The 56941-nt window shown below is 70.3% G+C and carries 54 protein-coding genes (2 of these 54 cut by a window edge); 30 read left to right on the top strand and 24 right to left on the bottom strand.

What is annotated here, in order from left to right; all coding sequences use genetic code 11:
* Window positions 1–1490, top strand: the 3' portion of a protein-coding gene (gene katG / locus AB0E94_RS19920; RefSeq protein WP_360328207.1) for a catalase/peroxidase HPI. 709 nt of this gene lie to the left of the window's left edge; the window shows 1490 of its 2199 coding nt (coding positions 710–2199); the start codon falls outside the window, past its left edge; it ends in the stop codon at window positions 1488–1490.
* Between the two features lie 152 nt (window positions 1491–1642).
* Window positions 1643–3331, top strand: a complete 1689-nt coding sequence (locus tag AB0E94_RS19915; protein WP_360328205.1) for an ATP-binding protein — start codon at window positions 1643–1645, stop codon at window positions 3329–3331.
* Here AB0E94_RS19915 and AB0E94_RS19910 read toward each other — a convergent pair.
* The 3 genes from AB0E94_RS19910 to AB0E94_RS19900 form a co-directional block, all read right to left on the bottom strand.
* A complete protein-coding gene (locus AB0E94_RS19910) occupies window positions 3252–4469 on the bottom strand; it encodes an alpha-amylase family protein (RefSeq protein ID WP_360328203.1) in 1218 nt (405 codons plus the stop codon). The genes AB0E94_RS19915 and AB0E94_RS19910 overlap by 80 nt on opposite strands.
* 9 nt (window positions 4470–4478) lie before the next feature.
* Window positions 4479–5399 carry a hypothetical protein gene (locus tag AB0E94_RS19905; protein WP_360328201.1) on the bottom strand — a complete coding sequence of 307 codons (921 nt, stop codon included), beginning with the start codon at window positions 5397–5399 and terminating at the stop codon, window positions 4479–4481.
* A 108-nt stretch (window positions 5400–5507) separates the two neighbouring features.
* Window positions 5508–6677 (bottom strand): pectate lyase, encoded by a 1170-nt coding sequence (locus AB0E94_RS19900; protein ID WP_360328199.1) that lies wholly within the window; start codon window positions 6675–6677, stop codon window positions 5508–5510.
* Between the two features lie 280 nt (window positions 6678–6957).
* Here AB0E94_RS19900 and AB0E94_RS19895 point away from each other — a divergent pair, with 280 nt between their 5' ends.
* On the top strand, window positions 6958–7524 hold the full coding sequence (locus AB0E94_RS19895) for a dihydrofolate reductase family protein (protein ID WP_360328197.1): 567 nt from the start codon (window positions 6958–6960) through the stop codon (window positions 7522–7524).
* Here AB0E94_RS19895 and AB0E94_RS19890 read toward each other — a convergent pair.
* Window positions 7509–8375 carry a helix-turn-helix transcriptional regulator gene (locus AB0E94_RS19890; RefSeq protein WP_360328195.1) on the bottom strand — a complete coding sequence of 289 codons (867 nt, stop codon included), beginning with the start codon at window positions 8373–8375 and terminating at the stop codon, window positions 7509–7511. The two genes, AB0E94_RS19895 and AB0E94_RS19890, sit on opposite strands and share 16 nt — an antisense overlap.
* A 934-nt stretch (window positions 8376–9309) precedes the next feature.
* Here AB0E94_RS19890 and AB0E94_RS19885 point away from each other — a divergent pair.
* The 5 genes from AB0E94_RS19885 to AB0E94_RS19865 all read left to right on the top strand — a co-directional run bounded on the left by AB0E94_RS19885 (window position 9310) and on the right by AB0E94_RS19865 (window position 12442).
* Window positions 9310–9543 (top strand): hypothetical protein, encoded by a 234-nt coding sequence (locus AB0E94_RS19885; protein ID WP_360328193.1) that lies wholly within the window; start codon window positions 9310–9312, stop codon window positions 9541–9543.
* Window positions 9544–9705: 162 nt separating this feature from the next.
* Complete coding sequence (locus tag AB0E94_RS19880; protein ID WP_360328191.1) at window positions 9706–10101, top strand: hypothetical protein; 396 nt, start codon at window positions 9706–9708, stop codon at window positions 10099–10101.
* Window positions 10098–11597: a multicopper oxidase family protein gene (locus AB0E94_RS19875; protein ID WP_360328189.1), complete on the top strand. Its 1500-nt coding sequence runs from the start codon at window positions 10098–10100 to the stop codon at window positions 11595–11597. Before AB0E94_RS19880 ends, AB0E94_RS19875 begins: the two co-directional genes overlap by 4 nt.
* Window positions 11598–11606: 9 nt before the next feature.
* Window positions 11607–12053: an OsmC family protein gene (locus AB0E94_RS19870; RefSeq protein WP_360328187.1), complete on the top strand. Its 447-nt coding sequence runs from the start codon at window positions 11607–11609 to the stop codon at window positions 12051–12053.
* A gap of 125 nt (window positions 12054–12178) precedes the next feature.
* Window positions 12179–12442, top strand: a complete 264-nt coding sequence (locus tag AB0E94_RS19865) for a hypothetical protein (protein WP_360328185.1) — start codon at window positions 12179–12181, stop codon at window positions 12440–12442.
* 126 nt (window positions 12443–12568) lie between these two features.
* Here AB0E94_RS19865 and AB0E94_RS19860 read toward each other — a convergent pair whose 3' ends face one another.
* Window positions 12569–13579: an LLM class flavin-dependent oxidoreductase gene (locus tag AB0E94_RS19860; protein WP_360328183.1), complete on the bottom strand. Its 1011-nt coding sequence runs from the start codon at window positions 13577–13579 to the stop codon at window positions 12569–12571.
* Window position 13580: 1 nt separating this feature from the next.
* Window positions 13581–14600, bottom strand: coding sequence for an aldo/keto reductase (locus AB0E94_RS19855; protein ID WP_360328181.1), 1020 nt, complete (start codon window positions 14598–14600; stop codon window positions 13581–13583).
* A 136-nt stretch (window positions 14601–14736) separates the two neighbouring features.
* On the opposite strand from AB0E94_RS19855, the gene AB0E94_RS19850 reads away from it, so the two are divergent.
* On the top strand, window positions 14737–15285 hold the full coding sequence (locus tag AB0E94_RS19850) for a TetR/AcrR family transcriptional regulator (protein ID WP_360328179.1): 549 nt from the start codon (window positions 14737–14739) through the stop codon (window positions 15283–15285).
* A 146-nt stretch (window positions 15286–15431) separates the two neighbouring features.
* On the opposite strand, the gene AB0E94_RS19845 is transcribed toward AB0E94_RS19850, so the two are convergent.
* Both AB0E94_RS19845 and AB0E94_RS19840 read right to left on the bottom strand, forming a co-directional pair.
* Window positions 15432–16196, bottom strand: coding sequence for a hypothetical protein (locus tag AB0E94_RS19845; RefSeq protein ID WP_360328177.1), 765 nt, complete (start codon window positions 16194–16196; stop codon window positions 15432–15434).
* A complete protein-coding gene (locus tag AB0E94_RS19840) occupies window positions 16181–16813 on the bottom strand; it encodes a sigma-70 family RNA polymerase sigma factor (protein WP_360328175.1) in 633 nt (210 codons plus the stop codon). The genes AB0E94_RS19845 and AB0E94_RS19840 overlap by 16 nt, the downstream gene beginning before the upstream one ends.
* Window positions 16814–16905: 92 nt before the next feature.
* Between AB0E94_RS19840 and AB0E94_RS19835 the strand changes: the two genes are divergently transcribed.
* Both AB0E94_RS19835 and AB0E94_RS19830 read left to right on the top strand, forming a co-directional pair.
* Window positions 16906–18672 carry an NAD(P)/FAD-dependent oxidoreductase gene (locus AB0E94_RS19835; protein ID WP_360328173.1) on the top strand — a complete coding sequence of 589 codons (1767 nt, stop codon included), beginning with the start codon at window positions 16906–16908 and terminating at the stop codon, window positions 18670–18672.
* Window positions 18660–20171: an SMP-30/gluconolactonase/LRE family protein gene (locus AB0E94_RS19830; protein WP_360328171.1), complete on the top strand. Its 1512-nt coding sequence runs from the start codon at window positions 18660–18662 to the stop codon at window positions 20169–20171. Before AB0E94_RS19835 ends, AB0E94_RS19830 begins: the two co-directional genes overlap by 13 nt.
* 273 nt (window positions 20172–20444) lie before the next feature.
* Here AB0E94_RS19830 and AB0E94_RS19825 read toward each other — a convergent pair whose 3' ends face one another.
* Entirely contained in the window at window positions 20445–21266 is an 822-nt protein-coding gene (locus tag AB0E94_RS19825; protein WP_360328169.1) for a helix-turn-helix transcriptional regulator, read from the bottom strand.
* A 155-nt stretch (window positions 21267–21421) separates the two neighbouring features.
* Between AB0E94_RS19825 and AB0E94_RS19820 the strand changes: the two genes are divergently transcribed.
* Window positions 21422–22516, top strand: coding sequence for an FAD-dependent oxidoreductase (locus AB0E94_RS19820; protein ID WP_360328167.1), 1095 nt, complete (start codon window positions 21422–21424; stop codon window positions 22514–22516).
* A gap of 237 nt (window positions 22517–22753) precedes the next feature.
* On the opposite strand, the gene AB0E94_RS19815 is transcribed toward AB0E94_RS19820, so the two are convergent.
* Both AB0E94_RS19815 and AB0E94_RS19810 read right to left on the bottom strand, forming a co-directional pair.
* Window positions 22754–23401: a response regulator transcription factor gene (locus tag AB0E94_RS19815; protein ID WP_360328165.1), complete on the bottom strand. Its 648-nt coding sequence runs from the start codon at window positions 23399–23401 to the stop codon at window positions 22754–22756.
* Entirely contained in the window at window positions 23365–25398 is a 2034-nt protein-coding gene (locus tag AB0E94_RS19810) for a histidine kinase (protein WP_360328163.1), read from the bottom strand. The genes AB0E94_RS19815 and AB0E94_RS19810 overlap by 37 nt, the downstream gene beginning before the upstream one ends.
* Before the next feature lie 213 nt (window positions 25399–25611).
* On the opposite strand from AB0E94_RS19810, the gene AB0E94_RS19805 reads away from it, so the two are divergent.
* On the top strand, window positions 25612–26094 hold the full coding sequence (locus AB0E94_RS19805) for a DUF4265 domain-containing protein (protein WP_360328161.1): 483 nt from the start codon (window positions 25612–25614) through the stop codon (window positions 26092–26094).
* Between the two features lie 9 nt (window positions 26095–26103).
* Window positions 26104–26379: a cold shock domain-containing protein gene (locus tag AB0E94_RS19800; RefSeq protein WP_360328159.1), complete on the top strand. Its 276-nt coding sequence runs from the start codon at window positions 26104–26106 to the stop codon at window positions 26377–26379.
* A gap of 186 nt (window positions 26380–26565) precedes the next feature.
* Here AB0E94_RS19800 and AB0E94_RS19795 read toward each other — a convergent pair whose 3' ends face one another.
* Window positions 26566–27282 (bottom strand): hypothetical protein, encoded by a 717-nt coding sequence (locus AB0E94_RS19795; RefSeq protein WP_360328157.1) that lies wholly within the window; start codon window positions 27280–27282, stop codon window positions 26566–26568.
* A 389-nt stretch (window positions 27283–27671) separates the two neighbouring features.
* Between AB0E94_RS19795 and AB0E94_RS19790 the strand changes: the two genes are divergently transcribed.
* A complete protein-coding gene (locus tag AB0E94_RS19790; RefSeq protein ID WP_360328155.1) occupies window positions 27672–28202 on the top strand; it encodes a snapalysin family zinc-dependent metalloprotease in 531 nt (176 codons plus the stop codon).
* A 47-nt stretch (window positions 28203–28249) separates the two neighbouring features.
* Here the strand turns inward: AB0E94_RS19790 and AB0E94_RS19785 are convergent, their stop codons facing one another.
* From AB0E94_RS19785 to AB0E94_RS19760, 6 genes are all read right to left on the bottom strand, one after another.
* Entirely contained in the window at window positions 28250–28831 is a 582-nt protein-coding gene (locus tag AB0E94_RS19785; RefSeq protein WP_360328153.1) for a DUF3455 domain-containing protein, read from the bottom strand.
* Between the two features lie 123 nt (window positions 28832–28954).
* Window positions 28955–30151, bottom strand: a complete 1197-nt coding sequence (fahA, locus tag AB0E94_RS19780) for a fumarylacetoacetase (protein ID WP_360328151.1) — start codon at window positions 30149–30151, stop codon at window positions 28955–28957.
* Window positions 30148–30903 carry a hypothetical protein gene (locus AB0E94_RS19775; RefSeq protein ID WP_360328149.1) on the bottom strand — a complete coding sequence of 252 codons (756 nt, stop codon included), beginning with the start codon at window positions 30901–30903 and terminating at the stop codon, window positions 30148–30150. The genes fahA and AB0E94_RS19775 overlap by 4 nt, the downstream gene beginning before the upstream one ends.
* On the bottom strand, window positions 30900–32096 hold the full coding sequence (locus AB0E94_RS19770; RefSeq protein WP_360328147.1) for a cupin domain-containing protein: 1197 nt from the start codon (window positions 32094–32096) through the stop codon (window positions 30900–30902). The genes AB0E94_RS19775 and AB0E94_RS19770 overlap by 4 nt, the downstream gene beginning before the upstream one ends.
* Window positions 32096–33301, bottom strand: coding sequence for a 4-hydroxyphenylpyruvate dioxygenase (gene hppD / locus AB0E94_RS19765; protein WP_360328145.1), 1206 nt, complete (start codon window positions 33299–33301; stop codon window positions 32096–32098). The genes AB0E94_RS19770 and hppD overlap by 1 nt, the downstream gene beginning before the upstream one ends.
* Before the next feature lie 122 nt (window positions 33302–33423).
* Complete coding sequence (locus AB0E94_RS19760; RefSeq protein ID WP_360328143.1) at window positions 33424–34938, bottom strand: GGDEF domain-containing protein; 1515 nt, start codon at window positions 34936–34938, stop codon at window positions 33424–33426.
* 239 nt (window positions 34939–35177) lie between these two features.
* On the opposite strand from AB0E94_RS19760, the gene AB0E94_RS19755 reads away from it, so the two are divergent.
* The 4 genes from AB0E94_RS19755 (at window position 35178) to AB0E94_RS19740 (ending at window position 38834) form a co-directional block, all read left to right on the top strand.
* Window positions 35178–36236 carry a hypothetical protein gene (locus AB0E94_RS19755; RefSeq protein ID WP_360328141.1) on the top strand — a complete coding sequence of 353 codons (1059 nt, stop codon included), beginning with the start codon at window positions 35178–35180 and terminating at the stop codon, window positions 36234–36236.
* On the top strand, window positions 36233–36742 hold the full coding sequence (locus tag AB0E94_RS19750; RefSeq protein ID WP_360328139.1) for a SigE family RNA polymerase sigma factor: 510 nt from the start codon (window positions 36233–36235) through the stop codon (window positions 36740–36742). Before AB0E94_RS19755 ends, AB0E94_RS19750 begins: the two co-directional genes overlap by 4 nt.
* A gap of 57 nt (window positions 36743–36799) precedes the next feature.
* A complete protein-coding gene (locus tag AB0E94_RS19745; protein ID WP_360328137.1) occupies window positions 36800–37804 on the top strand; it encodes an enoyl-CoA hydratase/isomerase family protein in 1005 nt (334 codons plus the stop codon).
* A gap of 460 nt (window positions 37805–38264) precedes the next feature.
* Window positions 38265–38834 carry a sigma-70 family RNA polymerase sigma factor gene (locus AB0E94_RS19740; protein ID WP_360328135.1) on the top strand — a complete coding sequence of 190 codons (570 nt, stop codon included), beginning with the start codon at window positions 38265–38267 and terminating at the stop codon, window positions 38832–38834.
* 260 nt (window positions 38835–39094) lie between these two features.
* Here the strand turns inward: AB0E94_RS19740 and AB0E94_RS19735 are convergent, their stop codons facing one another.
* A complete protein-coding gene (locus tag AB0E94_RS19735; protein ID WP_360328133.1) occupies window positions 39095–42433 on the bottom strand; it encodes a DUF4132 domain-containing protein in 3339 nt (1112 codons plus the stop codon).
* 98 nt (window positions 42434–42531) lie between these two features.
* On the opposite strand from AB0E94_RS19735, the gene AB0E94_RS19730 reads away from it, so the two are divergent.
* The 5 genes from AB0E94_RS19730 to AB0E94_RS19710 all read left to right on the top strand — a co-directional run bounded on the left by AB0E94_RS19730 (window position 42532) and on the right by AB0E94_RS19710 (window position 48591).
* Complete coding sequence (locus AB0E94_RS19730) at window positions 42532–44217, top strand: PPC domain-containing protein (protein ID WP_360328131.1); 1686 nt, start codon at window positions 42532–42534, stop codon at window positions 44215–44217.
* Between the two features lie 10 nt (window positions 44218–44227).
* Window positions 44228–44521 (top strand): hypothetical protein, encoded by a 294-nt coding sequence (locus AB0E94_RS19725; RefSeq protein ID WP_360328128.1) that lies wholly within the window; start codon window positions 44228–44230, stop codon window positions 44519–44521.
* 58 nt (window positions 44522–44579) lie between these two features.
* Window positions 44580–47297: a BTAD domain-containing putative transcriptional regulator gene (locus AB0E94_RS19720; RefSeq protein WP_360328125.1), complete on the top strand. Its 2718-nt coding sequence runs from the start codon at window positions 44580–44582 to the stop codon at window positions 47295–47297.
* A gap of 80 nt (window positions 47298–47377) precedes the next feature.
* The gene (locus AB0E94_RS19715; protein WP_360328123.1) at window positions 47378–47962 is read left to right on the top strand and encodes a hypothetical protein; all 585 of its coding nucleotides are present in this window, start codon (window positions 47378–47380) and stop codon (window positions 47960–47962) included.
* Window positions 47963–48084: 122 nt separating this feature from the next.
* Window positions 48085–48591 (top strand): hypothetical protein, encoded by a 507-nt coding sequence (locus AB0E94_RS19710; protein WP_360328120.1) that lies wholly within the window; start codon window positions 48085–48087, stop codon window positions 48589–48591.
* Here AB0E94_RS19710 and AB0E94_RS19705 read toward each other — a convergent pair.
* Together AB0E94_RS19705 and AB0E94_RS19700 are read right to left on the bottom strand one after the other, a co-directional pair.
* The gene (locus AB0E94_RS19705; protein WP_360328117.1) at window positions 48539–50239 is read right to left on the bottom strand and encodes a sodium:solute symporter; all 1701 of its coding nucleotides are present in this window, start codon (window positions 50237–50239) and stop codon (window positions 48539–48541) included. The genes AB0E94_RS19710 and AB0E94_RS19705 overlap by 53 nt on opposite strands.
* A gap of 2 nt (window positions 50240–50241) precedes the next feature.
* A complete protein-coding gene (locus tag AB0E94_RS19700) occupies window positions 50242–50616 on the bottom strand; it encodes a DUF3311 domain-containing protein (RefSeq protein ID WP_360328114.1) in 375 nt (124 codons plus the stop codon).
* An 817-nt stretch (window positions 50617–51433) separates the two neighbouring features.
* Between AB0E94_RS19700 and AB0E94_RS19695 the strand changes: the two genes are divergently transcribed.
* Together AB0E94_RS19695 and bfr are read left to right on the top strand one after the other, a co-directional pair.
* Window positions 51434–51622 (top strand): (2Fe-2S)-binding protein, encoded by a 189-nt coding sequence (locus tag AB0E94_RS19695; RefSeq protein ID WP_360328111.1) that lies wholly within the window; start codon window positions 51434–51436, stop codon window positions 51620–51622.
* Window positions 51623–51677: 55 nt separating this feature from the next.
* A complete protein-coding gene (bfr, locus tag AB0E94_RS19690; RefSeq protein WP_360328109.1) occupies window positions 51678–52160 on the top strand; it encodes a bacterioferritin in 483 nt (160 codons plus the stop codon).
* Between the two features lie 9 nt (window positions 52161–52169).
* Here the strand turns inward: bfr and AB0E94_RS19685 are convergent, their stop codons facing one another.
* The 3 genes from AB0E94_RS19685 to AB0E94_RS19675 all read right to left on the bottom strand — a co-directional run bounded on the left by AB0E94_RS19685 (window position 52170) and on the right by AB0E94_RS19675 (window position 54137).
* Entirely contained in the window at window positions 52170–53021 is an 852-nt protein-coding gene (locus tag AB0E94_RS19685) for a polysaccharide deacetylase family protein (RefSeq protein WP_360328106.1), read from the bottom strand.
* A 33-nt stretch (window positions 53022–53054) separates the two neighbouring features.
* The gene (locus tag AB0E94_RS19680) at window positions 53055–53846 is read right to left on the bottom strand and encodes an SAM-dependent methyltransferase (RefSeq protein ID WP_360328103.1); all 792 of its coding nucleotides are present in this window, start codon (window positions 53844–53846) and stop codon (window positions 53055–53057) included.
* A 105-nt stretch (window positions 53847–53951) separates the two neighbouring features.
* Entirely contained in the window at window positions 53952–54137 is a 186-nt protein-coding gene (locus tag AB0E94_RS19675; RefSeq protein ID WP_360328100.1) for a hypothetical protein, read from the bottom strand.
* A 467-nt stretch (window positions 54138–54604) separates the two neighbouring features.
* Here AB0E94_RS19675 and AB0E94_RS19670 point away from each other — a divergent pair, with 467 nt between their 5' ends.
* The 4 genes from AB0E94_RS19670 to AB0E94_RS19655 form a co-directional block, all read left to right on the top strand.
* Window positions 54605–55498 (top strand): helix-turn-helix transcriptional regulator, encoded by an 894-nt coding sequence (locus tag AB0E94_RS19670; RefSeq protein ID WP_360328097.1) that lies wholly within the window; start codon window positions 54605–54607, stop codon window positions 55496–55498.
* Between the two features lie 13 nt (window positions 55499–55511).
* Window positions 55512–55712, top strand: a complete 201-nt coding sequence (locus AB0E94_RS19665) for a DUF397 domain-containing protein (RefSeq protein WP_360328094.1) — start codon at window positions 55512–55514, stop codon at window positions 55710–55712.
* A gap of 128 nt (window positions 55713–55840) precedes the next feature.
* A complete protein-coding gene (locus AB0E94_RS19660; protein WP_360328091.1) occupies window positions 55841–56080 on the top strand; it encodes a hypothetical protein in 240 nt (79 codons plus the stop codon).
* Window positions 56077–56941, top strand: the 5' portion of a protein-coding gene (locus tag AB0E94_RS19655; RefSeq protein ID WP_360328088.1) for a histidine kinase. Its footprint extends 326 nt past the window's final position; 865 of the gene's 1191 nt are visible here — the first part of the coding sequence; the start codon lies at window positions 56077–56079; its stop codon lies off the right edge, out of view. The genes AB0E94_RS19660 and AB0E94_RS19655 overlap by 4 nt, the downstream gene beginning before the upstream one ends.

Here is a 56941-nt window from a genome sequence, read left to right as displayed (position 1 = left end):
GCGGCAACGCCGACCCGGCGTCCGCGGCGCATTTCATCCGGGAGACGTTCGGCCGGATGGCGATGAACGACGAGGAGACCGTGGCGCTGATCGCCGGCGGTCACACGTTCGGCAAGACGCACGGCGCCGGCATCGCCGACGACCACGTGGGCGCCGAGCCGGAGGGCGCGCCGCTGGAGGCGCAGGGCCTCGGCTGGCTGAGCACGCACGCGTCGGGCAAGGGCGGCGACACCATCACGTCCGGCCTGGAGGTCACCTGGACCGACAAGCCGACCCAGTGGAGCAACCGCTTCTTCGAGATCCTTTTCGGGTACGAATGGGAGCTCACCACCAGCCCCGGCGGCGCGAAGCAGTGGGTGGCCAAGGACGCCGAGGCGATCATCCCGGACGCGCACGACCCGTCGCGCAAACACAAGCCGACGATGCTGACGACCGACCTGTCGCTGCGCGTCGACCCGGCGTACGAGCAGATCTCCCGCCGTTTCCTGGCCGACCCGGACGCGTTCGCGCTGGCCTTCGCGAAGGCCTGGTACAAGCTGCTGCACCGTGACATGGGCCCGGTCGAGCGGTTCCTCGGCCCGTGGGTGGCGGAGGCGCAGCTGTGGCAGGACCCGGTGCCGGCCGTCGACCACCCGCTGGTCGGTGACGCCGAGATCGCCGGCCTCAAGGCGAAGGTGCTCGACTCCGGCCTGAGTGTCGCGCAGCTGGTGCAGGCCACCTGGGCGGCGGCGGCCAGCTTCCGGTCGACCGACAAGCGCGGCGGGGCCAACGGCGCCCGGATCCGCCTCGAGCCGCAGCGCTCGTGGGAGGTCAACCGGCCGGTCATGCCGGTGATCGACACCCTGGAGAAGATTCAGCAGGAGTTCAACGCGTCGGGTGACGCGAAGATCTCGCTGGCCGACCTGATCGTGCTGGCCGGCAACGCGGCGGTGGAGAAGGCGGCCGCCGACGCCGGTGTGCCGGTGACCGTGCCGTTCCACCCGGGCCGCACCGACGCCACCCAGGAGCAGACCGACGTCGAGTCGTTCGCCGTCCTGGAGCCGCGGGCCGACGGTTTCCGCAACTACCTGCGGCCGGGCGAGAAGACCCAGCCCGAGGTGCTGCTCGTCGACCGGGCGTACATGCTCAACCTGACCGCCCCGGAGACGACCGTGCTGGTCGGCGGCCTGCGGTCGCTCGCCGGCGGTGAGCACGGCGTGCTCACCGACAAACCGGGCGTGCTCACCAACGACTTCTTCGTCAACCTGCTCTCCCCCGGCACCCGGTGGGTGGCGTCGAAGGACCGCGAGCACGTGTACGAGATCCGCGACCTCGCCACCGACCAGGTCAAGTTCACCGCCACCGCGGTCGACCTGATCTTCGGCTCGAACTCGCAGCTGCGCGCCCTCGCCGAGGTCTACGCGAGCTCCGACGCCCGGGAGAAGTTCGTGCAGGACTTCGTGAAGGCATGGACGAAGGTCACCGAGCTGGACCGCTTCGACCTGGCCTGATCACCGTCGGTGAGATCCGGCCCCGGCAGAGCATGCCGGGGCCGGCTTCGTATCCACAGATCGTGCCGCCGATCCGGCCGGACCCCGTCGAGAGCCGCCGGTCGATGTTTGGATCGCGGAGTGCCGACCGAAATCCTGACCGCCGAGAACCCGTGAGCTTCCGGATCCGCGTCTTCGTCCTGATGGCGCTGGTGGCGCTCGGCGCGACCGGCGCGACCGTGGCGCTCACCTGGTGGCAGGCCCGGGACCAGGTCAGTGAGGCGGCGACGGCGTCGCGGGAGACCACCGAGCTGATCCAGCGGGAGCTTCGGGAGCAGGCGCTGCGCAACGGCACCTGGGAGGGCGTCGACCAGACCCTCCGGCGGCTGCGGGGCATGACCGGGCAGCGGCTGCGGCTCGTCGACCCGTACGGTGCGGTGGTCGCCGACACCGACCATCTGGACCGCCGGACGGCCCGGCCACCCGGCTCGGTCGCGGTGTTCGTCGACCCGCTGCCGGAGCTGATCGTCACCGGCCGGGGTGACGGATGGCGGGCCACGCTCGCCGCCATCGACGTGTACCGGACCGAGACGCTGCTGGCCGCCTGCCTGTACCGGCACGGCTACGAACTGGCCGTCACCCCCGGTTCGGACGGGGTGCCCCGGCACTCGGTCACCGGCGGCGGGACCGAGGCGGTGGTGCGGTGCCGGCCGGACGATCCGGCGCCCTGGCAGCGGGCCGACGACCTGGCGCAGGTGCAGCAGTGCGATCCTCTCCAGGCCGAATGCCTGCGGGCCGCCTTCCGGCGGCAGATCACCACGGCCGACATCGCTCCCGCGCCGTTGCTGCTCACCATCGGCGCAGGCAATGAGCCGGCTCGTACGCTGGACGCCGGCCCGGTCCTGCTGATCACCCTCGTGGTCGCGGCCCTGGCCACCGGCGGCGCGCTGCTGATCAGCCGCCGGGTGCTGCGCCCGATCGGCACGCTGACCGCCGCCGCCCGGCGCCTGGGCGGCGGTGACCGGGACGGCCGGGTGCCCGACGGCGGCCGGGACGAGCTCGGTGAGCTGGCCCGCGCGTTCAACCAGATGGCCGACTCGGTGCGAGCCGCGCAGGACGACCAGCGCCGGCTGATCGCGGACGTGGCGCACGAGCTGCGTAATCCGCTCGCCAACGTGCGCGGCTATCTGGAGGCGCTGCAGGACGGTGTGGTCGAGCCGACCGCCGACCTGTTCGCGTCACTGCACGAGGAGGTCGTCCTCAACCAGCGGATCGTCGGTGACCTCCAGGAGCTGGCACTGGCCGAGGCGGGCGCGCTGATCTACCACTGGTCGCCGGCCGACCTGGCCGACCTGATGGCGACGGTCCGCAACACGCACCGGGCCGCCGCCGACACCGCCGGGGTGACCCTGGTGGTGGACGCGGACCGGCCGGTGCTCGCCGAGGTGGACCCGGACCGGATCCGGCAGGTGGTCGGCAACCTGGTCCGGAACGCGCTGCGGGCCACCCCGGCCGGCGGGACGGTCACGCTGACCGCGCTGGCCGACGGAGACCGGGCGGTGCTGCGGGTGACCGACACCGGCGCCGGGATCGCCGCCGAGCATCTGCCGTTCGTGTTCGACAGACTGTGGCGGGCAAGCCCGTCCCGCGGCCGTGGAAGCGGGGGCAGCGGCCTGGGGCTGGCGATCGTCCGGCAGATCGTGCACGACCACGGTGGCGAGGTGTCGGCGGAGAGCGCCGAGGGGGCCGGCGCCACCTTCGAGATCCGGCTGCCGCTCGCCGTCAATCCGGGACGATCGCCCAGGAGTGCGGTGGAACCGGGGCGTGGTGGCCGTACCCGAACGGCTTGTCGGCCAGGTTGAGCAGCAGTGACAGGCGCTGGCCGGCGGGACCCTCCGCGATGATCGCCAGGGTTTCGTTGGTCAGGCCGTCGGTGCTGATCCGGGCGCCGGTGAGCCACGAATCGCGCCGGCGGATGCCGATCAGCCGCTGGTACAGCGACGAGTCGCCGTCGCCCGGGGTGTCCGGCATCGGCGGGCGGACCGCGTCGTCGCCGCCCGGCCGGTCCTCCTTGACCCCCTGATATCCGAGCTCGTCGCCGTAGTAGACGCTCGGCACGCCGGGCAGGAAGAACAGCAACGCGACGGCGTGACCCAGGTGCTGCGAGTCGATGAGACGGCTGGCGATCCGGGTCACGTCATGGTTGCCGAGGAAGGTCAGCGGCAGGAACGCCTCGGTCCACGCCCGGTGCCGGTCCAGCGCCCAGGCCAGCTCGAACAGGTTCCGGTCGTTGAGCGACGACCAGACCGCCTTCCACAGCTCGTACTGGGTGACCGAGTCCAGGCCGGACCGTTGCACGTAGTCGCCGTAGTCGCCGTGGATCATCTCGCCGACGAACCAGGCGTCCGGGAACCGCTCGCGCACCCTCGGCAGCACCGCCGCCCAGAACTCCGGGTCGACCGCGTAGGCGGCGTCCAGCCGCCAGCCGTCCGCGCCGCGCTCCAGCCAGTGGCACATCACCTCGACCACGTGATCGCGGACCACGGCTGACGTGTGGTCCAGAGTGATCAGCCGGTCGTGGCCCTCGAACAGGTACGGGTACTCCCCGCTCCACCGCACCCAGTCGCGTGGCCCGCTGCCGTCGAGGGCGGCCCGGACCGGCGGGAAGTCACGGCCGGCATGGTTGAACACGCCGTCCAGCAGGACCCGGATGCCGCGCTCCCGGCAGGCCGCCACCAGCGCGTCGAAGTCGCCGTCGTCACCGAGCCGCGGATCGATGCGCAGGTAGTCGACGGTGTCGTAGCCGTGGCTGCCCGACGCGAAGACCGGGCCCAGCGCCAGGCCGTTGCAGCCCAGCCCGATCAGGTGGTCGAGCCACTTCTCCAGGCGCCCGAGCCGGTGCGTGACGCCGGTCGCCGGCCCGGCCTCGGGTTCGGCGCCGACGAACCCCAGCGGGTACACGTGCCACCAGATGACGTGCCGGACCCAGTCGCCGCTCATGATCCGACCCTATCCGTCGATGCTGCGGGACAGGTTCGCGATGCTGGTCACCAGGGCGGTCAGGTAGGCGTCGATGCGCCAGGTGGCGGCGACCACGGTGCCGAGCCGGGACACCAGCACCGGCAGCGGCACCACCGCCGGGTCGGCGATCCAGCCGCTGACCCGGGCCACCAGGTCGCCGATCAGCCCCCGGACGATGTCGCGGGCCAGCAGGATCAGATCACCCGCCGCCTTGGTGATCACCGTCATCGCGGTGCAGGTGGCGACCAGCCCTCGTAGCGCTTCGACGTTGTTGGCCATCAGCGTCAGGTAGGCCCGCACGTCCGGGCCGTCCTCGCCGGCGAAGTCGGCGTCCAGACACTGTCGCAGGTCGCCGCCGATGATCCGCAGGTCGCCGGCCATGTCCGCCCACAGCCGGGCCTGCTCGGCCACCACATCGGGCATCCCGGCCAGGTCGTCGACCATCCGGCGCAGCGGCGGGATCCGGTCCATCGCCACATCCAGCCCGCCGGACCGGACGGCGGCCTCGGTGTCGTCGAGCGGGATCGCGAACTCGGCCACCGGCGCGTCGGCGAGCAGCGGCTCCACCCACTCGCGGCCCTCCACGACGGCCAGCACCCCGTCGATGATTTCGGTCGCCGAGCGGGGCCCGTCGTCCGGCTCGCCGACGAACTGGGCGAGACTCTGCCGGCCGTCGGCCACCCCACGCAGCCCGTGGACGGTGATGACGAGGGTCTCCTCCACATAGGCGATCAGCTCGTCGTGGCGGATGTGCCGCTCACCCAGTCCGGTGAGGACCCAGCCGCACAGCGCCCCGAACGCTGCCTGATCCTTCTCGAACCGCTGGACCACGACCCGCACCCGGCCCAGCCGGACCCGCAACTCGTCCAGGCGGGCGGCGTGCAGGCGCAGCCGGGCGGACATCGACACAACAGGCACGGTAGCCGCCGGAGCGCCCGATGTGCCCACCCGGTCCGATAACGGTCCCGTTTTCCGGTGGGGCGCCCACCTCGCGGTGGACGCCCCGGTCGGGAACTCCTACTTGTACGTGATGTCGCTTTCCTTGACCTTGCAGTTGCTGTCGTTCCAGCCCTCGCCGAGGTACTTGGGCTCGCTGCCCTTGGCCACACCCTGGTACTTGCCGCACACCGTGAGGTCGGAGCTGTTGGTCACGGTGACCCGGGTGATGGTGGCGGTGTCGCCCCAGTTGCTGTTGATGCCGGCGACCATGTCGATGTTGTTGACCAGCACGTTGTCGATCTTCACGTGACGCTGGTACGAGCTGGAGCAGTTGCCGCAGCCGCGGTACAGCTTGCCGGAGCCGCTCAGGTAGAAGCCGGAGATGCTGACCGTGCCGTTGCCGTTGTGCTGGAACGTCTTGTCGCTGCCGTTGCGGGCGCCGCCACCGATGACGTAGCTCGTACCGCCGCCGGTGCCCTTGAAGGTTGCGGCGTCCTCGCCGATGTCGTTCCACCAGACGTTGCGGATGGTGCAGGTGCCCTCACAGTGGACGCCGTCGCCGGCCGGCGAGCCGATGATCACGTTCTGCAGGGTGCCGCCGTTGGCGATCTTGAACATCGGGTCCTGGGACTCGTCCTGCGAGCCGTCGCCGATGCAGCAATAGGTCTTCATGCCGCCGTCGAACGTGCCGGACACGCTGACCGTGCCGGAGATCGAGACGTTGCCGGCCGAGGACGGCCAGGCGCCGGTCGGCGTGCCGGTGCCGCCGGTCGGGCTCGGCGTCGGGCTGGTCGGGCCCGAGGTCGGGCTGGTGGTCGGCGTGGACCCGCCGCTGGAGTACGTCTCGAACTCGGAGATCCGCGGCGCGGCGGAGGCGCTGGTGATCTCGAAGGTGAGCTTCTTCAGCGAGGTCGCCGAGAAGTTGATGGTGCCCGGACTGCCGCTGCCACTGGCCAGCTGCGAGCCGCTGTCGCCGTTGAGGACCCGCCAGGCGCTGATCGAGCCGCCGCCGGAAGCCTGCTTGATCACGGCCGAGGAGACCGACGTGGCGCTGCTCCACTTGACCGAGACGTAGCCGGTGGCGCTGCTCGGCGACCAGTAGGTGCTGGTGTTGCCGTCCTTGACGTTTCCGTAACTGGTGCCGCTGGCCTTGCTGGAGCCGTCGGCGCCGCCGGCCAGGCTCAGGTTGTCAGCTGCCATGGCGTTGGTCAGCGGCAGGGACAGGGTGATCGCGGCGCTCGCGGTCACCGTGACTCCGACGGCCAACCACCGTAGGGCGACTGGTCTTCTCATTGCGGTACTCACCTTCATCTGGGGATTGGGCAGCGCCTTCAAGCGGGGGGAAAGCGCTTTCCTGGCGAGGATAGACAGCAATTGATGTGATCACAAGCAGTGACTTCCGGGCCGTCGCGTGACTCCCACCAGGACCCATCCATAGACGACCGCAACTCACCGCAACCGGCCAGATATCAACTCGGCTCGCCGGCGAACCGCTCCATGATCCACAGCGCGTCGGTTAGGGTTCCCCATGCGAAAGCTCGTCTACTTCGTGGCCGCCAGCATCGACGGCTACATCGCCGCGCCCGACGGTTCGTGGGAGTTCTTCGGCGCCCCGGACGCGTCCGTCGCGTTCATGGTCGAGCAGTTCCCGGAGACGCTGCCCACACACGTGCGCGCGGCGCTCGGCGTCGACGACGCGCCCAACCGGGTGTTCGACACGGTGCTGATGGGCCGCCACACCTACGAGCCGGCGTTCCAGGCCGGGATCACCAGTCCCTACGCCCATCTGAAACAGGTCGTCTTCTCCCGTACCATCGCTGGATCTGACGGGGTTGACGTTGTCGCCGACGACCCGCTCGCCTTCGTGGAGAAACTGAAACAGGAGCCCGGCCGCGACATCTGGCTGGCCGGCGGCGGCAACCTGGCCGGGCAGCTGCTCCCAGCCGTCGACGAGGTGGTGCTCAAACTCAACCCGGTGATCGCCGGCGGTGGCATCCCGCTCGCGGCGGCCGGCTTCCAGCCGCACCGCTTCGTCCCGGACGGCACGACCGTGCTGGCCGACGGTGTCCAGGTGATGCGTTACCGGACGGCCTGATCCGCGCTCCGCATCGCCCACGAGGCGAGCAGCCCGAGCGCCTCGGCGGTCGCCGAGCCCGGCTCGGCGGTGTAGACGGTGAGCGTCAGATCGGGTTCGGCCCGCAGGTCGAGGCTCTCCCAGGCCAGGGTGAGGTCGCCGACCACGTGGTGCCGGAAATGTTTGGTCCCGGTCGCGTGGGTGCGGACGTTGTGCGACCCCCAGCGGCGGCGGAAGTCGTCGCTGCGGGTCGACAGCTCACCCACCAGGTCGTGCAGGCCCTTGTCGTCCGGATTCTTCCCGGCTGCGGTCCGCAGGTTGGCGACGGTCATGTCGGCGGCGAGGCTCCAGTCCGGATAGAACCGGTGCGCGGCGCTGTCCAGGAACGTGAACCGGGCGAAGTTCGGCGTCCCGGACGGATCGGTGTACGCGTCGCTGTACATGGCCCGCCCCAGATGGTTGGCCGCCAGCATGTCCTGCCGGTTGTTGACCAGGATCGCCGGACTGCTGATCGCGTCCAGTGACCAGCGCAGACTGGGCCGCAGCGTCCACTGCCGGGTCCGGCGGGCCGGCCGCAGGATGGCGTTGCTGCCGTTCGCCTCGTGCGCGAGGCTGACCAGATGGGCCCGCTCGGCCTCGTCGAGCTGAAGCGCCCGCGCGATGGCGTCGAGCACCCCGGCCGACACCCCGGCGAGCGCGCCGCGTTCGAGTTTCGCGTAGTACTCCACGCTCATCCCGGCCAGCGCCGCCACTTCACTGCGGCGCAGCCCTTGGACCCGCCGCTGCCCGAAGACCGGCAGGCCGGCCTGCGCGGGGCTGATCTTCGCCCGCCGCGTGGTGAGAAAGTCGCGCACCTCTGCCCGGTTGTCCACGTCTCCGACGGTACGACTCCCCGCCCGGATCAGGGATGTACTGCTGGTACACCCATCGGCAGGGACTTCTCCGCGCATCGCGGTGTGCTGGTGGACGTGACCGCACGAGTTTCGAGGAGGGCAATCATGCGTGGTGACCTGCGGGTCGAGAGCCGCGGATCGTTGCGCCCAGCGAGGTGACCGCGGCCTGGCTCCGGTGGCACCGACCTGGGCAGTTCGCCGACGCGGGCCTTTCCAAAGCCGCCAGCGGCACGGCATGGCTGCTTTTCGGCTCTCGATGACCGGTCAGCGGCACGGTATGGCTGCTTCCCGACCCGATCGAGCGGCCAGCGGCACCGCACGGCTGCTTCTTCGGCGTTTCAGGGTCCTTCACGCACCGCCGGAGCCCCACCGGTCACGCGGGCGGCTGAGACACCGACCCAAGGCCCGGAATGTCGCATTCGCGGGAAATTCATCCCCAGCCAGCCTCGTAGGTCTTGCACGCTTCTCCACGCCGGCAGCGATCTTGCAAGGTTCTTCATGTCTGGGTGTGGTTAGTCGTGCAAGGTCTACTGCGCCGGGGAGACCTTGCAACTTTCTTCCTGCCGGAACGCGGAAAGGGCTGCAAGATCGGCGTGGGCGGGGAAAGTCGTGCAAGATCTGCGGGCGACAAGCGGCGAGCCGTAGGCGGCGAGGCGCTGGCGGAGGAGACGTCATCCGTTTGAGGGCTGTCCTTTCAAGGTGAGGTGGCTGCGCAGAAGGCTCCCGGGCAGCAGAACCCACAAGAGCTGTGGCGGTGCGGCAGTGACCTCGGCACCGGAGGCCGGTCGGCGGGCCGTGGACGGCCGCCCCGCGATCACGCCTGCTTACGCCTATGACCCGGATCGCGGATTAAGGATCGGCGGACCGGGCATATCGATGGGTGGACGGACATGCAACGCCGGGAGGCATCACGATGACGACACTCGACAGCACCACGACTTCGAACACCGCCACCGCCCAGGAGAAGATCAGGGACGCGGCCGAGCCGGTCCGCCGGCGCCCGGTGGCGTCCTCGGCGGCCGCGCTCGCCGTCGCCGCGGTCGCGGCCGCGGGTGTGATCGGCGGCCGGAAGTACGCGCAGTCGCGCCGCTCGCGCAGCCGCTGGCAGCAGATCCTCGACCGGCTGCCGCTCGGCCGGTTCCGCTGAGCCATCCCGCCCGCTGACCCCGTCCATCCCCCGGTGGACGGGGTCGGGGTCATCCCGGAGACGGCATACCCCGAAGGGCGACCAGACCCGCCGAAAAACTTAGGGAGCCCCTCCGGGGTCGCGCCGGATCCGGACGTTTTCCCTGGAAAATAGCCTTCTGGTGTGTCCACAATCCAGCCTCGCCGGTGGCCCGTCGCCCTGGTCCGAGTATTCGCGATCATCACTCTGCTCCAGGTGCTGCTCCAGGCCGCCCTCGCCGGCGGCTTCATCAGCGGCCATATCGGTTACCTGACCGCGCACAGCCTCAACGGCTCACTGCTCACGGTCACCGTGATGTTCCTGGGGATCTCGACGATCCTGCTGTTCCGCCCCGGCCGCGGCCCGTGGTGGCCGATTCTGCTCAGCGTCGTCCTGTGGTGGATGGTCGCGATCCAGATCGGCATCGGCTTCGCCCGGCTGGTCGGCTTCCACATTCCGCTGGGCGCCGCGATCCTCGCCCTGACCGGCGCGTTCGCCTGGTGGTCGATCAGCTACCGCCCGCGGCCGGTGACGGCATGAGGATCTCCCGGCGCGGTGTCCTCGCCCTGGCCGGCGCGCCCGGCCTGGCCGGCTGCGCCCGGCCCGTCGACGGCCCCGGCACCGGCGAGCTGCTGGCCAGCGAACTGCCCCTGCCGGACCGGTTCCGGGTGAGACTGCCGATCCCGCCGGTCGCCCGCCCGGTCAAGGTCACCGCCGACACCGACCACTACCTGGTCACTCAGCGTGTCGCGAAAGCCGAGCTGATCCCGGGCGTCAAAACCGAGATCTGGGGGTACGACGGAGTCTTCCCCGGTCCCACGTTCCACGCCCGTAAAGGCCGGCCCATGGTGGTGACCGTCCGCAACGAACTGCCCGTGCCGACGTCGACGCACCTGCACGGCGGGGTCACCCCGGCCGAGTCGGACGGCTTCCCGACCGACCTGATCCTGCCGGCCGGCTACTCCCCCGGCCCGCCCGGCCACCACGGCGCCTCCGGCCGGCATCACGACACCACCCGCGACTACACCTATCCGGTCGGTCAGCGGGCGGCCACCCTCTGGTACCACGACCACCGGATGGACTTCACCGGCCCGCAGGTGTGGCGTGGCCTGGCCGGACTGTTTCTGATCACCGACGAGATCGAGGCCGCGCTGCCGCTGCCCCGCGATGACCGTGACCTGCCACTGATGATCTGCGACAGATCGTTCGCCGCCGACGGCTCGCTGCGGTATCCGCAACGCGACATGACCCACCCAGGCGCCGACGGGATCTTCCACGCCGGCATCTTCGGCGACGTCATCCTGGTCAACGGCGCCCCATGGCCACGCGCCGAGGTCGCCGCCGTCCGCTACCGGCTGCGCCTGGTCAACGGGTCCAACGCCCGCCGCTACCGGCTGTCGCTGTCCGCCGGGACGATCACCCAGATCGGCAGCGACGCCGGCCTGCTCGCCACCCCCCTGCCCCGCAAGGACGTGCTGCTCGCGCCGGGTGAACGGGCCGACGTCATCGCCGACTTCACCGGGCTTCCGGCCGGCGCCGAGGTCACCATGACCAACACCCTCGGTGAGGGGCCGACCGCCGACGTCATGCGCTTCGTGATCACCGGCCCGGCGCCCGACGACAGCCGGATCCCGGCCACGCTCACCACCCCGGAAACCCTCGACCGGACGCAGGCGGTGGCCGAGAGACAGTTCGACTTCCGGTTCGGCGGTGGTCGATGGACGATCAACGGTCAGCCGTACGATCCAGCCGCGACGATCTGTTCGGTCCGGGAGGGCACGGTCGAGCTGTGGCGGTTCACCAGCGACTTCCATCACCCCGTCCACGTGCACCTGGGCCACTTCCAGGTGCTGTCGCGCGGCGCCGGCGGTCCCGAACCAGGTGACGCGGGCTGGAAGGACACCGTCGACGTGCGGCCCTACGAGACGGTTCAGGTGCTGGTCGACTTCACCGGCCACCGCGGGCGTTACATGCTGCACTGCCACAATCTCGAACACGAGGACATGGCCATGATGGCCAATTTCGACATCACGTGAGGGGATCCGATGGCGCGCTCGCACCACTACGAGGTGATGGTCAGCTGGACCGGAGAGACCCGCTCGTACCGGTCGTACGAGCGGGCCCACGAGGTGACCGCCGCCGGCAAGGCGCCGATCGCCGGCAGCTCCGATCCGGCGTTCCGTGGCGACCCGGCCCGCTGGAACCCGGAGGAGCTGCTGGTCGCGTCGCTGGCCCAGTGCCACATGCTGTGGTTCCTGCACCTGAGCGCCAGCGACGGGGTGGTGGTCACCGGATACACCGACTCCCCCACCGGGGTGATGGTGGAGACCCCGGACGGTGGTGGCAACTTCGAGGAGGTCGTGCTGCGTCCCCGGGTGACACTGGCCGACCCGGGCCAGGCCGATCTCCTGGCCGGCCTGCACAAACGGGCCCATGAGCTGTGCTACATCGCCCGTTCGGTGAACTTCCCGGTCCGGCACGAGCCGGCCTGAACCGTACGCGGCGCGGCGGGGTTCAACTTTCTGACAGCCCGGGTTTTCTGGTCTCGCCGATGAATCACCGGTCGCCGGGCGGTCTCCATATCTGTAGAGCACGTCGCCTCGAAAGGAGCGCCACCATGACCGCCAACCTCACCGCCGCCCGGGCCGAAGCCCTGTTCACGACCGGTCTGGCGACCGGCAGCAGCCCGGCTTTCGAGGTGGTCGACGAGGCCATCCGCACCGCGGTCCGCTCCCGCGGCGGGACCCGCGCCTGCGCCGCCGACATGGCCGCCGAGTTCGGTGACCATCCGGAGCTGGCCGTGCCCCGGATGCGCTGGGCCCTGGAGACCGTCACCCGGTTGTACCCGCCGCGCCGCCGCCAGTGGGCCCTAGTCGCTTGACCCGTTACCGTCGCCCTTCCCGCTCCTCCACCCGCCTTCCCGCACCTTCACCCGCCTTCCCGCTGCCACCCGCTTTCTGCCCCTTCACCCGCCTTCCGCTCCTTCACCCGCCGTCCCGCTCCTGGCTCAGCGCGCCGTGCGGCCGATCAACTCGTCGGCCACCCACTCGGCGACGCCGGACGGGTAGGGCGCGGGCAGGCCCAGCACGATGTGGCCGAATCCGGCGTCGAGCGAGGCACGGATCTGGTCGCGAGTTCCGGCCGGCCGGTCGTAGTCGACCGGCAGATGGATGGAACGGACGATCGTCGCCGGATCGCGGCCGATCTCCGCGCAGTACCGGTCCAGCAGGACACTGCGGCCCACTACGTCGGCGAGGTCGCCGCCGCCCGGGATGTTCCACAGGTCGGCGTGCTCGGCGACCACCCGTAGCAGCGCCGACGAACGCCCGCCGATCATGATCGGTGGATGCGGCCGCTGGACCGGCTTGGGACTGCCGAACGCCCCGGTGAGCTCGACGTGCTCGCCGTGGAAGTCGAACGGCTCTGCCTCGGTCCACAGTCTCCGGATCACCGTGCAGGCCTCGCCCAACGCCGCCACCGAATGCGCGAAGTCGTGGTAGGGCAGGCCGTGTGCCTCGTACTCCCGCCGGGCCATGGGGTGACTCGGTCGTGACCCGGCGCCGATCCCGAAGTCGAGACGGCCTCCGGAGACGATGTCCACGGTGGTGGCGATCTTGGCGAGCATCGCCGGCGGCCGGAACCTGTTGCTGGTCACGAGCAGGCCCAGGCGCAGTCGCCGGGTCTGTGCGGCCAGGGCGGACAGCAGGGTCCAGCCCTCCAGCGCCGGGCCGTCCGGGTCGCCGCCGATCGGCATGAGATGGTCGAACAGCCATGCGTGCTCGATCTCCGCGATGTCGTCGGCGTCCCGCCAGACCTGCTGGATGTCCTGGTAGCCGACCTGCATCGGCGCGGTCATGATGCCGAAGCGGGCCACCTCGGCGCCGCCTGCCATCCCGGCGCGACCCGCCGTTTCTCCGTCGGCCGCCATCTCAGCGCCGCCCGCCATCTCAGCGTCGGCCGCCGTTTCTCCGTCAGCCGCCATCTCAGCGCCGCCCGCATTCTCGGTGCCGCCTGCCATCTCAGCGCCTCCGCAGCGACGCGTCGAGCAGCGACGGCGGGGTGTCGATCTTCTCGTCCGGGGCGAGGTCCAGCCCTGGCGCCACGATGGTGTCGATCGCGTCGAGGATGTCGGCGGACAGCACCGTGTCGGCTGCCGCGACCTGTGAGTGCAGGTGGTCCAGGGTTCGCGGGCCGATGATCGCGCTGGTCACGCCGGGGTGGGCGGTGACGAACCCGAGAGCGAGCTGGATCAGTGTGAGTCCGGCCTGGTCGGCCACCTTGATCAGCTGTTCGACGGCGTCGAGGCGGGCCTGGTTGGCCGGGACGGTCAGGTCGAAGCGCTGCTGGAGCAGGCCGGACCGGTAGGTGCTGATCTCCTGCCCGGCCCGGACCGCGCCGGAGAGCCAGCCGGAGGCGAGCGGGCTCCAGACGAGCACGCCCATGCCGTACTCCTGGGTGACCGGCAGGACGTGGGTCTCGATGCCGCGTTGCAGGATCGAGTAGCTGGGCTGCTCGGTGACGTACCGGCTCAGGTGGTGTTCGCGGGCGGCCCACTGACCCTGCACGATCCGGTGGGCCGGGAACGTCGACGAGCCGAAGTAGCGGATCTTCCCGGCGCGCTGGAGGTCGGTCAGCGCCGACAGGGTCTCCTCGTCGCTGGTCGCCGGGTCCCAGCGGTGGATCTGGTAGAGGTCTACGTGATCGACGCCGAGCCGGCGGAGGCTGTCGTCGAGAGCGGTGACCAGCCAGCGACGGGAGCCACCCTGCTGGTTGCGGTCCGGCCCCATCGGCAGGGTCGCCTTCGTCGCGAGCACGATGTCGTCGCGGCGGCCGGCGATGGCCTTGCCGACGATCTGCTCCGACTCGCCGTGGCTGTACATGTCGGCGGTGTCGATCAGGTTGATGCCCGCCTCGAGGGCGGCGTCGATGATCGCGCCGGCTTCGTCCTGACCGGTGCGGGCCATCGCGCCGAAGTTCATCGCGCCGAGCGCCAGGGTGCTGACCTGGACGCCGGTACGGCCCAAACTGCGGTACTGCATGGTCGTTCCTCCTGGGTATCTGGCATGCTGGGCTAAGCGGAACAACGTTCCGGCCCAACCACCAACATACGGAACGGTGTTCCGTTTACCAAGTGGTTCCGTTCCCAAGAGGCGTGATGGGGGTAACAGTTCAGTGGTGGAGAAGCGGGCCGACGCGCGCCGCAATCAGGCGACCCTGCTGTCGGCGGCGGCCGCGGCGTTCGTCGAGGCCGGGGTCAACGTGCCGGTGCGCGACATCGCGGCGCGGGCCGGGGTCGGGGTCGGCACCATCTACCGGCACTTCCCGACCCGGGCCGACCTGATCGTCGCCGTCTACCACCATCAGATCGAGGCCTGCGCCGAGGCCGGACCGGCTCTTCTCGCCGCCGCCGAGACCCCGCATGCGGCGCTGGCCGAGTGGATCGGCCTGTTCGTCGACTTCCTGGTGACGAAACACGGCCTCGCCGGAGCTTTCCACTCCGACGACGCCGCGTTCCAGAAACTGCACTCGTACTTCCTGGACCGGCTGCTACCGGTCTGCGCCGATCTGCTGAAGGCGGCGGCCGACGCGGGCGAGATCCGGCCCGACGTGGGCGCGCTGGAACTGATGCGAGGCGTAGGCAACCTGTGCATCGGCGACGGCGACGACCCCCGTTACAACGCCCGCCGGATGGTCGGCTTCCTCATCATGGGCCTGCACACCTGACGCGAACCGCCCCGCCAGCCCTCCTTCTTCCGCTGACCCGAGCCTGGCGTCACACCTGCCCGCGGCCTGTCCGCGGCGGGCGTGAGGGCAGTTCGGAAGGCTCGAGCCTGGCGTCACACCTGCCCGCTGCCCGTCCGCGCCGGGCGTCAGGGCAGTTCGGAAGGGCGGTGCGTCGTGGTGGCGGAGCCAGCGTGCACGATGACCGACAGGGTGTCGACCTCGCCGCCCTCGGCGCCCGGCCACCAGGCCGCCCACCAACCGGCCTTCACGCTCGCCTGAACCAGCGTGCCGTTGCCGAGACGGACCTCGACCGCTGTGACGTCCGGCGCGGCGAGTCCGACGATGTTCGACCACTGGTCGTCACCGTCGCCGTAGGAGCTCATCGTCTCCAGATTGACGGTGCCCGCCGGCGGGGCGACGATCGCCGCCTCGTCGATCAGGCTCATCGAGGCGGCCCGGTCGTCGTCACCGACCATCAGGCACTCGACGATCGTGCCGTCCTTGCGCTGGATCAGCAGGGTCGCCTCGCCACGCTGCTCGGCCAGCAGCACGTCGGACGCCTTCGCCACGGTCTCTCCGGCGACCCCGTTGGCGGCGCAGGCCTCCGCCTGCGGCAGCACCTGGTCGCCGGTGCGCGCGGTGGGCTGAGCGGTCCACGACGCCACCGCCCGCTCGGTCGCCCCCGGAACCAGCGCCGGCACCGCAACCGCGGCGACCGCGCCGAGCGCTGTAGCGGCCGCACCCGCGAACAGCCAGCGCCGCATCGGCGGGCGGGCGGCGCTCTCGGCGGACCCGTCGATCACCCGTTCCACGAACGCCTCCGCGCGGGCCCACTCCATCGGGCTCGGCTCCCGGTCGCGGGCCGGGTCGAGGACGGCGAGACGGTCCAGGTCGTTCATGCGTTCGTCCACGACTGCTGCTCCTTGGCGATGGGTGGGGTCGGTGTCGAGGTGAGGCGAGGTCCAGATGACCTCCGCACAGGTCCCGTGGCCGGTGCAGGCTGCCCGGCCGAAGCAGGCAGCCCGGCCGAAGCAGGTTGCGCGGCCGACGCGGCGGGACTGAGGGCGGTCTGGAGGCGCTTGCGGGCCCGGGTGAGCCGCATCGCGAAGGTGGAACGGCGGCAGCCCAGGACAGTGGCCGCCTGCTCGGAGGTGAGCCCGTCGAACGCGATCAGGGCCAGAACCTCACGGTCGCCGGGGCTGAGGGTCCGCCACGCCCGTTCCAGATCGATGCGCTCGGCGGCCGCGGCCGAACCATCCGGCACGTGGCTGTCGGCGCCGGTCAGCCGTACATCCAGAGCCTGACGCCGCAACCAGCCGCGGGTCTGATTGGCCATGGTCCGCCGGGCCACCGCGAACAGCCATGGCCGGGCCTCCGGAGGAACGTCGGCGAGCCGCCGCCAGGCGGTGAGGAAGACGGTCGACACGACGTCTTCCGCCTCGTCCGCCGGGATCCGTCTCTCGACGAAACGCAGCAGGTCAGCGTAGGTGTCCCGGTGCAGCGCCCGGAACCGCTCTTGTTGGTCCATGCCCCCTACCTGTCCGGGAGGCGGAACTCTGCCACACCCCTGCGTCAGAAAAATGCTTGATTCATGTCCATCACTGTGTTTTGACTGTCTGGGTGTCCTTCACACCGCATGAGATCGAATCCCTGCGCGCGAAGTATCGGACCGAACGTGACAGGCGGATACGCCCGGACGGCGGAGGTCAGTACCGGCAGACGACAGGCGAGTTCGGCTACTACGCCACCGACCCCTGGACCGAGCGGGTGGAACGCGAGCCGGTGACCGACCGGGTCGACGCGACTGTCATCGGCGGCGGGTTCGGCGGGCTGCTCAGCGGTGCCCGGCTGCGGCAGGCCGGCCTTCAGGACCTCCGGATGGTCGACGAGGCGGGTGACTTCGGCGGCACCTGGTACTGGAACCGTTACCCCGGAATCCACTGCGACATCGAGGCGACGGTGTACATGCCGCTCCTCGAAGAGGTCGGATACGTCCCGAAATGGCGGTACGCGCCGGGCGACGAGATCCGGCAGCACGCCGTGGCCATCGCCAAACGGTTCGACCTCTACCAGCATGCGCTCTTCCACACCAAGGTGACCGAACTGCGGTGGGACGACGCCGCCGCCGAGTGGACCGTCACCACCGACCGCGGCGACGTGTTCCGCTCCCGCTACATCGTGCTGTCGTCCGGGCTGCTCACCCAGGCGAAGCTGCCGGGCATCCCGGGCATCGAGGAGTTCGGCGGGCACACCTTCCACACCAGCCGGTGGGATTACGCCTACACCGGCGGCGACCAGACCGGCGGACTGACCGGCCTCGCCGACAAGAAGGTCGCCGTCGTCGGCACCGGAGCGACCGCCATCCAGGTGGTGCCCCACCTCGGCCGTGACGCCGAACACCTCTACGTCTTCCAGCGCACCCCGTCGTCGGTCGACGTGCGTGACAACCGGCCCACCGACCAGGCGGTGCTCGACAATGTGCGGCCCGGCTGGCAGCGGGAACGGATGGACAACTTCCTCACCGTGGTGACCGGCGGGCACGCCGACACCGACCTGATCGACGACCGCTGGACCGCGACGGCGAAACTCCAGCGCACCTTCCTGGCCGGCACTCCGGCCGAGCTCACCGGGGAACAACTGGAGCTCGCCGACTTCGCCACCATGAACGGCATCCGTGCCCGCGTCGACGAGGTGGTCACCGACCCGGCCGTCGCTGAGATGCTCAAACCCTGGTACCGATACATGTGCAAACGGCCCACGTTCAGCGACGAGTACCTGCCGACCTTCAACCGGGCCAACGTGACGCTCGTCGACACCTCCGGGCACGGCGGCATCACCCGGATGACGGCCACCGGCATCGTCGTCGGCGACACCGAATACCCGGTGGACTGCGTGGTCTTCGCCACCGGATTCGAGGTCGGCATCTCCGGCATCCTGTCCGGGAACCTTCAGGTGTACGGGCGCGGCGGGAAACACATCTTCGAACACTGGGCGAATGGGTTCCGTACCCTGCACGGCTTTGCCTCTCATGGTTTCCCCAACCTGTTCCAGCTGGGCCCGGTCCACAACGCCAACGCCGTCAATTTCGTGCACATCCTTCACGAGCAGGCCATTCACATCAGCGCCGTGGTCGGCGAGGCGGAGAACCGGGGCGCCCGCCGGATCGAACCGACCCTCGAAGCCGAGGACGCGTGGGCCGCCACCATCGACGCGACCGCCACCGACAGCTACCGGTTCCAGAGCGAATGCACCCCCGGCTACTACAACAACGAGGGCAATCCGCTGCCGATGAGCTTCTCCTTCGGTCCCGGCCCGATCGCCTTCCACGAACTCCTGCGCACATGGCGCACCGACGGAAGTCTGGAGCAGGTGCTGTGGAACGACTGATCGCCGCCACCCCGCTGCGCGGCTCGAACGGAATCACCTTCGGCCCCGACGGGCGCCTCTGGGTCGCCGAATACCTGCCCGGCCGGATCAGCGCCGTCGACGTCACGACCGGCCGGGTCGACGTGATCGTCGCGCCCGACGGTCCGCTGCAATCACCGGACGACCTGGTCTTCGACGCCGACGGCAACCTGTGGATCACCGACGTCGCCCCCGGCCGGGTGTGGCGGCGCACCCCCGACGGCGAACTCACCATCGCCGCCGACAACATCCTCAATCCCAACGGCATCGCCGCCATCGGCAACCGGATCTTCGTCAACGAGATGGTCCCCGGCGGCCGCGTCCTCGAACTCACCGACACCGCGACTGCACCGACCGCGCCGGTTGATTCCGCGTCACCCCATGCCACGGCTGAACCTCGCGTCCTCGTCGAAGGCCTGATGCTGGGCAATGCCATGCAGGCCGGGCCGGACGGGAACCTCTACTACCCGCACATGTTCCCCGGCGAGGTCTACCGGATCAGCCCGGAACGTGGCGCCCCGACGCTGGTCGCCGAGGTCGCCCAGACGGTCGCGGTCCGCTTCGACCGCAACGGCGTCCTTTACGCGCTGTCGATCGACGAGGCCGGCACCATCACCCGCATCGACGGCGACCAGCGCACCGAGATCGCCACCGGCATCGCCGGCCTGGACAACGCCGCTTTCGACGCCGACAACCGGATGTACGTCTCCAGCTTCAGCAGCGCCGGAATCACCGAGGTCCGTCCCGACGGCAGCCTGCGCGAGGTGGTGCCACGCGGCCTGGCCGGCCCCTACGGCATCGCCGTCGACGCCACCGGCGAACTGCACATCGCCGACCACTACCGGCTCGACGGCGCCTTCCTGCCCTTCGCCCACGCGGTCACCGCCTCCGGCGACGACCTGCACTTCACCTCCCAATACGGCCAGGTCCTGACCCTCTCGCAGGCCAAGACCCGAACCCGGGCCGAAAACCTCGATCAACCCCAGGGCATCGCGGTACGCCCGGACGGCACCCTTCTCATCGCTGAGGCGGGCGCGGGCCGCGTGCTGTCGATAGCCCCTGACGACGTACTGTCCGTCGTAGCCGAGGGCCTGGGCCGCCCGGTCGACGTGGCGGTCGACGCCGACGGTCGCTGCTACATCTCCGACGAGGACCATGGCACCGTCTACCGCCTCGACGACGGCAAGCCGACGGTGATCGCCGACGGCCTGCACGCCCCGCAGGGCCTGGCGGTGACCGCCGACGGCCGGATCCTGGTCGTCGAAGCCGGCCGCCGACGCCTCGTCTTGGCCGCACCGCAGGTCAGCGTCCTGCTCGAAGACCTCCCGGTAGCCCCGCCCCGGCCGGTCCAGCCGGCCCTCCTGATCGAGGGCCTGCCTGGAGTCCCCCGCCAGTTCGCAGCCCTGGCCACCACACCCGACGGCGCCCTCCTGCTGGGCGCCTCAGCCGACGGCAGCATCCTCCACCTCCCTCTCCCTTGACGCACCTGTTACCGCCACCCGGCACAACTGCCGCCCACCCCGACGGCGGATGACAAGCCAACACCGCGACGCTCAGCGCCCACCCCCGGCCCGTCCATCAACCCGACACTCAGCGCCCACCCCGGCCCGTCCATCAACCCGATGCTCAGCGCCCACCCCGGCCTGTCCATCAACCCGACGCCAAGCGCCCGGCCCGGTGTACTCGGCGCACCACCCGGTCAGGCCGGCGTCGATCGTTCAGTCGACGTCGGACGTCCGACTGGCGTCGAGCATTCAGCCGGCGACCAGGCGGAGTGGGGAGATCCGGCGCAGCGCCTCGGCGCTACGCTCGTCGGCTGGGAGGTAGACCAACAGCCGCATGCCCTGGTCACCGGGGAGCACCATGACCTCATAGGCCAGGCGCAGACCGCCCGCCTCGGGATGCTCGAGGCGCAGCATGCCGTGGGACCGGGGAAGGCCGGGCACTCGCTCGGCACGGTCCGTGAACTCCGCCCCCGCCAGCGCCGTCAGCTCGCCGGCGAACTCCGGGCGGGCCGGACCGTCCTTCAGCGCCGCGACCTGCTCGTCGGCCACATGCGCCCAGTCCGGAAAGGCCGCCCGGGAGCGCGGATCGGCGAACACATACCGGTTCACATTCGGCGGATCGCCGTCCAGCAACCCGATCGGCCCGGCCAGGCGCCGCATGCCCGCCGTGCACGCCAGCACATCACCGACCTGATTGACCAGCATCGCCGCGGCCGGCTCCAGCTGGTCCAGCATCGCCCGCAGGCCTGGCCGCACACTCCGGCCCGGATCCGTGACCAGCCGGCCACAGGTCACCGTCGACACTCTGGTCAGCCGATACAGATGGGCGCGCTCCGCCGCGGTCAACCGCAACGGGCCGGCCAGCGCGGCCAGGACCTGCGGTGACGGGCGCCGGTCACGCCCCTGCTCGAGCCGCGTCAGATACTCCACGCTGATCCCGGCGAGCAACGCCACCTCGGCTCGGCGCAGACCCGGCGTGCGCCGCCGGTCGCCCGATGGCAACCCGACCTCGGCGGGCGTCACCTCAGCCCGCCGGGCCCGGAGGAAACCGCCCAGCTCGTTGTCGCTCATGCAACGAATCTAGCCACGTCCGGAGCCGGGAGGGTGGCCCTGCCACTACTACCCTGCCCACTCCTATCCCTGCCACTACCAGCCTGGACACGGCCTCCCTATCGCCCGTCGGCCGCGCCAGAGTCGAGGCGAACCGACGAAAGGTGAGTCTCGACATGGCTCCGAAAGTGGTAGTGGTGGGCGGCGGCTACGCCGGCATCGTGGTCTCCCGGGCCCTCGACGACATCGCGGAGGTGACACTGGTGGAGCCGAAGGAGATGTTCGTACACCATGTCGCCCATCTGCGGGCGGTCGCCGATCCCACCTGGATCAACAAGATCTTCTTCCCGTTCGACGGCCTGCTGGCCCGCGGCCGGATCGTCCGGGACTTCGCGACCGAGGTCCGGCCCGATGCCGTCGAGCTCGCCTCCGGCGCCCGGCTGGACGCCGACTTCGTCGTGCTGGCCACGGGCTCGACCGGCCCGTTCCCGGCACGCCTCGCCGCCACCAGCCGCGACGCGGCAGCCGAGCAGATGCACCAGCTCCACGCGTCGCTGGCACGATCGGCCGGGGTGCTGCTGCTCGGCGCCGGCGCGATCGGCCTGGAGTTCGCCGGTGAGATCGCCGCTGCCTGGCCCGGCAAGCCGGTGACGGTCATCGACCCGGCGCCCGACCTGCTGGGTGGCCGGTTCACCGGAGAGATGCGCGCCGAGTTGACCCGGCAGCTCGACGAAATGGGCGTTCGGACTCTTCTCGGTACGAAACTCGACGCTCTGCCTGACACCCCGGCTGGCTCGGTCCACCCGTTCACAGCGACCACCAGCGCCGGCGAGACGATCGCCGCCGACCTCTGGTTCTCCTGCTACGGCTCGACGGTGCCCGGCGACCACCTCGGCGCGAGCTTGGCCGCGGCCCGCCAGCCGGACGGCCGGTTGCCGGTGACCGAGCACCTACAGGTGACCGGCCACGACAGGGTGTTCGCGGTCGGGGATGTCAACGACACCCCGGAGCTGAAGACCGGACGCGCGGCTGGACGCCAGGCCGAGGTCGCCGCCGCAAACATCCGCGCTCTGATCGGGGATGGTCCGCTGACCGCGTACGAGCCGTTCGCCGACGGCATGATCCTGACTCTCGGCCCGTCCGGTGGCGCAGGTTACGCCCCCGAGTTCGGCTTCTTCAACGCCGAAGCGGCCGCCCAGTTCAAGGCTACCTTCCTGCTCGACCACTACCGAGCCCTGCTCGGTGCCGATCAAGGGCTCGGCGCCGACTAGGTCAGCGCGCCACGGCGCGTGAGCACCGAGGCCCAAGACGGCCGTGGAGCACGCGGCAGACATCGTCGGTCGGCAGCGGCCAGGCCGGCCCCGGTAAATGGCAAGCAATTCGGAAGATCCGGCGGCGCTCCGGGAGGTCCGGCGGCACTCCGGGAGGTCCGGCAGCGCTCCGGGAGGTCCGGCAGCACTCCGGGAGGTCCGGCAGCACTCCGGGAGGCCGAACGGCGTTCGGGGAGGTCAGGCCGCGTTGAGGAAGGTCAGTACGGCCATTACCCGGCGGTTGTCGTCGTCGGAGGGCGGGAGGTCCAGCTTGGTGAAGATGGCGGCGATGTGTTTGCTGACCGCGCTGTCGCTGAGGAAGAGGCGCTGGGCGATGGCCGCGTTGGAACGGCCCTGCGCCATCAGTTCGAGGACCTCGCGTTCGCGTGGGGTCAGGCGGGACAGCGGGGTCGCGGCACCCCCGGCGGTCAGCAGCTTGGCGATGACCTGGGGGTCCATGGCGGTGCCGCCGCCCGCTACCCGGCGGACCGCGTCGGCGAACTGGTCGCCGTTGAGCACGCGGTCCTTGAGGAGGTAGCCGACCGCTCCGGCGCCGTCGGCCAGGAGTTCGCGGGCGTAGAGCTGTTCGACGTGGGCGGACAGCACGAGGATCGGGAGGCCGGGAGTGGCACGACGGGCTTCGAGGGCGATCTGCAGGCCCTCGTCGGTGAAGGTGGGCGGCAGGCGCACGTCGACCACTGCCACGTCGGGGCGGTGGCTGATGAGGGCGTCGCGGAGGGAGGGGCCGTCGGCGACCGCGGCGGTGATGGTGAACCCGTGGCTCTCCAGGAGCAGGGCCAAGCCGTCTCTCAGGAGGTGGAGGTCTTCGGCGATGACAACGCGCACGGCACCTCCATGATCACTACGGTGGGGCCGCCGGCGGGGCTGTGCAGGGTCACGGTGCCGTCGAAAGCGCCGAGCCGCCGCATGATGCCGAGCAGGCCGGTGCCGGCGGACGGGTCCGCGCCGCCGGGGCCGTCGTCGGTGACCACCATACGCAGCAGGCCGTCCTGGTGCCGGAGGGTGAGCGTGACGGTGGAGGCGACGCGGGCGGCGTTGGCGAGGGTTTCGCAGACGGCGAAGTAGACGGCCGACTCGACGGCAGGTTCGAGGCGGCCGGGAAGGTCGGTGTCGACAGTGACCGGAAGCGGGGTGTCCAGGGCGATGGCGCGGACGGCGTCGGTGAGGCCACGTTCGGCGAGGACCGGTGGGTGGATGCCGCGAACCAGGTCGCGGAGTTCAGCCAGGGCGGTCGCGGACGTCTCCTGGGCCTGGGTGAGCAGTTCCCGCGCCCGGACCGGGTCGGTCTCCAAGAGGCGGGCGACCGCGCCGAGACCGAGGCCGACGGCGACCAGCCGGGCCTGTGCGCCGTCGTGGAGGTCGCGTTCGATCCGTCGCAATTCGGCGGCGGCCGCGTCCGCGGTGTCGGCGCGGCTGGAGTTGAGCTGTTCCACGCGCCCGGCGAGGACGTCATGGCTGCTGTTCAGCTCGTCGACCTGACCGGCGAGAAGGGAGCGGCTGGCACTCAACTCGTCGACCTGGATGGCCAGGTGGGATTGGGTGGTGTTCAGGTGGGAGACCTCGGCGGCGAGGAGGGTGGCGGCGGTCGGGCTCAGCAGGAGGGCGTCCCACCAGGTGCGGGCCCGGGTCAGCGGGACGGCCAGGGCCAGTCCGAGCAGGGTCAGGGCCAGGCCCAGCAGCAGGCTGGTCCAGCCGGGGATCCAGGTGGGTACGGCGCCGGCGTATTCGAGGGCGTACCACAGGTAGAACGGGGTGATCCAGTAACCGGTGAACAGGCCGATCGGCACCGCCCACGGCGCCCAGGTGAGGGGCTGCAGGACGAGCCCGAAGAAACCGGCGGAGATCAGGATCGCGGGCAGCAGGCTCAGCGGGGCCCACAGCAGGGCGCCCCACGCCCACAGTTGATCGCGCCAGGTCGCCGGATCGTGGCTGACCCAGCGGTGGCGCTGGAGGCCGGCGGCGATGTCGGGTTCGGTGTAGAGAGTTCGGCCGACCCGGTAGGTGCCGTCCTCGCCGGGGGCCGGTGGGGTCGGCAGCGGGCGGTACGGGCTGGGCAGGGATACACCGGTCCAGCGATGTGCCTGACGACGGTAGATCTCGGTCATGGGACGGGTCTGGGTGGTGATCATCAGGAGCAGCCCGCCCCACGACGGGATGACGGTGACGAGGGTCAGCAGGGCCGCGCCGAAGGCGGCCAGATGGAGGCCGGCGAGGCCGGCGAGCCGCCAGCCGGCGGTCCAGGCGCGGCTGATCCGGCCGCGACGGGGCTGGTGGCGGCGTTCTCGGAGGAGGTAACGGGTGGATTGGCCGAACCACCGCAGGGAAGTCGGGGCGATCAGCAACGCCGTGGTGATCGCCACGCCGGCCGGAAGCCATCCCCATGGCCCGGCGCGCAGCGCCAGAAGGCCGAAGGTGATCAGTGCGGGCGGCAACAGCAGCGGAACGGCGCTGGTGAAAGGGGCGAGGGTGAGCCATCGCCATTCGACGGCCACGAGCGGGTCGTCGCCGTAGTGATCGAATTTGGACATCCAGCGGGCGGTTCGAGGGGATCGGTAGAGCGTCGCGCCGTGCAGGTACCAGCCGTCGGCACGGCGTTGCGGGAGGGGCAGCGGCGTTCGCGGGACGTCCGGCACATCGACGCCGGCCCAGCGACGGACGAGCCGCCTCCCGAGCGCGGCGAGTCGCTGCTGTCCGGCGACTGCCGCGGGAAACGGCACAACGAGGGTCACGGAGATCAACATCAGGAGGGAGTACGCGAAGCCGGCGGCCGTGAGCAGCAGAAGGAGCCCGCACCGGAGCGCGGCGAGCGGAAGCCGGGTCACCGGCCGCATCTTCGCCGCAGCGGGTGGGTGGCTCGGCGTGAGACGGAGGTTTGAGGTGGCGGGGGTGTGACGGGTCATGAGCCGAGTCTTCGCTGCGGCGACCGGCAGCACATGGCAGCAGGGTACCGAGCACGGTGGAGGTAAGTGCACCTTGATCGGGCAATTTGTCCTATATGCTCGCTTTTAGCAGCTACTGCGGGTTTGGATTCTTACATGCGATACATCGTTCACGAGGCGCCACTGCGCCGGGCCCCGTCGAATATCACCGCCATGATCGACCTGGAGCCGTTCGGGCTGCCCGGTGAGATGGAGCAGGTCTGGATCACCCCGCCGTCCGGCACCACTGCGGCGATGGCGTGTGTTCCGTTTCGTGCCTACGGGCTGGCGCTCAACGATGTCGTCGGGCTGGACACTCACCGGCGGCGGGTCCGGCGGTTGCTCCGGTCGTCCGGTCACCAGGCATTCCGGCTGCACTTCTCCAAGTGTTCCGAGGAGGACGCGGCAATGCTCCGGGCCGGAGTCGAGGAGACCATCGAGCGGATGGGACTGGGTTGTGAATGGAGCGGGGATCGGCATGTGGTGATCGACGTGCCGCCGGGTGTCGAGCTCGACCCGCTGGAGCCGGTGATCCGCGACTTCGTCGATACCGGCCGCGCATCCTGGGAATGGAGTCATGTCGAGGCCTTTCGGATCTAGGAGCAGCTGATGGCGATCACCGCGTTCGTCCGTGAGTGGCATGACGACGAGGGCTGGGGTGTGCTCGATTCCACCGAGACACCGGGTGGGTGCTGGGCGCATCGCAGCAACGCCGCGGTCCGTGGTTATGCGACGTTCACCGCCGGTCAGGAGGTCCGGGTCGAGTTCGAGGCCGCCGGGCAGGACGGTTACGCCTTCCGGGCGTTCCGGTTCTGGCCGGCCGACCAGACACCGGACCGCCCCGCCGCCGAACCCGCCGGCCCGGCGAAATGGCCACAGACCTGACAGCGAATCGCCCACCCCGAACGCCTGAATAGCCACCGAAGCCGGAAACGACGACGGCGGCGGGGACTGCGGCGGCAACGGGGACAGCGGCGGCAACGACGACAGGGACGGCGGCGGCAACGGGGACAGCGACGGGGACTGCGGCGGCAACGACGGCAGCGACGGCAGCGACAGAAACGGCGGCGGTCACCGCCGGAGGCTGAACAGCATCTGCAACGGGTTGCGACGCAGGCCGCCGGGCATCCGAGTCGCGTGCCGGTCGGCCGGATCCACCTCGGACAGCCGGGCCTGGAGCCGTTCGGTGACCCAGGGGCCGCCGGTCCACAGCAGGCCGCCGGCGATCTGAGTCCCGTTGACGGATCGACGGACCAATCGGCTGTACGCGGGACCGAACCAGCACCAGGACGGAGGCTTCGGGGACAGTCCCAGCCATTCGCCGAGCGGGGCCAGAAACGGCTGTTCGTCCGGGGCGCCGCCCCACAGCCGGCCATCGTCGAGGGTCTGGCCGTTGACCGACGCGGACACGTAGACCATGCCGGGATGGGTCAGGGCCAACGCGAACCGCCGCACCCGGTCGTCATCCGGTTTCAGTGCCACGTCCAGACTGTGTGCGACGGTCGGGCCGAAGTACCGGGCCTTGCGGGCCGACAGCGATGCCGAGTAGACCGGCGCGGTCCCGGCCAGGAAGAACAAGCCCTCGGCCTGCTGGTGACCGCGGCGGAACCCGTCGCCACCGTCCCGGTCGAAGCGTCCGCGCAGCGGCTCGACGTCGCCGAATCGGCGAGGCATCGCCTCGGGCAGGTGTTCGCGTGCGGCGTCGAGCCACCGGGTGACGATGTCCGGGGATCGGGCGGCACGCTCATACCAGCGCACCGTGAGCACGTCGACCTTGCGTTCCGCCACGCCCCTTCCTACCAGAACTCCTCGAAACGCTGCCCGCAACCGGCCTCCGCCGCCTCCTCGGTGGCGCGGCAGGACGAACACCTCCCGACGCGCCCGGCAGGACGAACACCCCGACGCGTGCAGCACGGCGAAGACCTCCCGACGCGCACGGCAGCGCGAACACACCCGACGCGCGCGGCAGGACGAACACCTCCCGACGCGTGCAGCACGGCGAAGACCTCCCGACGCGCACGGCAGCGCAAATACATCCCGACGCGCGCGGCAGCACACCCGAGCCCGGGGATGGACGTCGATATCACCACGCAGAGGGCCGAACCGATATGCCGCATTAATCGACGTTTCTCGATATGAAGGGAGGGTCCACACCCCCGTTCCCCCCGGAGGAAGCCATGCTGATCCGCAAGATCGCGGCAGCCGTCTTCGCGGTTCTCGCCCTCGGCGGCGTCCAGGCGGTCACCGCCGCCCCCGCCACCGCGGCGCCCCGCATCCTGTACTACGACGCCAGCCAGGCCCAGGAGTTCAAAGCCGTCGTCGACCAGGGCGCCCAGATCTGGAACAACAGCGTCGCCAACGTGCGCCTGCAACCCGTTCCGGCCGGCCGCACGCCGAACATCCGGATCTACGCCGACAACGGCTGGCCGCGCACCTACTCCAGCTCGCTCGGCAACGGCTACTGGTACATGGGCCGCCAGGCGGTCAACCAGGGCTACAACCCGCCGCGGATCTCGGCACACGAATTCGGCCACATCCTGGGTCTGCCGGACCGCCGCACCGGGCTGTGCGCCGACCTGATGTCCGGCAGCAGCGCCCCGGTGAGCTGCACCAACGCGAACCCGAACGCCACCGAGGCACGCACCGTGAACAACAACTTCGCGAGCGCCGCGGTCGCCGTACAGCCGCAGGTCTTTGCTTGGAAGTAAGAAAACGGCCCGGCGGCGACATGCCGCCGGGCCGTCCCATGACGGTCTCAGACCGCCGGAGCGTCCCAGAAGACATAGATCGAGCCGTACGGTACGGACGCCTTCTCCCCGGCGACGCAGCTGCCGGTCGGGGCGACCCCGCCGGACGTGCGCAGCCGGTTGATGTAGTCGGCCCGGCTGAGCACGCCCTTGCCGGAGTGGGTCTCGACCTTGAGCAGCAGCTCCGGGATCGCGCCCTCGACGTTCGACCCGTTCACCCGCGAGGCGGTGACCAGCGAGCCGTCCCGCACCGACTGCCAGCTCGGGCCGCCGAAGTGGTGGATGCGCCCGCCGGTGCCGATGAGCTGCGCCTCCGGAACCGACGGGGTGCCGGTGAACACGCCTGTCGCCGCGCCGGCCGGCACCGCACAGGTGTAGGTCTGGGTGCCGCTGACGACGACGTACGCGCCGACCAGCTTGGAACCGGCCGGCGGCCGGATCTCCTTGGCGATCAGCGGAACCCCGATCTGGCGGGCGCTGGTCTCGACGGAGTCGGTGTGCACGCCGGCCAGCGCCGGGCTCGCGACGGTGGCGGCGCCGATCGCCGCGGCGATCGCGACAGCACTGATCCGGGAACGAGTGGTGAGCATGACTTTCCCCTGCCTGCTCGAAAACGTATGAGGCGGCGGCGAGCGGAAGCGGCTCGCCGTCCGCGACAGAACACGGATCACGGCCCGTGACGGTTCGAAGCAGTTGGGGAACTGTCCGTTTGTTTACTCGGCAAGAGGAGAACGGACGCGACCGGCCACCGAGCCGAGCCCGATCACCGAGCCGCCCGGCCCTGGCGCGGTCGCGCTGATCACCACCTCGTCGCCGTCGGCGAGGAAGGTCCGCTCCGAGCCGTCGGCCAGGCGCAACGGCTTCGTGCCGTTCCAGGAGAGCTCGATGAGACAGCCGGGCGAGCCGCCGCTGATCGTGCCGGAGGCGAACAGGTCACCGGTCCGCAGCGAGGCGCCGTTGGCGGTCATGTGCGCGAGCATCTGCGCGCCGGTCCAGTACATGCCGGCGAACGACGGCTGCGACACGACGTGCCCGTTGAGCCGGATCTCCAGGCGGATGTCGAAGCCCCACGGCTGGGCCTTCTCGTCGTCGAGGTACGGCAGCAGCGGCACGGTCCGTTCCGGCGGGCCGACCCGGGCGTGGTCGAGGGCGGCCAGCGGCAGGATCCACGGCGAGATCGAGGTGGCGAAGCTCTTGCCCAGGAACGGGCCGAGCGGGACGTACTCCCAGGCCTGGATGTCGCGGGCGGACCAGTCGTTGACCAGGCACACCCCGAACACGTGCCGGTCGAAGGCGCCGAGCTCGACCGGTTCGCCGAGGGTCGATCCGGCGCCGACGACGTAACCGAGTTCGGCCTCGATGTCGAGCCGCCGGGACGGCCCGAAGGTGATCTCGCCGTCCGGGCTGCGGCGCTGGCCGCTCGGCCGGGTGATGTCGGTTCCGGACACAACCACGGTGCCGGCCCGGCCGTGGTAGCCGATCGGCAGGTGTTTCCAGTTCGGGGTGAGCGGCGCCTGGTCGGGCCGGAACATCCGGCCCAGGTTGGTGGCGTGTTCCTCGGAGGCGTAGAAGTCGACGTAGTCGGCGACCGTGAACGGCAGGTGCATGATCGCGTCGTCGCGGACCACGAGATGCGAGCGGTGCACCTCGTCGGTGACCCAGGTGGTCAGCAGTCCACGCAGCTCGGCCCAGACCTCCGGCCCGGCGGCGAGCAGCGCGTCCAGCGACGGCCCGGCGACCGCGCCGGCCAGCGACGGAGCCAGCCGGCGGACCGTCGCGGGCAGGTCGATGACCAGGTCACCGATCGCGACACCGGTCCGCGGGTGCGGGTCGGCGGGAGTGCTGAACACCCCGTAGGGCAGGGCGGCGACGCCGAACGGGTGGCCGGACGGGATGTCGAGCCAGGTCACAGCGTTGCCTCCGAGATGAGTCGGTAGCGTCGCAGGCCGGCCACCGGCTCACTGACGCTGCACGTGCCGAAGCTGATGAAATGGTGCCGGACCGCCTTGGCCAGCACCTCGTCGATGCTGGCGACCGCGGCCGCGACCCGGTCGCCGTCCTGGTCGACGAGCGCCCGCTCGATCTCGTAACCCTGGAGGGCGCGTGCCGTCGCGAGCAGCACGTTGAGGAAGCCGTGATGTTCAAAACCGGTCACCGGGTCGCGATGACGGATCGGGTCGTGCAGGCCGGCGGTCAGTTTGAACGCGAGACCGCCGCGCACCGCCGCCCAGATCGCGCCGGCCAGCTCGGCCTCGCTCGGGAACGCGTCCGCGCGTACCCCACCGGTCCTGATCTTCAATCGCAGGCCGGCGTCGCGCAAGGCCGCGACGCGCGTCGCGGTCACTTCCTTACAACCAATTTCGTTGTACGCCGTACGCGTGCCGCCTGCAGAAAGGCCCGGTCCTTCCACCGCGATCACGTCGAGTTCCGGCGCGGACGGCAGCTCGTCGACGGGCCCTGGCAGCACGAGCGACACCCTGATCACCGCACCGCCAGAAGCCGAAGCCGCCAGCTCGTCGAACCGTGCCAGTGAGCACACGAACGGCCCGACCAGCGGCGACCCCTGCCGGGCCCGATGGGCGGCAACCGCCTCGCCCATCGGCAGGTTGCCCGGCGGGAAGATCGCCGCGTCGTCGAACAGCCCCGCGAACAGGGCGTTCACGAGTTCCGCGCCCAGGTCCAGGCGTAGACGCCGTCGTCGCAGAGCCGGCCGGCCTCACCGAGCCCGAGCGGCCGGAACGTGTCGACCATGACCGCCAGCTCGTCGAACCGTTCCGCGCCGAGGCTGCCCTGGATGGCGCCCGGCTGCGGCCCGTGCGAGTGCCCGCCCGGGTGCAGCGACACCGATCCGACGTTGATCCCGGACCCCTTACGCGCCTCGTAGTCACCGCCGACGTAGAACATGACCTCGTCGCTGTCGACGTTCGAGTGGTAGTAGGGCACCGGCACGGCGAGCGGGTGGTAGTCGACCTTGCGCGGCACGAAGTTGCAGATCACGAAGTTGTTGCCCTCGAAGACCTGGTGCACCGGCGGCGGCTGGTGGACCCGGCCGGTGATCGGCTCGAAGTCGGCGATGTTGAACGCGTAGGGGTACAGGCATCCGTCCCACCCGACCACGTCGAACGGGTGGTGCGGCAGGACGTGCACGGTCCCGGCGAGCCCGGCCGGCCCGTCGCCCCGATGCTTGATGTAGACCTCGACGTTCTCCCCCTCGACCACATGAGGAGCATCGGGAGTACGCAGATCGCGTTCGCAGTACGGCGAGTGCTCGAGGAACTGGCCGTACCGGGAGAGGTAACGCTTCGGCGGCGCGATGTGGCTGTTCGCCTCGATCGTGTAGAGCCGCAGCGGCCCGTCCCCGGACGGCGCCCACCGGTGCGTGGTGGCCCGCGGCAGGATCACGTAGTCGCCGGGTCCCACCGTCAGGTCACCGAAGACCGTCTCGACCGTGCCGGTGCCGGCCTCGACGTAGACGCACTCGTCCCCGGTGGCGTTGCGGTACAGCGGCGAGGCGGTGCCGGCCACCACGTACCCGATCCGCACGTCGGCGTTGCCGAGGACCAGCCGCCGGTCCCGGACCGCGTCGCAGGACTTCCATTCCTCGCCGTCGAAGAGCTCGTGCAGGCGCAGGTGCCGGGGCAGCAGCGGCTGGTTCGACTCGGTCGCCTGGTCGGGCAGCTGCCAGATGCGGGCGCCGGCGACCGCCGACGGCACGTGCCGGTGATAGAGCAGCGACGAGTCGGAGGAGAAGCCCTCCTCCCCCATCAGCTCCTCGTAGTACAGCTTCCCGTCGGGGTCACGGTGCTGGGTGTGCCGTTTGGCCGGCACATTGCCCATCTTTTGATAGTGCGCCATCAGAAGTTCCCGCGTTTCGCCTGCTCCCGTTCGATGGCCTCGAACAGGGCCTTGAAGTTGCCCTTGCCGAACCCGAGCGACCCGTGCCGCTCGATCAGCTCGAAGAACACGGTAGGCCGGTCACCGGTCGGCTTGGTGAAGATCTGCAGCAGATAGCCGTCCTCGTCCCGGTCGACCAGGATGCCGCGCTTCTGCAGCTCCTCGATCGGCACCCGCACCTCGCCGATCCGCGCCCGCAGTTCCGGGTCCTCGTAGTACGAGGTCGGCGTCGCGAGGAACTCGACACCCTCCTCGACCAGGGCGTCCACCGCGCGCAGGATGTCGTTGGTGGCCAGCGCCAGGTGCTGCGCGCCGGGCCCGCGGTAGAACTCCAGGTACTCGTCGATCTGCGACTTCTTCTTGCCGATGGCCGGCTCGTTCAGCGGGAACTTGACCCGGTGGTTGCCCGACGCCACCACCTTCGACATCAGCGCCGAGTAGTCGGTGGCGATGTCGTCGCCGATGAACTCGGCCATGTTCGTGAAGCCCATGACCCGGTTGTAGAAGTCCACCCACTCGTCCATGGCGCCCAGCTCGACGTTGCCGACGATGTGGTCGAGAGCCTGGAAGATCCGCTTCGGCGCCCCGGGCCGCTTCCGGTGCGTCGTGGTCCGGGCGACATAACCGGGGAGGTACGGGCCGGCGTAGTGCGCCCGGCTGACCAGCGTGTGGCGGGTGTCCCCGTAGGCCGCGATGGCCGCGATCCGGACCGTGCCGTGCTCGTCGGAGACGTCGTGCGGCTCCTCGAGGATGGTGGCGCCCTGCGCGCGGGCGTGCTCGATGCACTTGTCCACGTCCGGGACGGTGAGGGCGATGTCGGTGATCCCGTCGCCGTGCACCGCGTGGTGGGCGATCACCGGGCTGGCCGGGTCGACGCCCCCGTTGATCACGAACCGGATCGCGCCGCTCTTCAGCACGTACGACATGTGGTCACGGTTGCCGTTCTCCGGACCGGAGTAGGCGATCAGCTCCATCCCGAAGGCGGACTGGAAGAAGTGCGCGGTCTGGGTGGCGTTGCCGACCGCCCACACGATCGCGTCCCACCCGGTCACCGGGAACGGGTCGCCGGCGGAGTCGTACTCGACCAGCCCCACCAGCTGCTTGAGCGTGTCGAGGTCGAGTTCCGCGAGGCGTTCCTCGTTGGTCAGCGTGTCGTTGACGGACATCCGCGCTCCCTTCAGCGGCTGGCTCTGCCCACAGCTTTACGAGACGCCGGTCACTGCACAACAAGTTGTGTCTTGGCCTGACAGAATGCCCAGAACGACAGGTCGACGGTCCTGTTCCCTGGTCAATTTGCCCAGACACGGCCGCGGCCGTCGTGCTTGGCGTGGTACAGGCTGCGGTCCGCGTCGGTCAGCAAGGCGGGCAGCTCACGGCGGCTGCCGTGGTGCACCCCGATGCTCACCGACACCTTCAGGCCGGGCGCCAGGTCGTCCCACGGATGCGACCGGACCGCGTCGAGGATCTGCTGCGCCCGCGCCGCCGGGATGTCGGTGTACACGTCGGCCAGGATCACCACGAACTCGTCGCCGCCCAGCCGGGCCGCCAGGTCGATCGGGCGCACATGCAGCGCCAGGATCTGCCCGAGCCGGGCCAGCACCAGGTCACCGACGTCATGGCCGAACCCGTCGTTGACCGCCTTGAAATGGTCGACGTCGATCATCATGACCGCGTAGTCCTGCTCGCCGGTCTTCTCGCCCAGCCCCGACAGGTACGCCTGGTAGCCGCGGCGGTTCGCCAGGCCGGTCAGGTCGTCCACCACCAGATCGCGGCGCAGCTGTTCGTGGTCACGGCGGCGGCGCTCCACGGCGATGGCGTCGCGCATGCCGGACATCCGGTCCAGGCGGTCGTTCCAGCGCAGCACGGCCAGCTCGTCGCCGTACCGTATCGCCTCGGGGTTGGTCCCCGGTTTTCTGGCGGCGATGCACAGGCGCAGCAGTTTCGTGCCGGTCGGCACCGGAATCCCGACATCGTCGCCGGCCTGCACGGCCAGACGGGCCGCAGTCTCGGCGTCACCCGCGCGGGCCGCCGTGATCGCCCCGCCCAGCGCGGCCACCAGGCCCTCGGCCGGAACCGGGACGTCACCGGCGATCGTCGCCAGCAGATGCCGCATGCCGTGCACCTCGCCCACCCAGCCGGGCGGCCATTCCGGATCGGTCGGGTCACCGACGGCCAGGACGGTACGCGCCCGGACCGCCGCCTCGTCCCACTGACCGATCGCCGCGAGACAGCTCGCCCAGTCCAGAGCCAGGTCGAACGAGTTGATCGACACCACCCGCGCCTGCCGCCGGATCGTCTCCGCCCAGCGCGGCTGCGGCGGTGTCAACGTCTGCTCGGTGAGCTGGTAATACTCCTGCGCGAGCTCCCAGAACCCCAGCTCGTGGGCGACACAGGCGACCTCGATCAGCGCGTTGGCCCGGTGCAGCACCAGCCCGGTGCCGTCCGCCTCGTCCAGCAGCACCACCGCCTCGACCAGCAGTGCGGCCGCCGACTCCCCGGTCGTCGCGAGCCGGCGGCGGCTCGCGCAGCGCAGCGCCTTGAGCGCGATCGACAGCGCCAGCAGATCCGGATCGCCGAGCAGCAGGGCCGTGTCGAGCATCGCGTTCACGTGCTCGGTGTCGTCGACCCCGTCCTCCAGGCAGGCCAGCGACCGGGCCATGTGCAGCAGTAGCCGCACGTCCTCCCAGCCGTACGCCCGCGCCTCGCGCTCGGCCCGCTCCACCGCCTCGGCGTCGTTGTCGCCCTGGGCCGCCTCGATGAGCCGGTAGACGTGCTCGATCGCCGCCTCGTGTCCGGCACTCATCGGGTCGCGGTCAGGCACCCTGTCCTCACGTTCCGCCGCGAGCGGCGATCGCTTTCCGCCGCCGTCACCATACCGGTCACTGATCGTCGAAGTACGCGAACCGGCCTCGGCGTCGCTACCCGGCAGCCCTCGGCATGGTTGCCCGGTCGCCCTCGACATCGATGGTCGCCTGATGGAACCTTTCCGCGGAGTGATGCCTTTCGGAAGGGTGACGACGGATCGGACCGAACGGAGCGGGGATGACGGAACGTCTCAGACAGCTACTGGACGACGCGGTCGGCGGGCTCGAACCGCTGGACCGGGACCCGGTCGGATCCGTCCTGCGCCGTGGGCGGGCGGCCCGGCGGAGAGCCACGACGGCCGGCTTGGCGGTGGCGGTGCTGGCCGTCGGAGCGATCACCGCCGGTGGGCTGATCCGGAACGAACCCGCCCCGCAGCCGGCCGAACCGCAGCGGACCGCCGACCCCAGCAACCCCACACCCCTGACCATCGACGGGAAGGTCGTCGCGGGCGCCCTGAAGATCCCGGTGCCCCCGAAGTGGCAGGCCCTGACCACCGAGAAGGCCGCGTCGTGCATCCCACGGACGTGGCAGGCCCTCGTCATGCTCGTCCCGGGTCGCGGCGACGACTGCCGGTCCCAGCAGATCCTGGTGTACGGATCAGGCGAACGCAGTGTCGACCGGAGTGGTCGGCGGCGCCAGGACGCCGACGGTGTCGTCAGCATGGTGACCGACCCCCCGGTGGCGATCACCCTGCCCGGCGGCGAACCGGCCTGGCTCGCGGCCGACTTCGACAACATCTACCTGAAGCCGGGGATCCCCACCGCCCGCAACCTGATGGTGATGCCGTGGTCGCGCGTCACCGTTCACTGGTTGATGGACGGCCCGGCACAGCGTGCGATGGTGTCGACGATCCGGACCACACCGACCGAGGCCGGTGTCCTCCGGCTGCCCGACACCGCCGCCAACGCCTACTGGTCCGGCCCGGACGGGCACGGCGATCTCGACGACAGTGCCGCCATCAGCCGGCTGATCCAGAGCCTGCGCGCCCAGACCGACGTGGTGGCGAACGCGGACGCCTGCGCCAACGAGTCACAACGAACCGCCGAGATCACGTTCCTGCCCACCGCCGCCCCGTTGACGCAGTTCCACTCCCCGGCCGACCCGACCGTGTTCCGGGTGGTGATCTCGCTCGGCGGCGGCTGCCAGGAGGCGGTCTCCTCACACGGCGGACGCGTCCGGCTCAGCGACGAGACCGTCACCTCGATCAAGGCGATCTTCGGGCTCGGTGCCAAGTGAACGAGAACGAGTTCGCCGCGTTCGTGGGCGCCCGCTACCCGGCCCTCGTCCGCTACGGCACGCTGCTCACCGGTGACCGCGGGCACGGCGAAGACCTCACCCAGGAAGCCCTGGTCAAAACCCATCGCGCCTGGCGGCGGCTGCATCCGCACGGCGACCCCGAGGCCTACACAAGGCAGATCATGGTACGGGCGGCGTGGCGCGCCGGACGCCGGTTGTGGCGGCGCGAGCTGCCCGCGGCCGCGCCCCCGGACCGGGCCGTCGACGGAGATGCGTTCGACCTTCGCGACACCGCGGAAGTGGTGCTGGCCGCGCTGCGTGAACTGCCGGCCGGGCAGCGGATCGTGCTCGTGCTGCGCTACTGGGCGGGCCTGTCCGAGCAGGAGATCGCCGGCCAGCTCGGCTGCTCCACCGGAACCGTCAAGAGCCGGGCCAGCCGGGCGCTCGCCACCCTGCGCCGGACGGGCGGGCCACTCACCGACGCTTTCGCCCACGCCGTGTCCTGAGGTGTGGGCGTCACCCCGATCGTTGCCCGGCACGGGGGTGCGGGCAAGATCGTGGGCATGTCGTCGCAGAGCGTGCCGCCGGTACTCGCCGAGGTGACCGGCGGGCTCGGCCGGCTCACCCTCAACCGGCCGGCGGCGATCAACGCGCTCACCGCCGAAATGGTCGGGATCCTCCGGCGTACGCTCGCGGACTGGTCGGAAACGGACCGGGTCCGGGCCGTGCTGATCGACGGCGCCGGACCGCGCGGCCTGTGCGCCGGAGGCGACCTGCGGGCCATGCACGCCGACGCCGTCTCCGGAGGCACCGGCTCGCTGGACTTCTGGGCCGACGAGTACCGCCTCAACGCCGAGATCGCCGGGTATCCGAAACCGGTCGTGGCGTTCATGGACGGGCTGGTGATGGGCGGAGGCATCGGCGTCTCCGCCCACGCCTCGCTGCGGGTCGTCACCGAACGATCCCGCCTGGCGATGCCCGAAGTGGGCATCGGTTTCCACCCGGACGTCGGCGGCTCCTGGCTGCTGTCCCGTGCCCCGGGCGAGATCGGCACGCATCTGGCTCTGACCGGAGGCACGATCGGCGCGGCCGACGCCATCCTCGCCGGTCTCGCCGACGTCTTCGTCCCGTCCGCCCACCTCCCCGCCCTGGCAGCAGCCCTCCAGACAGCCGACGCCGCCGGCACCGTCGCGTCGTTCGCCGCTGCGCCACCGCCGGGCGACTTCCCCGGCTCCCGGACCTGGATCGACGAGTGCTACCCGGGCGACGATGTGGCCGCGATCATCGACCGCCTGGCCGCTTCCGCCGCGCCGGGCGCACAGGCCGCGGCCAAGGAGATCGCCACCAAGTCACCGACGTCGCTGGTCGTGACCCTGCGCTCGATCCGGTCAGCAGCAGGTCTCGCAAACCTTCGTGAGGCGCTCGACCGGGAGTACCGCCTGTCGGCGATGCTGCTGCGCCTGCCCGACCTGGCCGAGGGCATCCGAGCCCAGATCATCGACAAGGACCGGCGCCCCCGATGGCAGCCACCCACTCTCGCCGAGGTCGCCCCCACACCCCAGCCGTAGCCCAGCACGGCAATCGGGCCAGCGAAAGCACCGTGAACGACGGCTCACCCGACCAGCCGTCGCCCAGCACGGCAAACCAGCCCCCGAAACCACCGTGAACAACGGCTCACCCAACCAGCCGTCGCCCAGCACGGCAAACACCGCCGTGAACGACGGCTCACCCGACCAGCCGTCGCCCAGCACGGCAAACCACCCCCCGAAACCACCGTGAACAACGGCTCACCCAGCCAGCCGTCGCCCAGCACGGGAATTCGGGTGCCGAAAGCGTTGTGGGCGACGGCTGGCGGTCTGGGCTGTGCGGCGGATGGCGGTCGGCTGGAACGGTTGATTGTTGGCACATCAGGGCGGGAACTAAATCGGTCGGGCCGACGACCACCTGGTAGCCCGCGCCTAGGGTGAACCGACTGCCGCCGCGTGCTCGTATCTGAACGCGGGACCACGACAGCGAGAGGACGCCCGTATGGCCGACGCCGATCTGACCGCGTATGCGTTCGCCGCCGGCCGCGGCGACCGGGACGCGGCGGCCGACCTGATCAGGGCCACCCAGTTCGAGGTGGCCAGGTTCCTGCGGACGCTGTCCGGTGAGTCCGACGTCGACGACCTGGTGCAGGACACCTTCCTGCGCGCGCTGCGGTCGCTGCCCGACTTCCAGGGTCGTTCCTCGGTTCGGACGTGGCTGTTCGCCATCGCCCGCCGGGTCGCCGCCGACCAGATCCGGCACATCAGCCGCCGGCCTCGAATCGCGACCGTCACCGACTGGGTGACCAGCGCCGACGCCGCCGAGCCGGACGGCCGCCCCCGCTTCGAGGAGGAGCACGCCCTGACTTCGCTGCTGGCCGGGCTCCCCGACGACCGGCGGGAGGCGTTCGTCGCCACGCAGGTGCTGGGCCTGTCCTACGCGGAGGCCGCGGAAGTCTGCGACTGCCCGGTCGGCACGATCCGCTCACGGGTGGCCCGCGCCCGCGAAGACCTGGTCACCGCCCTGGCCCACGGCGCCTCAACACAGCGCGCGACTCCGTCCGCGATCTGACCACCGCGTAGTGCCACCGCCAGCCATCGTCACCACCAGCGCCGACCGGGCGAAACGCGGCCTCCCCACCGCACACTCGCGCGGTGCGAGGCACGAATCGTGGCTCCGCCGCACACTCGCGCGGTGCGAGGCACGAATCGTTGGCTCCGCCGCACACTCGCGCGGTGCGAGGCACGAATCGTGGCTCCGCCGCACACTCGCGTAGTGCGAGGCACGAATCGTGACTCCGCCGCGCGCCCAGGTAGCCGCCTGAACCACGGTCAGCTCGTCACGTCGGTCAGGTCGCGCAGGATCTCCGACGCGGTGACCGGATCGAGCACACCGAGTGGCAGCTTCCGGGCATCGGTGACGTTCCACGAGCCGGTGCCGCCGTCGTGCAGGTAGACCGCGACCAGGCTCTGCTTGGCGTGGAACCCGACCGTCCCGACGATCCCCGGATCGAGGTGGATGGTGACGACCTGCCCCGGCCCGGCCGGCCGGTCGAACCCGGCCTGAACCCCGGCGCTGATCGGCTCGTGCCGGGTCCATCCGCGCCGGTCCAGGGTCAGTACCTTGGTGGTCGGCACGGTGACGCCTTCGAACCGAGCCAGCCGCCAGGTCGCCCGCTCCGCCTCGGTCAACTCGAAAACAGGACGCCCGACCTGCGGGAACGGCTGGAGGATCTCGTAGTCGGCGAACACCTCGGCCCACCGGGCGGCGTCGGCGCCGAGTTGCAGCGGATGCGCGACACCCACCACATCGTCGTCAGCGAGCCCGGCCGGTTCGTCGTCGGGGCCGGCGAAGCTACGGTCCTCGGCGATCCGCAGCGCGCCCACCACGGCCCCGCTCCCGTCGAAGCGGGCCCAGACCAGCCGGCGCCCGATGTGCCACATCAGTGGGTGCTCGACGAACAGCCGCCGGAAGTCGGCGCCGCTCCACCGGCGCCCGGCGATCATCGCCTGCTCCAGCCGCCGGACCTGCTCGGCCGCGATCTTCCGGACCGCCCGTTTCAGGCCGGTGAACCGCTGATAGGCCGCCTCACCCAGCTCAGCGTCATCCCGCGCGCCGGGTTTCGGGAGATCCTTGAGCCGTTTACCGTCCGCGCCGGTGACGAACGGCCGCAACTGCTCGTCGAACCCGACCGTGAACTGCCGTGAGCCGTAGTCGAGTCGCAGGCTCCCGTCCGGGTCCAGCCCGAAATCCGGCACGAGCCGGTCGGCCAGCTCCTCCGAGGTGAGCCCCAGCCCCTCCGCGACCTGCTCGATCCGCGCCGCGGCGGCCTTGCGCAGTGGTGTCGACTTGGCCCGCTGGGAGATCCGGTGCAGGTGCATCAGCGCCCCGTCGGTGCCGATGCCGGCCAGCACGGACACCCCCGCGATCGCCCGTGCGTGCAGGCCCTCCGTGGGCCACGCCATGATCAGCGGGGCGATCCGGTCGGCGATCTCGTCACTGCCGGTCAGGGCGACCGCGTCGAGCACCCACCCGTCCTTGCCGGGACCGCCGGCGGTCTGCCACTGATGGAACAGCGCCCACCCGAACTCGGCGAGCTCGGCCGGCTCGATGGCCTCCCGGGCCGGCGCGAGCCCCGCATACGGCTCGTCGGACCGGGAGATCATCAGCATCTGGACCAGGTGGGTGACCGCCTCGGCGGGCAGCGCCCCGGCGCCGGCACGCAGCCGCACCGGCGGCAGGACCCCAGGCGCCGCCCACACCGGCGGCGTCGGCATCCGGCCCGGGAGCGCCAGCAGCGGATCGGCGGTGAACAGCGCCTCCACCCCCGCGGCGGCGGCCGGCCCGAACTCGGTGGCGGCCTGCCGGATCAGCGCGGTGTGACCGTGGTCGTGCAGGAGGAGCAGCGCACGCCCGGCCTGCCGCCGGGCCGCCCCGGCTTTGCCCAGCGCGGCCGGGAGGAGGGCGCGGGCGGCCGGGGCGGGATGCCGCAGCAGCCACTGCTGGGCGAGGCCGCGCACCGACTTGAGCCGGGCCGACCAATCGGCCATCAGCACCGCCACCTCGGGTGACGTGAACGGCATCAGCAGTGGGGCGTAGTCGGCGGGCGCGGTGCGGGCGAGGGTCAGCAGCGCGGGCAGCGCGTCGATCTCGAGACGGGCCGCGGCGAACCGGAGCCAGGCCGGTGTGTCCCATTCGGCGCGGGGCTGCCACCTGGCGATGGTCTCGCGGGCGAGCTCCTCCGGTCCGCGGCAGAACAGCTTGCCGGGCTCGTCCCATCGGCGGCGCCGGCCGGCGCTGAGCGCACGCTCGGCCATGGCCGCCCAGTCGGTGCTCGCGGCCACGTGGTAGCCGTCGTGCCGCACCCAATCCTCCCGCTCGCCCGGAAGCCAGCCGACTGCGGGCGCGTCGGAGCAGGTCAGGCCGGCGACGACGGATGGTTTCGGAGCCTTCTTACGGCTCTGCCACGGCGGGTCGGCGAGCACCGGCGGGATCGCCGACGGCGGTGCGGTCACCACCGTGGCCAACGAGTCCACGATGGCCCGCACCCGGTCGGCGGCGGCCGGGCTCAGCTGCGGGATCACCTCGGCGACGAGGTCGATGTGCTGGACGACGTGGACGCGCAGCAGGTCGGCGGCGTCGTTTTCGGCGAGGATCCGCAGGGCCCGGCCGGGGAACCGCCCGGCGGCCTCCAGCAGGGCGGCCGTGGCGGTCCGTGAATCGGCGGCCCGGGTAAGGAGCCAGGTCATCGCGTCGTCACGCGGGATGGCGGCCACCACGGAGAAGAGCCACCGCTCGGTGCCGGCGCCGGAGAACTGGGCGATCCGCTGGTCTAGCCAGTAGAACAGGGTGGTCACGGCGGCCGGGCCGGCCCCGTCGAGAAGGGTGAAGACCAGGCTCCGGCCGACGTGGGTGGACCACGGCTCGGGGATCTCGGCCAGCCGCCGGGCCTGTGCCGGATCGCTGGTCGCGTAGAGCAGCATGCGCGCCCGGCGGGAGTCGCGGACGGCGAGGGCGTCGGCGACGTCGGCATCGACCCAGTCGGGCCGGGGCGCCAGCACCGAACAGGCGGCCCGCGCGGCCGGCAGACCCGCCCGGTGCGGTGTCAGCGCGGCGACGACCTGCTCGAACTCGTCATCCGGCGCCGCCGCGAGCGCGGCCCGGACCCGCAGCAGCACGGACAGCGCCGCCGACGTCGACCCCTGCTCCTCGCCCGGCCGCAGGAACCGGACCCCCAGGTCGGACGACGGGTAACGCTGCTGGCCGGGCCCGGCGTTGTCGTCGATGAGCAGCAGCGACGTCATCTCGACGGCGGCGCGGGCGGCGAAGAGCAGCCCCTGCTCACCGATCCACAGGTCGGCGAACATGGCCGGGCCCACGCCGTCGAGCGCGCGGCCGCTGGATCGGATGACGGCGACGGCGGCGGCCCCGACCGGCGTGGCCTGACCGGCCAGCCACTGCTCGGCGGCGGCCCGCACATCGGCGGGAGTGGAGGGGGCGGCGAGCACCTCGGCCACCCCGCCCGGCCGCGAGGGACGAAGCAGCCGATCGGTCTTGGAACGCGCCCGCGGGTCGGCCGTGAACGGCCGCGCACCGGCGCCGCCACGACGCGGATGAACGTGCTCCAGCCAGGCATCCGGCAGGACGAAAGCAGCCCCCGTGAGTTCCATGCCGCGCAACCTATCTCCCGGGTACGACATTCCTCGGGGGTGGATCGGAGCACGGAACCGCCGAAAAACCCGACGAAAACCGCATAGCGTTTTTCGACGTGCAGATTCTTCGCCGCCTTGCGGCGGTCGTCACAGGTGCGGTGGTCGTCGTCTCGATGTCCGGGGCGGCGTCAAGGCATGTCCAGCAGTACGCCGACCCGGCGCTCACCCTGAACGCGGAGCCGGTCAGCGCGAACCGGGCCACGTTCCACGCCGACGAGGGCGACCGCCTGTCGGTGGTCCTGCGCCGGGGCACGCTCTCCGAGGAGAACATGCTCAAGGTGACCATCCGTACCCCGGACGGCGACCCGGTCAACGATCCGGACACCTCCGCCGCCGACCTGCTCACGACCCACGTCAACGCCTGGACCAGCGGCACGTTCACGGTCGAGGTGGCCGCGCCGTCCGGTGGCACCGGCACGCTTCAGCTGGTCGGCACCACCCGGCTGACCACCACGATCAACGGGCCGGCGGCCGTCCTCCCGGTCAAGAGGATCGGTGAGCGCGTCTTCGTCACCTTTCCGGCGGTCGCCGGGAAACGGTTCACCGTGGTCGGGCAGGGCAACCCGGAGATGAAGGAGATCAAGGACGAGCTGCGTCTCTCCGTCAACGAGCCGGGCGGCCGCGAACTGGGCCTGCTCTACCAGCCCGGCTACGACTCGGGTCCGGCCGCGTTGGACTTCGTCGCCCCGGCGACCGGCACCTACTCCCTGGAGGTGATCCCCCGGGAGGACACCGTCGGCACGATGACCGTGCACGTGACGGCGCCGGCCGAACCTAAGCCGGTCACCGTGAACGGCCCGGACCAGGCGCTGACGTTCAGCCGCCCCGGGGAGGAGCTCGCCGTCGCCTTCCCGGCCACCGAGGGGCAGCGGTTGTTCGTGGTGGCCCGTGGCACGGGCCTGAAGAACACCGGATTCGTGCAGCTCACCGCGGAGGGACCGGACGGCCGGGCGCTCGGCAGCGCCGCCGAGGAGACGCCCGACCTGACCATCCTCGACTTCGGCGTGCACCGGACCGGCCGGCATCTGCTACGGCTGAACGCCGCCCCGCTCACGAGCGGGAAGGTGGACCTGTCCGTCTTCGAGGCCGCCACCGCGACCGCGAAGATCGGTGGCCCCGCCGTCGAGGTCGACATCGACCGGCCCGGCCGTCCCGGTTTCGTCACCGTCCCGGCCGAGGCCGGCCAGCACCTCACCGCGGTGATCAACACCAAGAGCATCTCCTCCCAGGTGGGCCTCACGGACGTCACGGTCCGTTCGCCGCACGGCACCGAGCTGGGGTACGGGTCACTCGGCGCCGGAACTCACCGCGAGTACGGGGACGCCCCGTTCACCACCCGGGTGGCCGGCCCGCACACCGTCGAGATCAGGCCGTCCGGACTGGCCACCGGCCGGTTCACGGTTCAGATCGCCGGGTCGTCGACGATCAGCGCGAAGGTGGACGGCCCAGCGGTGACCGCCGAGGCGCCGGCGCCGGGTGGACGGGCCTTCGTCCGTTTCGACGTGACCGCCGGCCAGTGGCTCGACGTGGTCGTGCAACCCATTGACGAGTCTGGGTTCGGCCCCTCGGTCCGGTTGCTCGCCCCGGACGACGTGGACGGCGACGGCACGAAGGCCTCGGTGTACGCCGGGAACGGGGAGACCATCACGTTCAGCCCGCCCGCCTCCGGCACGTACCAGCTGGAGGTGGACCCTGATGAGGATCGGGGCGGCTCGGTGACCGTACAGATCAAGAGGCATTAGGTTTTGACGTGTGACGATCCAACTGTGTGTGCTGCTGTGGGCCCGGCCGGGCGAGGCCGACGCGATGGCCGACTACGAGGACACCGTGCTCGCGCTGCTCGCCGACCATGACGGCCGGCTCCGGCAGCGGGCCCGCACCCGGCCCGGTGGCCCGGACGGCGCCCCGGACGAGACCCAGCTGATCGAATTCGGCAGCCAGGCCGGCTACGACGGTTTCCTGGCCGATCCGCGCCGGACCGCCCTGGCCGCCACCCGGGACGCCGTGATCGCCCGCACCGACCTGTACCCGGTGACCATGCTCTGAGTAAGCCACGCTTCCGAGGTACACGGCCGGTGGGGCTCCGGGCCGTAGCATCGGGCGGGTGGTGCGGTTTGAGGTTCTGGGGCCGGTCCGGGTGTGTGCCGGTGACGACGAGTTCGCCCTGCCGCCCAAGCCGCGGGCGCTGCTCGCCGTCCTGCTCGCGGCCCGGGGCCGGCCGGTCACCGTGGAACGGCTGCTCGGCGAGCTCTGGCCGGACGGCGCGCCGTCCACCGCGAGCGCGACCCTGCAGATGCACGTGTCAGCGTTGCGCAAGGTGGTCGGTGATCGGATTCGGACCGCGCCCGGTGGTTATCAGCTCGATCTGGACGGGGCCGGTTTCGACGCCACCGAGTTCGAGGATCGCGCCGATCTCGGGCTGTGGCGCGGGGACGCCTACGAGGGCGTGGCCGCGGGGCCGTCGGTGGCGGCGGACGCGGCCCGGCTGACCGAGAAACGGCTCACGGCCCGGCTCCGCTGGGCGCAGGAGGCCCTCGACCAGGGACGGCATGTCGCGGCGGCGACCGAGCTGGCCGGATGGGCGGCCGAGCAGCCGACCGACGAGAGCCTGGCCCGGCTGCTCATGCTGGCCCTGTACCGGTCGGGTCGGGCCGGGGAGGCGTTGAGCGCGTTCGGCCGTACCACGAAGGCTCTCGAAGATCTGGAGACCCGGCCGGGTGGTGAGCTGGCGGCGCTCGCGGCCGCGGTGCGGCGGCAGGATCCGACGCTGGACCGGCCGGTTCCGGGGCTGCCGGCGCAGCGAAACAGGTTCATCGGGCGGCGGGCCGAACTCGATCGGCTTCTCGGCCTGCTCGGCGAAGCACGGTTGCTCACCGTGGTCGGTCCGGGCGGCGCCGGGAAGACCCGGATCAGCCTGGAGGTCGCCCGGGAGGTGGGCGGCGAATACGGCGCGGTGCACGTCGTCGAGCTGGCCGAACACCGCGACGGGCCGCTCGCGGTTCGGGTCGCGGCCGCCGCCGGCATCCGTGAGGAACCCGGAATCCCCGTCCTGGACACGGTGATCGCCCAGCTCAGCGGGCGGATACTGGGCCCGGCGCCGGACCACGAACCGGATCCCGCGGCCGAAAACGTGCTGATGATCCTGGACAACTGCGAGCACGTCCGGGCGGAGGCCGCCGACCTCGCGCACACCCTGCTGGCGGCATGTCCCGGCCTGCGGATGGTGGCGACCAGCCGCGAGCAACTGGGCCTGCCGGGCGAAGTGATCTTCACACTCGGCGGCCTCACCACCCCGTCACCGGGCATGACCGATCCGCAGTCCGACGCGGTACGGCTGCTCGCCGACCGGGTCGCGGCCGCGCGCGGCGGCGCCGGGCTGACCCCGGCCGAGCTGGAGGTCGCCGCCGAGCTGGTCCGGCGGCTGGACGGCCTGCCGCTGGCGATCGAACTGGCCGCCGCCCGCCTGCGGGCCCTGCCGCTGGGCGAGATCATGTCCCGGCTGGACCGGCGGCTCGACCTGCTCAAGGGCACCTCCCCGGTGGCCCGGCACCAGACCATGCGGGCGGCCATCGACTGGGGCTACGACCTGCTCGACCTGCCCCAGCAGGACCTGTTGCGCCGGCTCGGGGTGTTCGCCGGCGGTTTCGACCTGGCCGCGGCCGAGGCCGTCCACGGCGACGACCCACTCGACCCGCTGACCCAGCTCGTCGACAGGTCGATGGTCGAGTGGCGCGACGGGCGGTACCGGCTGATCGAGACGATCCGGGCGTACGCACGGGAACGCCTGACCGGCGACGAGCGCGTGGACTCGTACCAGAGGCTCGTCGATCTCTGGGTGGAACGCCTCGCGACGCCGCCGCCGTCGGACGGACCGCAACACACCGCCTGGCTGAGCGGCATCGCCGCCGATCACGACACGATCGTGGCGGCGATCGGCTGGTCGTTGCGCGACGGCGTGCCGGAACGCGGCCTGACCATCGCGTCGGGCATGTGGTGGTACTGGTGGATCGCCGGCCGCATGATCGAGGGCCGCGAGTGGCTGGGCCGGGCTCTCGACGCGGCGCCGACGGCGGCGCCGGCACTGCGCGGACGGGCGCTGCGGGCCGCGGCCGCGCTGGCCCGCAACTCCGGTGATCTCGACCAGGCGCGCACGCTGGGTGAGCAGTGTCTGGCCACGTTCCGTGCGGCCGACGACCGGATCGGTGTCCTTGCCGCCCTCAACAACCTGCTGATCACCGCGCAGGCCCAGGAGGACTATCCAGCTTCGCTGGAGTTCGGGCAGGAGGCGATCCGGGCCGCCGAGGAGGCCGGCAACGCGCCTATGCTGGCCGCCGCCTCGAACAACACCGCTGGGACTCTGCGCTGCATGGGCCGCCTGGACGAGGCCGAACCGCTGTTCGCCAAGGCCCTCGACGGCTTCCGGGCGCTCGGCGACAGGCGTGGTGAGGCGGCCGCGCTGACGAACCTGTCGACCACCGACAGGCGACGCGGACGGCACGCCCCGGCACGGACGGCGATGCTCTCCGCGCTGGCGATCTACACCGATCTGGGCATCACCGAGGGTCAGCTCGACGCCGTCGAAGGTCTCGCACAGTTGGACATCGCCGCCGGCGACGCGGCCGGCGGCCTGCGCCTGCTGGCCCTCGCCGAACGCGAGCGAGCCGCCCTCGGCGCCCCCAGCTTCACCCCCGACGAGATCGCCGACAAGGAGTCGGCCGAGGCCACTGCAAGATCATCATTGGGTACGGCCGAACGCGCCGCCATCTACCGGGAGGCGGACGCCCTGACTCTTTCGGATGTAGTGAACGCCCTGCTCAGGTGAGCCTTTGGGGTTTCTTTGGCGGGTCGGCGGATCGTTCTCGGCAACGGCAACCGCCGCACCTCTTCCCACAGGAGAAACCCATGAAGCACCGCCTCGTCGCCCTGACCGCCGTCCTCGCCGTCGCGTTCACCGGCGGATGTGGCGTGCTCGGCAACGCCGCCGCCGGCGCGTCCGACATCGCTTCCAACAGCACCCCGGGCAGCCGGAACAGCAAGGCCACCCCCGAGGGGAAGACCGCCGAGCCCACGCCGGAGGGGAAGACCGCCGAGCCGACCCCGTCCGCGAAGAAGAAGCACAGCACCGACATCCCGGACCCGTGCACGCTGCTGGACGAGACCGAGGTCGTCGACCTGACGCACCGGGAGATCACCCAGATCGACGAGGACGGTGGCGCCGCCGGCGACCCGACCCGTTTCTGCCAGTGGCAGCAGTCCGGCGGCCAGCTCGCCGTCTTCCTGAGCCACACCACGCCCGAGGACTTCCAGATCACGATCGACGAGGCCGTGTGGGTCGACGGGGTCGGCGACGACGCCTACGCCCACTCCGGTCACCTGTACGTCAGGTCCGGCACGGTCCAGATCGACGTCTACTCGCGTGGCGCCTCGGACGCGAAGAACCTGGCCGACGCCAAGGCGGTGGCGGAGACCCTGATCCCGCGGATCTGAGCACCGATCCGAGAACCAGGGGCCGGATCAGCCGAACAGACAGGTTTCGGCTGATCCGGCCCGCGGGCCGTGGCCCGGATGGTCCCCTGGAACGTCAACCGCGACCGCCGGGGAGGGCGATCATGTCGAAATCAGTCACCGTGCTGGCGAGCCTGGCGCTCGCCGTCCTGCCGGCGCCGGCACACGCGGCCACCCGAGCCGCGGTGCCAGGCGAGGTGACCTGGTCGGCCACCCAGCGGCGCAGCGCCGACGCGGACGCCCTGTGCCGGGACGGCCGGGCCAACATCAAGGCCACCTACACCGGCGCGCACGGTCTGACGGCGCTGCTGGTCTCCGGCGCGAAGAGCGACTACGCCGACTACTACGCGTTCATGCGCGGGCCGTTGGTCTTCTCGTCCAGCACGCTCAACGGCGCGGGCAGTCACCAATCGTGGATCAGCACCCCCACACCGTCGCGCCCGGGCGCCGAGGACGGCTCGGCGGTCTTCGGTGTGGAGGTGCTCGACATCGACGCGAACAAGCTGCTCTGGTTCCAGAGCTGGGACTTTCCGCTGGCCTGCGGTTACGACTACGAGGTCACGCTCGAGGACGTGGACCAGCAGTCGGCCGCCGCTGTCCCAGGGGCGTGAACCGGGCGCCCAGTGACGGCACGGCCACCGCCTCCGGGGCCTTCTCACCGTCGATGATCTCGGTCATCCGGCGGATCGTCGGGTCGCCCTCGTCGGCCACGTAGTCGTGGTCGCGGGTCTCGTCACGACCCTCCGGCACCCGGGCGCCCCGGAACACCGGGGTGAGCGCGAACGTGACGATCAGGTTGACCGCGAGCGCGACGACTCCCACGTAGATGCTGGCGTCGCTGTCGATCCCGATCGTGTCGAGGGGCCAGGCTGAACCGCCGAAGTGCTCCCGTACCACAGTGGTGCCGTTGGTCTTGGGAATCTGATAAAGCATGACGATGCCCACCAGCAGCCCCGACCCGATGCCACACGCCAGAGCCGTCCGGTGGAACCAGTTGGTGTAGAGCCCGAGCGCCACGGCCGGCAGCGTCTGCATGATCACCACGCCGCCGATCAACTGGAGGTCGATGGCGAACTGGGTGTTGAGCAGCAGAATGACCAGCAGCGCGCCGAATTTGACGGTCAGCGAGACGGTCTTGCTGACGTAGGTCTCCTCTTTGGCGGAGGCGTCCGGCCGGATGTACACGCGATAGATGTCGCGGGTGAAGAGGTTCGCCGCGGCGATCGACATGATCGCGGCCGGCACCATGGCGCCGACACCGATGGCGGCGAAGACCATGCCGGCGGTCCAGGCCGGCGCGTTCTCGTTGAACCACTGGGGTACGACGGTGTTCGCGTTCCCGCCCACGGCTTCGGTGCCGCTGTAGATAGCCGCGAAGCCGACCAGCATCAGCACACCGAGGGTGAGCGTGTAGAGCGGCAGCACCGCCAGGTTGCGCCGCAGCGTGCCCCGGTTACGGGAGGCCAGCACGCCGGTGAGGGTGTGCGGGTAGAGGAAGAGCGCGAGCGCCGACCCGAGCGCCAGGGTGACGTAGTTGAGCTGGCTCTCCGGGGCGAGCAGCAGCCCGTCGTCGAGGCGGGGCGAGGTCGCGTACTTCGCCTCGGCCAGCCGGAACACCGGATCCCAGCCGCCCGGCATCATCGACACGATCATGATGACCGACAGCACCGACCACAGGACCAGGGTGTCCTTGACGATCGAGACGAGCGCCGGCCCCCGCAGCCCCGAGTTGAACGTGTAGAGCGCCAGCACCAGGAACGCGATGGTCAACGGCCAGCCCTTGGGCAGGCCCATCACCTCGAAGACCGCTTCGATGCCGATCAACTGCAGGGCGATGTACGGCATGGTGGCCACGATGCCGAGCACGGCGATCCCGGTGCCCAGTCCTTTGGAGCCGAACCGGGCTCGGACGAACTCGGCCGGCGTGACGAACCCGTGCACGTGACAGACCGACCAGAACCGGGCCAGCACCACGAACAGCATCGGGTAGACGATCACCAGGAACGGCACCGGGAAGAACCCGGCGGCGCCGACGCCGAACACCAGGGTGGGCACGGCGACGAAGGTGTACGCCGTGTAGACGTCCCCACTGAGCAGGAAGAACGTCACCCAGTTGCCGAACGCCCGGCCGCCCAGCCCCCATTCCTCGAGGCTGTGGATGTCGTTGGGACGCCGCCAGCGGGACGCCGCGAATCCCATGATCGCGACGACTCCGAAGATCAGTGTGAAGACGATCAGCTGAACCTTCTGATCGCCCATGGTCATCGGCTCCTGGTGTGCACGAAGGCGATGACGATGCTGGCCAGGAACGCGAAACCGAGCTGGCTCCAGTAGAAGAACGGCAATCCGATGAACGTCGGCTCGACCCGGTTGTAGAGGAACGGGGTCAGCGGCACGACGATCGGGATCAGCAGCAGCCAGTTGCGCCGGTGCGCGTCGGGCCGGCGGAAGAAGCCCCGGAGCGTGCGGAATTGGCGCGGCGGAGCGGCCGGGCGGGGCATGACGACCGGGCGGGGCGGAGCGACCGGGCGGGGCGGGGCGGCGTGCCGGGGCTGAACGGCCGCGTAGGCCTGTGATGGGCTCTGCACGGCGTGGTGCCAGTCGGGAGATCCTGATCCGTATCGCCTGTCCACCATGGCAGCCTCCGGAGGGTGATCATGCGTCCACCGGCCGCAATGTTTGCAGGTGACGCGCGTCACGATCACCCAACTTTCGGACGATGCAGCATCATCCGTTCGGCTGATTAATGGTGAGTAACATTGGCTATTTAACGCTGGCTGTACCGGCTTCGTGCCATGCCGCCCGACCGCCGGCCACGCCTTGATCACGGTGGCCCTAGAGTGCCGCGAAAGGCCCACACCACGGAGGAAACGGTGACAGAGCAGCACGAAACCACACGATCAACGAAGGGCCTCCGCCGGCTCCTCGTGGCCCTGCTGGTGCTGGTCGTCCTGGCCGTGGCGGCCGGGCTCACACTGTCCCGCATCAGCGCCGATCGATCGGCCTCCCAAATGGCTAGGGACTACCCGACTCACAGCAATTCACAGGCGCGGGAAATGGTCTTCCAGGTCTTCCTCGTCTAGGTCGTCGTACTCGTACTCGAAGTCTTCCCGCAGCTCAGGGGCATCCTCGACCAGCCACTGAGGCATCGGCAGACGCAGTCCGAGAAATTGGATGTCCGAGGGGACGGCAAGCGACATGGGAACTCTCCGAAAACGAGCCGGAATTTCGTTGAGGAGACCGTAGGAAAGCTGAACGGAAACCGTCAACGCATTCCGAGACTCCCTTACGTCATTCCTAGTCGATGCACAGTGCCCGCACAGTGGATTTCACCGATCCACCCCTCGCGCGAGCAGTGATCTTTTGGTCTCACCCGGTAGGGGTTGCGTGACCAGGGGTTTTAGGGCAGCCTAACGAAGGTAAGGCTAAGCAAAACCAAAGGATCCGGGCTCGATGTACGTCTGTATATGCCACCACGTCCGCGAACGCGAGGTTCGTGCCGTCATCCGGCTCGGCGCGCGCACCGAGGAAGCCGTGGGCGACGCCTGCGGCGCGGGGACGGGTTGCGGCAGCTGTCTCGACCGGATCTGCGACCTGATCGAAGAGGAGACCACCGACACGCGCCTGACAAAAGCCGCATAGCGTCACCGATCCGTTACGCTCAACCCCAGTTAGGCCATAACTGGGGGTATTTGGCATGCAAGGCGACGCCCGTGTCATCGAGTTTCTCAACGAGCAGCTCACCGCGGAACTGACCGCGATCAACCAGTACTTCCTGCACGCCAAGATGCAGGAGAACTGGGGCTACACCGTGCTGGCGAAGCACACCAAACACGAATCCATCGACGAGATGCGGCACGCCGAGGTCCTCACCGACCGCATCCTCTTCCTCGAAGGACTGCCCAACTACCAGAAGCTCTCCGTGCTGCGGATCGGCGAGACGGTCAAGGAGCAGTTCGAGTGCGACATGAAGATCGAGGTCGAAGCCGTCGACCGGCTGCGCCGCGGCCTGGAGTACATGCGCTCGATCGGCGACGTCACGTCCGCCCGGATCTTCGAGGACATCCTGGCCGACGAGGAGCACCACGTCGACTATCTGGAGACCCAGCTCGGCCTGATCGAGAAGCTGGGCGAGGCGCTCTACCTGCAGAACGTCACGGAGCACCCGGAAGCCGGGTGAGGTGACGCGCTAGCCGGCCAGCAGTTCCGACAGCGTGACGGGCTCCAGGCCACGACGGCGGAGCCCGGCGAGGATGGCCGGCAGCGCGTCGTCGGTGTACAGGGCGTTCGCCTCGGTCACGTGCATGATCACGATCGAGCCCGGTTTCACCTGCGACAACACCGCGTTCACCACCGGGTCCGGGCCGCGGGCGAACGGATCGCCGCTCACCACGTCACCGTCGACCACGGTGACCCCGAGCGGCGCCAGCGCCCGCAGCGCCGCCCGGTCATGGCACAGACCCGGGAACCGGAAGTACCGGGTCTGCCGCCCGCCGAACGGCTCCAGCACCCGGAACGTCTTCGCCACGTCCTCGGTCATGTCGGCCGGCTTCACCCGGGGCAGGTTGTAGCAGTCCCCGGTGAACGCGGCGTGCTCGTAGCTGTGGTTCGCCACCTCGAACCGCGGGTTGGCCACGATCCGTTTCGTGACCTCGGGATACTGCTCGGCCCACTGGCCGGTGACGAAGAACGTGGCCGGGATCCGGCGCTGCTCAAGAATGCCGAGCAGGCGCAGGTTGGCGTACGACTTCACCTCGCCCCGCCGCAGCCGCGCCGTCATCGCGTCGGTCATGTCCGCGTCGAACGTCAGCGCCACCCGTTTGACGTCCCGCGGACCATGCTGCACCACGGGCGGCTGTTCTCCGGCCTCGACGGTTCCCGGCATCACCGCCTTTTCCACCGAGGGAGCCGGGCCGGCCTCCGCAATCCGCGACCGCGACGGCCCCGGAGCAGGCGCCGGACCGGTCCTCGGCGCGGGGTCGCCGCACCCGGCCAGCATCAGCACCAATGCGAGGGCGAGTGCCCGCCGATCGACAGCCATGCCCGCGAGGATGGCAAAGGCGCGCCAATCCGTCTATTCCTTGATCCCTACGCCACAGAACTGGTTCACGTCCTCGCCGGGGTCGCCGTCGGGCCGCCACCTGTTACACGGCACGATGCCCGGCTCCAGCAGCCGCAACCCGTCGAAGAACGCGGCGATCTCGGCAGAGCTCCGGTACTTGATCTTCGGGGTGCCGCGCTCGTTCCAGAACTCGACGATCCGGTGCGCCTCGGCGGTGTTGATGTCGTGGCAGCCGTGCGCGATCGCCAGGTAGCTGCCCGGCGCCAGCTCGTCGACGAGCTGCCGGACCACCGACCGGGCCGCCTCGTCGTCGCGGATGAAGTGCACGATCCCGAGCAGGGTCAGCGCGATCGGCTGGCTGAAGTCGAGAGTGTCGCGGGCCGCCCGCAGGATCGACCCGGGGTCGTTGAGATCGGCCTCGACGTAGTTGGTGACCCCCTCCGGCGTGCCCGACAGCAGGGCCCGCGCGTGCACCAGGACCAGCGGATCGTTGTCGACATAGACGACCCGGGTCTCCGGCGCCACGGCCTGCGCGACCTGGTGGGTGTTGTCGGCCGTCGGCAGTCCGGTGCCGATGTCCAGGATCTGCCGGATCCCGCCGTCGCGCACCAGGTGCTCCACCGACCGCCGCAGGAACTTCCGGTCCTCCCGGGCCAGCGCCACGATCGACGGCAGCATCCCGGCGATCGCGTCCCCGGCCTCCCGGTCGACCTGGAAGTTGTCCTTGCCACCGAGCCAGTAGTTCCACAGCCGCGCCGAATGCGGCGTCCCGGTGTCCAGATTGGTCCCCGCCGACTCAGCCACGAGCATCCCCCGTCGTCCACCGCGCACATCGACGGCGCTCATCATGCCAGCCCCGGCACGGCGCCACCAACCCGGCGGACCCGTGCCGGGAACTCCCGGGTGCGGCTACCTATGTGCCCGCACGAGAAGGATCGTGGTGGCGAGCGTCAGTGCAACGACGACGCACAGCGTGACGAGCCCCCAAAGGGTGACACGTTCGCCTAACTGCCAGAGACCGATAACGCCGAGAATCGTCGCGATGGAGGCAGCGAAGCTCACCCCCGCCGTCAGCACGGCCTTGGCTGCGGTCAACCTCCGATCGCTTCCCTGTTCAGCGGGCTGTCGACTGGATAGATTGGGCATGTTGGTTCCTTACTTCCCCTGAGCGGTGGGGCGAGGGTTCAACACGGGCGGCCCGCTGGCAGGCGGGCCGTCTTCCTTTGCGGGCGTGGCCACCCGCCCGGCCACCACGCCGAATGAGCCGGACGTCGCGGTCGGTGCGACTTTCCGGTCGAGAATCCCGCCAGCACGCCACCTCATGCGAAGCGGTGCGTTTTCCCCGAAAAGACCTCAACCGAAGGACTTTCTGATCAAAAATGACGTCACAGACCTCCGCGAATCTTGACGCAGCGGGGGCGAACGGGAATTCGGGTGGGCCATACACCATCATGGGCGCGCCCGTTGGTAATTGCCAAGAGGCCGTTGCCAAGATAAATTGCCGCCTACAAGTTGCCTCCGTCATCAGCGAGGTGGCAATGTGACAGGTGGCTATTTCGTCTATGGAGGTGAACGCCGTCCCCGCAACTCCAGGCCCCCTGGCTCGTCGCCGCCAGCTGGGCACCGCACTGCGCCGCTACCGAGTCGATGCCGGCTTGAGCATCAACGACGTAGCGCGCGAATTGCTGTGCTCAGCTGCGAAGATCAGCAGGTTGGAGACCGCCCAGAGACCCGCGTCGCTCCGCGACGTGCGTGATCTGTGCAACCTCTACAGAGTCTCGCCCTCCACACGCGCGAAGCTGATGAAGCTCGCCGAGGAGAGCCGGGAAGCCGCTTGGTGGCAGCAGCGCCGCCTCGAACCCAATCTCGAGAAGTACGTGGGGTTGGAAGGCGCTGCCCGCGAAATCATCGACTACCAGAATTCTGTGGTTCCTGGACTGTTGCAAACAGCCGAATATGCCGAGGCAATACTGAGACTCTGGATTCCAGACGATCCCGCCGCGCTCGCCGACACGGTAGAGATCCGCATGAAGCGGCAGGACCTCCTGGAATCCGACACGAGCGTGCGTATCGTGATTGACGAGAGCGCGTTGCGACGCCCCATTGGGGGGCCTGAGATCATGCGTCGGCAATTTGATCGCCTGATCGAACTGAGCAACGTTCCGTTGATCGATATGCGGGTAATTCCTTACGCGGCTGGGGAGCACAAGGGAACTACCGGCGGGTTCACTGTCCTGCGATTCTCCACGGACCCGTCCAGTCATCCTGAGCTGGAGCTGCCCGACGTCGTGTACGTCGAAGGCGTCGCGGCCGGCCAGTATTTCGATCAGCCCGGCGAGGTCAGGGCCTACATCGACCTTTTCGCAACGCTACAGGAGGCAGCGCTGCCGAAGGCCGACACGACGAGCTTTCTCGAGTCGGTCCGCCGTACAGCTGGTTCACGCATCGAACGATGAAGATGAGACAACCATGAACACGGACACGACTGCGCCGCAGTGGCGCACGTCCTCGAAATGCAGCAACGGCACCTGCGTCGAAGTGGCCTTCGTCGGGGATACGGTGCTGGTACGGAATTCTCAGCGGCCGACAGGACCTGAGATCTCCTATACCACCCAAGAGTGGGAAGACTTTCTGGCCGGTGCCAAGAATGGTGAGTTCGACCTGAGCTAGGCCACCTGTAACAACGCGACTCCGGAATCGCCGCCCCAGCAGCCGGTTCCGGAGTTTCTTCTTCTCCAACCAGATCTCCACCCCTCGGTGGTGCCACTCCACCCGGCACTCTCCGTAACGTCCGGGTCATGGATGAGAACCGTAGGAAGGCCGTCAACTACCTGCTCACCGGCGACCAGCAGGGCAGCCCGGGCACCCGGATCGCCGGGGAGATCCTGGGTCGGGTCGCCGCCCGTGACTCCGGGCGCCTCACCGGCCGGGTCGTCGTCGCCGGCCTGGTCATACTGGGCGTGGCGGGGCTCGCCTTCGTCGCCTACCGTCTGCTGATGCTCGACCTGATCCTGACCCTGGTGGGAGAGTCCGATTGACGTTCCGGGACGGCGTCCGCCTGCTCCGGGCCGACGATCCGGAGACCGGCTGGCTGGTCCGGATCGTGCTCAGCGCCCTGATGCTGTGGGCCTTCCTGACCGCGGGGGCGGCGAGCACGGGCGTACGGCCGGTGCTCGCCGCCGCCCTCACCTGCTGGTTCGTCTTCCTGCTGGCCGACCGCCGATCTCCGCGGATGTCCCGGCTGGCGCTCGCCGGGGCGGCGCTGCTCCCGGCGACGGTCGCCGGGCTGCCGGAGGACGCGCACTCGCTGCTCTACCTGTATGCGGCACTGTTCACGTTCGTGCTGCTCCCCCGCACCCCGATGTGGGCGATCCTCACCCTCACCGCGGCGGTGCTGGCCGCCCTGCTCACCGGGCTGTGGCTGGCCGGGCGCGGGCCCGCCGCGATGCTCACCCAGCCGGCGCTGATCGCGGTGCTCGTGCTGTTCAGCCTGCACCGGCGCGAGCATCGGCTACGCGCTGAACAGACGGCGCTGCTGCTCGAACAGACGTCCCGCACGCAGCAGGCGCAGGCCCGGGCGGCGGCGCTCGACGAACGCGCCCGGATCTCCCGGGAACTGCATGACGTCCTCGCGCATTCGCTGGGCGCTCTGGGCGTACAGCTGGAGGTCGCTGAGGCGCAGCTGACCGAGAGAGGCGACGTCGCCGGAGCCGCCGCCCGCATCCGGAGGGCCCGGCGCCTCGCCGCCGAAGGCCTGGCCGAGGCCCGTTCGGCGGTGGCCGCGTTGCGCGCCGACGTCCCGCCGCTGCCCCTGGCGTTGGACGCCTTGGCGGCGTCGTTCCGCGCCGACCACGGCGCGACGGTGACCCTGGGCACCGACGGCGACCATCGCATTCTGT

This window comes from Actinoplanes sp. NPDC026670, assembly GCF_040638175.1.
Lineage (GTDB): Bacteria > Actinomycetota > Actinomycetes > Mycobacteriales > Micromonosporaceae > Actinoplanes.
This window is presented reverse-complemented; position numbering and strand designations above follow the sequence as displayed.

Coding starts and splice junctions, on each gene's coding strand:
- AB0E94_RS19760 (WP_360328143.1), bottom strand. CDS start 34,938: ATGAGTGCCGGACACGAGGCGGCGATCGAGCACGTCTACCGGCTCATC.
- AB0E94_RS19870 (WP_360328187.1), top strand. CDS start 11,607: ATGGCGCGCTCGCACCACTACGAGGTGATGGTCAGCTGGACCGGAGAG.
- AB0E94_RS19840 (WP_360328175.1), bottom strand. CDS start 16,813: ATGGACCAACAAGAGCGGTTCCGGGCGCTGCACCGGGACACCTACGCT.
- AB0E94_RS19745 (WP_360328137.1), top strand. CDS start 36,800: ATGTCGTCGCAGAGCGTGCCGCCGGTACTCGCCGAGGTGACCGGCGGG.
- AB0E94_RS19865 (WP_360328185.1), top strand. CDS start 12,179: ATGACCGCCAACCTCACCGCCGCCCGGGCCGAAGCCCTGTTCACGACC.
- AB0E94_RS19740 (WP_360328135.1), top strand. CDS start 38,265: ATGGCCGACGCCGATCTGACCGCGTATGCGTTCGCCGCCGGCCGCGGC.
- AB0E94_RS19910 (WP_360328203.1), bottom strand. CDS start 4,469: ATGAGCGGCGACTGGGTCCGGCACGTCATCTGGTGGCACGTGTACCCG.
- AB0E94_RS19755 (WP_360328141.1), top strand. CDS start 35,178: ATGACGGAACGTCTCAGACAGCTACTGGACGACGCGGTCGGCGGGCTC.
- AB0E94_RS19855 (WP_360328181.1), bottom strand. CDS start 14,600: ATGCAGTACCGCAGTTTGGGCCGTACCGGCGTCCAGGTCAGCACCCTG.
- AB0E94_RS19685 (WP_360328106.1), bottom strand. CDS start 53,021: ATGGCTGTCGATCGGCGGGCACTCGCCCTCGCATTGGTGCTGATGCTG.
- AB0E94_RS19820 (WP_360328167.1), top strand. CDS start 21,422: ATGGCTCCGAAAGTGGTAGTGGTGGGCGGCGGCTACGCCGGCATCGTG.
- AB0E94_RS19715 (WP_360328123.1), top strand. CDS start 47,378: ATGAAGCACCGCCTCGTCGCCCTGACCGCCGTCCTCGCCGTCGCGTTC.
- AB0E94_RS19825 (WP_360328169.1), bottom strand. CDS start 21,266: ATGAGCGACAACGAGCTGGGCGGTTTCCTCCGGGCCCGGCGGGCTGAG.
- AB0E94_RS19705 (WP_360328117.1), bottom strand. CDS start 50,239: ATGGGCGATCAGAAGGTTCAGCTGATCGTCTTCACACTGATCTTCGGA.
- AB0E94_RS19800 (WP_360328159.1), top strand. CDS start 26,104: ATGGCGATCACCGCGTTCGTCCGTGAGTGGCATGACGACGAGGGCTGG.
- AB0E94_RS19895 (WP_360328197.1), top strand. CDS start 6,958: ATGCGAAAGCTCGTCTACTTCGTGGCCGCCAGCATCGACGGCTACATC.
- hppD (WP_360328145.1), bottom strand. CDS start 33,301: ATGTCCGTCAACGACACGCTGACCAACGAGGAACGCCTCGCGGAACTC.
- AB0E94_RS19860 (WP_360328183.1), bottom strand. CDS start 13,579: ATGGCAGGCGGCACCGAGAATGCGGGCGGCGCTGAGATGGCGGCTGAC.
- AB0E94_RS19735 (WP_360328133.1), bottom strand. CDS start 42,433: ATGGAACTCACGGGGGCTGCTTTCGTCCTGCCGGATGCCTGGCTGGAG.
- AB0E94_RS19660 (WP_360328091.1), top strand. CDS start 55,841: ATGGATGAGAACCGTAGGAAGGCCGTCAACTACCTGCTCACCGGCGAC.
- AB0E94_RS19710 (WP_360328120.1), top strand. CDS start 48,085: ATGTCGAAATCAGTCACCGTGCTGGCGAGCCTGGCGCTCGCCGTCCTG.
- AB0E94_RS19805 (WP_360328161.1), top strand. CDS start 25,612: ATGCGATACATCGTTCACGAGGCGCCACTGCGCCGGGCCCCGTCGAAT.
- AB0E94_RS19695 (WP_360328111.1), top strand. CDS start 51,434: ATGTACGTCTGTATATGCCACCACGTCCGCGAACGCGAGGTTCGTGCC.
- bfr (WP_360328109.1), top strand. CDS start 51,678: ATGCAAGGCGACGCCCGTGTCATCGAGTTTCTCAACGAGCAGCTCACC.
- AB0E94_RS19670 (WP_360328097.1), top strand. CDS start 54,605: ATGGAGGTGAACGCCGTCCCCGCAACTCCAGGCCCCCTGGCTCGTCGC.
- AB0E94_RS19700 (WP_360328114.1), bottom strand. CDS start 50,616: ATGGTGGACAGGCGATACGGATCAGGATCTCCCGACTGGCACCACGCC.
- AB0E94_RS19770 (WP_360328147.1), bottom strand. CDS start 32,096: ATGGCGCACTATCAAAAGATGGGCAATGTGCCGGCCAAACGGCACACC.
- AB0E94_RS19665 (WP_360328094.1), top strand. CDS start 55,512: ATGAACACGGACACGACTGCGCCGCAGTGGCGCACGTCCTCGAAATGC.
- AB0E94_RS19885 (WP_360328193.1), top strand. CDS start 9,310: ATGACGACACTCGACAGCACCACGACTTCGAACACCGCCACCGCCCAG.
- AB0E94_RS19790 (WP_360328155.1), top strand. CDS start 27,672: ATGCTGATCCGCAAGATCGCGGCAGCCGTCTTCGCGGTTCTCGCCCTC.
- AB0E94_RS19875 (WP_360328189.1), top strand. CDS start 10,098: ATGAGGATCTCCCGGCGCGGTGTCCTCGCCCTGGCCGGCGCGCCCGGC.
- AB0E94_RS19785 (WP_360328153.1), bottom strand. CDS start 28,831: ATGCTCACCACTCGTTCCCGGATCAGTGCTGTCGCGATCGCCGCGGCG.